The organism is Acidobacteriota bacterium (genome assembly GCA_016716715.1).
Lineage (GTDB): Bacteria > Acidobacteriota > Thermoanaerobaculia > UBA5066 > UBA5066 > Fen-183.
Window position 1 is genome coordinate 230,153 of record JADJVE010000002.1, and the last position, 56,929, is coordinate 287,081.

Below are 56,929 nucleotides of genomic sequence, written 5' to 3' on the forward strand. Positions count from 1 at the left end.
CCCGAGCCGGACGGGCCGACGAGCGCCGTCACCGTGCCGGGCGCGGCGTGGAACGAGATCCCGTGGAGGACCTCCTTGCCCTCGTCGTAGGCGAAGCGGACGTCCTCGAACACGAGATCGCCCGCGAGGGCCGTCAGCGAGATCGTCCGCTTCGGATCCGCGTCCTCGGGGCGCTCGGCGAGGATCTCGCGCGTCCGTTCGAGGCCCGCGAGGGCCTCGGTCAGCTGCGTGCCGATCGCGACGATCTGGAAGATCGGGGCCACGAGGAAGCCGAGGAAGACCGTGTACGTGAAGAACCCGCCGAGCGTGAGCGTTCCCGCGAGGATCTGCTTCGTGCCCACGAACATGACGACGGCGCCCACGATCCCGAGGAGGACGGTCGAGGAGAGGCTCATGACGCTCGTCGAGGTCAGCGTCTTCAGGACGTTGTCGAGGAGGCGCTGCACGCCGGCCGAGAACGTCTTCTCCTCGCGCTCCTCGGCGTGGTAGCCCTTCACGACGCGGACGCCGCCGAGAGACTCGGAGAGGCGCCCCGCGACCTCCGCGTGGAGCTTCGAGCGCTCGCGGAAGATGGGCCGGATCGTCGCGAACGCCTTGTTCAGGACGACGCCGAAGCCCACGAGGAACGCGAACGCCATCAGCGTCATCGTCGCGCTGATCTTGAAGAGGACGACGAGCGCGATCGCGGCCGTGAGGAGGCCGCCCGCGAACTCGACGAGGCCCGTCCCGATGAGATTCCGGACGCCCTCGACGTCGCTCATGATCCGCGAGACGAGCGCGCCGGTCTTGTTCGCGTCGAAGTACGCGACGGGCAGCCGCCCGACGTGCGCCTGGACCTTGCGGCGCAGCTCGGCGATGAGGCGCTGCGCGGCCTTGGACAGGAGCTGCGTGAGCGAGAACGACGTGACGCCCTGGATGAGCGTCGCCGCGACGACCGCGCCGAGGAGCGGCAGCAGCATCTCCGTATGGCGCTTGCCGATGACGTCGTCGATCAGGAACTTCGTGGACGCCGGCAGCACGAGCCCCGAGACGCGGTTGACCGCCATCAGGACCATCCCGAGCGCGAGGATTCCCTTCCGCGGCGCGACGAGCGCCTTGATGTCCGGGAGCAACGCCGCGAGCCGCTGCGACTTCGGCGCCTTCGGCCCCTCGCTGCGCAGCTTGCCTCCCGCCCGCTCGGGATTCGGGAGGCGGCCCATCGGGCTCTTTATCGCGGCCAAGGGGCCTCTTCTTCCGTGAACGCGATCCCGCGCGCCGCGAGGCCCGACACGAAAGCGTCCCAGAGCCTCGCGTCGCGGCCGAGATTCTCCGGCGGGTGCACGCCGGGCGTCCGGAACGCTCCACTCGCGAGGAGGTGCGCTCCGATGACGCAGGGATAGCCCGTCGTCCGCGCCATCGACGTCGCGCCCGTCTTTGGGTCGGTGCGGTCGAACAGGCCGTGGACGAGGCGGAAAGACGCGCCGCCGCGCGACCCGTGCGACTCGACCCGCAGCACCGTGAACTCCTCCTCGTCCGCTCCCCGCTTCCACTGCGGGAAGATGAGCGCCTCGGCGACGGCGCGCGGGGCGACCCGGACGCCTCCCGCCTCGACGGGCGTCTCGGAAAAGAAACCGGCCTCCCTCAGGAAGCGCGCCTTCTCGGCGTGGCCGGGCCAGCGCAGGGTCCGCTCGCAGAGGTTTCTGGCCTTGACGGTCGTCAGCACGGTGCGCAGGCCGTCGCTCAGGAAACCTTCGAGCGTCCCGACCCCCGGAACCTCGAACGGGGCGACGTCGGACAGTGCCGGCTTCGTGACCACGCGCCCGCCCTCGACGAGGCGCGCGGGCCTCGTGTACTCCTCGAGGACGTCCGTGGGCGAGAAGACCGCGCAGTACTCCCACGGGGGAACCCGCTTCGTCGGGATCCCGCCGACGGAGATGACGACGGAGTCGAGCGCGTCGAAGCGCGCCGCGGCGCGGCCGCAGGCGAGGTTCGAGAGGCCCGGCGACACGCCGCAGTCCACGATCGCGGCCGCACCCTTCGCCTTCGCGAGTGCGTCGAGCGCAAGTGGATCCTCCGGGGCGAACGAGATGTCCGAGACCGGCTTGCCGCACTCGAGGACGGTCTTCAGCATCGCGTGGCCGAGGAAGCCCGGCACCGCCCCGACGACGACGTCCGCGCCCGCGACCGCCTGCGCGAGAGCGGAAGCGCTGGAAAGATCCGCGCGCTTCGTCGCGAGGCGCGGGATTCCCGCGAGCGCCCCGAGCGCGGCCTCGCTGAAGTCGAGGGCGGTCACGTCGAACCCGTCCTCCGCGAGCGTCCGCGCCACGAAACCACCGACGAGCCCGGCTCCGAGAACGGCGACATTGGGCATGGCGTGCCTACTTTCTCCCCACGAGGAACATGCCGGCGACGATCAGGAGCGTGCCGAGCCAGCGGTTCGAGCCCACCGATTCGCCGAGCACGAGGGCTGACGCGGCGAGGAGGAACACGAAGTAGAGCGCCGAGATGACGGGCGCCGCGAAGCTGATCTCGAACCGCGACAAGGCCGTCAGCCAGACGAGGTTCGTCAGCGCGCCGAGCGCGTACCCCGCGAGGATTAGCGGGGTCGTGAAGATCCGGCGGATCAGGATCGTGAAGCCCTCGAGACTCACGCTGATGGGCCCGCCCTGCGTGACGCCCGCCTTGAGGAACAGCTGGTTCGCACAACTCATCGCCGCGACCGCCGCGAGGAGCAACAGGTGCGCGCCGTAGCGGGAAAAGACGTCGCCGTACCTCACCGTTCCCCTCCTCCGTCCGCCGAACGCGGCCGGGCGCCATCTTGCCATGCGCCCCTCGGCTTCATGGCGGGCCGGGCTTCGAGAGCAGGAGATTCATCCAGTTCTGCGTGCGCGCGCGGCACGTCTCGAGGATCTCGGCCGGCCGCAGCGCGCGGCGCGTCGATTCGGGCGCCTCGACGTCCTCGAATCGGAAGCCGAGGTCTTCGAGCGCCGCCAGCAGACGCCCTGCGTCAGCCTGCGCCCGCTCGAGAGCCTCCGGCCAGATCTCGAGGAACAGCGTGACGTTCGGAAGCCCGAGCAGGCGATGCGCCCCTGCCACGACGAGAGCCTCTGCTCCCTGCACGTCCACCTTCACGAGAATGCCCGCCCCGAAAGAGAGGGCCTCGTCGGCGAAGCGGTCGAGAAAGACGGCATCGACGTCCACCGAGCGGCCGGACGACGTGCGGACCGAGCCCGCCTCGAGGGAGTGTGCGCCGAAGTTCGCGTCGTCGAGGTGCAGACGCAGGACGCCCGCCCGGTCCGAGACGGCCGCGTTCACGAGCTGGACGTTCGCGAACCCGTTTTCAGCGACGTTTCGGGTCAGGAGCGCGAAATTGTGCGGCTCAGGCTCGAAGGCCCAGACGCGGCCGGAAGATCCGACGGCCCGCGCCGCGAGGAGCGTGTAGTAGCCGATGTTCGCCCCGACGTCGAAGACGCACATGCCTTCCCGCAGGTGCGCGAGGAAAGCGGTGGTCTCCGACGGTTCCCAGACGCCCTCCCCGAGTAGGTGGGTCGCGATGACGCGGTCGCGCGTATCCACCCACATCGGAAGGCCGTTCGCGAAGACGCGGCGCTCGCCACCCGGAAAGACGAGGCGGTGAACCCGCGCGTAGGCCTGACGGGCGCCGGGGACGCGCGCGATTCCCGCACGGTTGAGCACGGCCACCGCATGCGAAAACGCGCGCTGAAAACCCGTTTTCATCGTCATACGAGCTCCCCGTAGACGGCGTCGTGGGCTCGGACACAGGTCTCGAGCGTGAGCTGCCCGGCCCTTTGGTGACCCGCAGCGACGAGCCCGGCCGGGTCCCGGAGCACGTCCTCGATCCCGCTCGCGACGTCGGCGGCGGAGAGGGGGTCCACGTACCGCGCCGCCTCGCCGCAGACCTCCGGAAGCGAGGTCCCGCGCGAAACGACGACGGGACACCCGCAGGCCATCGCCTCGGCCGGCGGAAGCCCGAAGCCCTCCCAGAGGCTCGGGAAAACCAATGCGGACGCCGTCTGATAGAGGTTGACGAGCTCGGCATCACTCACGAGCCCTCTGCTGACGACGCCGTCCGGGAGCGCCCGGCCGGCGTGGCCGGCCCCCGTCAGCACGAGCGTGAGATCCGGCCGGCGGGTGCGCACGCGCGAAAAAGCCTCGAAGAGGCGCGCGTGATTCTTGTGCGGCCAGAAATTCGCCGGATAGAGGAGGAAGGGCTCCCGTGGCGCAGAGCCGGGGCGAAAGCGCTCGGGATCGACGCCGTGCGGGATGACGCGGATTTTCGCCGCGGGAACTCCGAGGTGGCGCACGAGCGAGTCGGCACTGAACGTACTCATCGTGACGACGATGCGCGCCGCGCTCGCCGTCCGCGCGTACATCCAGGTCCGGTAGACGCGCTCCGGCCGCGAGAAGAACTCCGGATGCACCTCGTGCTGGACGTCCGGAATACTCACGGCCGACGGGATTCCAGGGCTGAAGGGAATCATGCCCACGAGCGGGAAGTGAAGCGCGTCGACGCCGCCCGCCAGCATCTCGCGTACGACGGGGCGCGGCCGCGCGATCGCGCGCGCCATCGCGAGGGCCCGGCCCGGGAGTGTCCGGGCGCCGGGATACGCTTCGATCATGCGCGCGGGCAGTCCACCCCCCGCGTCCGGCGCGATGCCGGGAAGAAGAGCGACGTAGTCGCGCGAGCCCCAGCGCGCGAGGCCCCGGCAGAGGTCCCGGGCGTAGCGCTCCGATCCGGCGCCAGACGCGCCCGGGACGAGCGTGAGGAGGCTGAGTCCGATCACGCTGGCTGCCGGACGAACAGCTTGTCCGCCTCGAGCGGAAGGCCGTCCTCTTCGAGCTCGTTCAGCGTCGCCGCCTCGACGAAGCCGCGGGCGGTGAGGAGGGACCGGAGCGGCTCGTATGACCCCGCCGGACCGTAGCTCACCTCGAGAAGGAGCGCGGCGCAGCGCGGCCAGAGCGCGCCCATGCCCTCGAGCGCCTCGGCCTCGGCCCCCTGCAGGTCCAGCTTCACGAGGATCCGGTCGCCCGTTACGCCGATCCCGTCGAGGCGCACGGTCTCGACGTCCCACGACGGACGATCCGCGGCGGCCTCGAGCGCGACGCTGCACGACGTCGTCGCGTCGGTGGGCTGCGTCAGGCGGAGGCGGCCCGGCGTCTTCCAGAGCGCGGCCTCCACGACGCGGAATCCCTGCCGGCGCAGGATCGCGGCCGACGGCGGATGGGGCTCGACGCAGACCAGCGGAACGCCCGGGCACGAGGCGCGCGCCGCGAGCGCGAACTCCCCGACGGACGCGCCGCCGTCCACGATGGAGTCGAATCCGCCCGTCCGCAGAAGATGCCGGAGGCGCGCGTGCCGGAGGAGCACCTTTGACGCCCTCGCGAGGAGGCCGGCGAGCGGCCCGACGCGGAACACGGCTCCGATCCCGGCAAGTCCGAGCCGGTAGACCGCGAGCTGGCGTCGCGTGCGCGACCCGCCCTCGGGGGTGGACGGCGCCGTCACCCGGCGCCCCGGGCCAGGCCGCTCACGAGCCCGGCGAGGTCCGGAAGATGGCGGCGGTAGTCGGTTGCCTCGGCAGCCGCCTTCTCCTTCTCCATCGCCCCCGCGAGACCGGAGAAGAGCACGGTGCGCCCGGTTGCTCTTGCGTTCCAGAATTTCGACGGAAACACAGCCTCCGTGAGTTCCGGGTGGCCGGCGACGAGGTGGACCTCGGCGTCCCAGTAAGCGCGGACGAGGTCCGACGGCTTCTTCAGAGCCGGCCCCGCGCGGATCCAGTCGGGCAGCCGCGCCAACCCGGGGCCATCCCCCTGCACCGTGATCTCGAATCCCTCGCCGCGCAGCTTCTCGCACAACGCGAGAAAGCTCGGGAGATGGTGCCCCCACCCGAGGTTTCCGGAATAGAGCGCGGTGCGCGGGCGAAACGGCCGGGCCTCCCCGAGGTCCAGGGTCGGCCAGTTCCGGATGACCCGCGCATTCGCGCCATCGTAGCCGAGGTTCCCGGCGGCCTTGACGACGAGATCCCAGCGCGCGAGACGCTCCTTCCACGCCGCCGAGAAGCGCCGTCGAAGCGGAGGCGGGAAGTCGACGACGCCGCGGATCAGCTCGGGATAGAAATCCTGGAGCCAGTAGACGCCGCGCGCGCCCCTCGCGCGGATCTGGCGGATCAGCCCGATCGTCGTCGGCGGGGCGCTCGTGACGACGACGACGTCGCCAGGCGACACGGACCGCTCGATCTCCGCCGCGAAAGCGCTCCGGACCGATTCGTACTCGAGGGCCGTCGAAATCAGGCGTCCCCGCTTCCCTTCCCGGTGCGTCACGCGCTCGATGGCCGTCGCCGGGGCCGGCCGCTCTCCGGCGCGGTAGGTGCCCGTCCCGCCCACGAGCCGCACGCGGACGCCGGATTCCGCGATCGCGTCCGCGAGCTGTTCGGCGTAGATGCCGGTCGGGGCGTCGTCCGGCCACAGGTACTGCGACAGGACGTGGACGACTCCGGGCCGCGGCGCCGGAGGGGGCTCCGGCTTCATCTCCGGAAGTTGCGCAGCTTGATCTGCCATTCCTCGCGGCGGTGCCGGAGCCCGGACTCCAGCATCACGCCCGTGAGGAGCGAGAAGAGCGCGAGGTTCATGAGGGCCGCCGCGAGGATCGCGAGCGGAAAGCGCCCGACGAGGTGCGTCTGGAAGTACTCGCGCACGGGCAGAAAGCCCGCGGCGAGCCCCGCCGTGAAGAAGAGGGCGGACACCATCGCGAAGAACTCGAACGGGCGGTAGTCGCGGAACAGGACCAGGATGAGCCGCAGGATCCGGATCCCGTCGTGCACCGTCCGGAGCTTCGAGGAGGTTCCCTCGGCGCGCTCGCGGAACGGGACCGGCGCCTCCGCCACGCGGAAGCCCTTCTCGACCGCCTGGATCGTGAGCTCCGTCTCGAGCTCGAAGCCCCGGTGCAGGATCGGGACGTTCTTGTAGAAGCGCCGCGAGAAAAGCCTCAGGCCCGAGAAGAGGTCGCCGGGCGCATATCCGAAGACGAATCGCATCGCCCCGTGGAACAGGGCCGAGCCGCCCCGGTGGAAGCGGCGGAACACGGCGGCCTCACTCGCTGCGGCCGTCCGGAGGCCTGTCGCCATGTCCATCCCCTGCTCGCAGAGTGGAAAGAGGAGACGCGCGCCTTCGGCCGGGTAGCTGCCGTCGCCGTCGACCATCAGCACGAGGTCCTCGTCGAGGACGTCGAAGGCGCTCGCGACCGCCCGGGCCTTGCCGCGCCGCGTCTCCTCGAGGACCTCCGCCCCGGCTTCGCGCGCGACCCGCGCCGTGGCGTCCGTCGACCCGTTGTCGACGACGAGAATCCGGGCCTCCGGAAATGCACGCCGGTACTCGGACACGACGGACGCGATGCCCTTCTCCTCATTCAGGCAGGGAATGAGCACCGCGAGCGTGCGCGTCTCGGCCATGGAGTGCTTCCATTCTACGGCCTCGCCCTCGCGTTCAGTCGTAGATGCCGCCGAAGAGATCGCTCAGCGGGCCGGTCACCGGCAGGGGCCCCGGAAGCGTCGAGCCAGCCGGAAGCAGATAGCGCGGGCCGTCTGGAGACGCGCAGCCGATCTCGAAGCGCCCGACCGGGAGGAAGCCGTCCTGCGCCGCTTCCTTCCCGTTCGCCGTCCACGCGCCGCGATCGGGCGACCCGTCCGGCCGGAACAGGCGGTAGCGCCCCGGCCAGCGGTTCACGAACGTCACGGACCCGGCGCCCGGCAGGAACGCGCCCGTCAGCAGCAGGTCGGGGTGGACGCGGACGTACGAGGGGTCGAGGAGGCGCGGGAGGAATTCCCGGAGCGCGTGTATCCGGTAGTTCAGGATCCAGACCTTCGGATGCGACTCGAGAATGCGCTGGATCGAGCGGTCGTCCCCGCGAGCGAGCTCGGTCAAGACTCCCTCGAGAACGAGTGCCTCCCAGCTGACGGCCTCGGCCAGTCCGCGCGTCGGAATCATGCCGATCCCGTCGAAGTAACGGTCTTCCGGTGCGAGAAGGCGTTCCGCCTGGCCGACGACCTCGTTCTGCACCCAGTTGCCGTGGCCGAGGTACGCGAGGTTTCGAGGAAGCTGCCACATCAGGAGCGCGCAGACCCCGAGGCGAATCCACGCGCCGCGCCCGGGGAACCGCTCTTCGAGCCATGCGAGCGACTCCGGTGCAATCACCGCGAGAAAGGGCAGCGCCATGACGAAGACGTAGGGCCAGGGCTGGTCGTGACGGAACACGAGCAGCGCGACCGCAAACGCCGTCACGGCGGCGAGACGGACCCGCCACGCGGCCGAACGGAACCGCAGGAGAACGAGAACGAGGCCCGCCGCAGCGAGTGCGTAAGGCACCGGGTTCCTCGCGAGAGTCTGCGTGACGTACAGGCCGCGGATCCCCACGTAGTGGGGATTTGCGTTGAGCGGCGCGTACTTCAGCGGGCTCAGGAAGACCATCGAGAGGACGCGGAACGGGTTGCGAAGATCGAACCACGCGGCGTAGACGAGCAGCGCGGCCGCAGCGCCGCCGGCGTAGGCGCCGAGCCTCGCGATCTGGCGGCGGACCGGGAAGATCCCGACGCCCGACACCGCAAGGCCGAGGCCGATGGCCGCCAGAGGGTAGACGGCCTTCTGGGTGCAGAGAAACGCGCCGCCTGCGAGGACGCCTCCGAGGAACGCCGGCGCCAGTCCCGGCCCTCCCAGGACGACGAAGGCCGCGCCGGCCGCGAAGGCGACGGCGACGGTGTCGGACCGGATGCGGAAGGCGCGCTCCATGAAGTTCGTGAACGAGAACAGAACGGCGACCGAGAACCATGTCTGGAACCGATCCCGGCCGAGCCGCCGGGAGATCCCCCACGTGAACGCCGCGGCGAGAAAGGCGAGGACGACCCCCTCCATCCGGGCGACATGCAGCAGGTCGACCGCGTTCCGCGCGAGGCGGTGCGCGACGTCGAAAACGTAGATGGAGAGGACGGTCTTGATCGGATCGAAGCCGTCGTAGAACCCCAGCGGGATGTAGCGCGGAAACGACGCCTGGGAAAGCTCGTCCATGACGTAGCGCGCGTTCCACGCGAAGACGGGCAGCAAGACCGCGCGGAAGGCGAGCACCGCCGCGAGCGCCAGGAATGCGATACGCCGGATCCGCTCGGCGCGCGCGTCGCCCGGGGCGCCCGTCTCGAGGTCCCTCTCACTCACGGGCGCCCCTCCAGAAAGAGGCGGTAGGGGCCGGGTTGGCCGACGCCGCCGCCCGGGGATATGACCGCGCACGGCTTGAACGGCGCGGTGCGTAACTCGCGCCCCGCGGGTTCCGCGACGCCGACGTGCTCGAACCGGAACGCGTATCCGCCTTCGCCGAGCAGGACCCAGAACGGATACTCGAACGGGTCACGCCCCGCCTCATAACCGATCCGCCGGCAACCCGCATCCCGTATGGCCCGCACGATCTGCGAATAGGGCTCCAGGAGATCCGGGCGGTTCGCGAAATACGACGCCCGCCGGTCGACGGGCGTGGTCAGAAGCCGTGGCGAGACGGGCCTGATCGCGTTCAGGCATGCCGCGGCGACGGCCAGCGAGGCCATGACGAGCAGAAGGAGGCCGCGAACGGACCCGCGCAACTCAGCGAGCAGGCCGCCGAGCGGTATGCACGCGAGCATGAACACCGGCAAATCCAGCCGCGCGCCCCACGGCTGCCACTTGAAATAGGCCGACATCCCGAGGAAGGCGACTGCGGCCGAGGCCATCAGAACACTCGCGCGCCTTGCGACGACACGGCGCCGCCAGCCCAGCGATCCCTGCGGCTTTCGGACCGCCACCACGAGCGTGATCGGCAAGCCCACGAGGAAGAGCACGAGGTGCAGCGGGTTGCCCGTGCAGTCTTCGTGAAACGCAGAGGTGAAGCCCCGCGCCCGGAGCCCGCAATCGTTCGGGCGGAACGCGTCCTTCTTCCGGAGCGAGAACCGCGGGTCATCGACCGGGATCCCGAGCATTCCATGGCACGCCCCGAGGAATCCGAGCGCGCCTGCGTTGGCGGCGCTGAAGAAAGCGCCGGGCAGCGGCACCTGCACGTGCAGCGCCGCGTTCCGGATCGCGACCGAAGCAACGCCCGTTGGAGAGACCTGTTCGTTCGTGTGTCCCCTCGTCGGGCCGTAGGGCGAACCGAAGGTGGCGAGATTCCGCGCGACGAAGGGCAGTGACGGCAACCCAACGAGCACGGCCGACAGGACGAGCGTTCGGAGGGGGACGCGGCGGGACCAGAGGAGCGCGAAGAACAGGAGCGCCAGGGGCGCCGAGATGATCAGCGCCGTCGGCTTCGTGAACGCGGCGAGTCCCAGGGCGAGAGCCGTGTACGCCACGAGCGGCTCGACCTTCGGCTGACGGAGCGCGCAGGAGCCGAGGTAGACCGAAACCGCGAGCCACGCCGCCGTGCCGAGGTCGTTCTGAGTGCTCGACGCCTGGAGCACCGCCGCCGGAAGTGTCGCCGCCAGGACCGCCGCCGTCAGCCCGCTCCGGGGAAACGACATCTCCGCGGAGCCGTAGACGGCGAGGACGGCGAGCAGGAACGAAAGCCATTGGACGAGGTTGAACAGCGCGTCGCCACCGGTCAGAAGGCGGAGATGGAGGAGGAAATACTCCGAAAGCGGAGCGCCCTGCAGCTGCAGAAGAATCGACGTCGGATAGTGCGCGACCGACCCCTGCTGTGCCCAGTGCATCACGCGCGCGGCGTGATAGATCATCGAGTCGTAGTTGTTCGGCGGATAGACGACGGCGGCCGTCAGTGTGAGCAGGAACAGGCCCAGAAGAACCGGGAGAAGCAGGCCGGCGAGCCGATCGCGCGTGAACGCTCCCCGAAGACGGCGCGGCCCCGGCACGGCTTCGTCCGCGCCCGCGTGCGCGCCGCCTCCAAAGCGGTCGAGGAGGTAGAGAACGACGGCGGAAACCGTCCAGGCGCCGGCAAGCCATCCCGGCGAGAGGATCGAGAGGGCGCCGAGCCCCTCGGTCAGGATCACGGTGAGGGCGCCGAAGGAGACAGCCGCGAGGAAAAACGGAAGAAGCGGCCGACGCCCGAGGTGATGGCGGGCGACGAATCGGCGCGCCGAAACCGTGAGGAGAGCCGCGGAGAGCAAGGGCGGAAGCAGACCCAGAAAGCTCGGGTTCATGGAACGCATGCTTCCGTGTTTCGACTCGGTCAAGGATAGCAGAGCATTCCTCGACTAAGCTCGTGATCGCATGCACCCGGCGCCCGTTCGCACGACCCGCATCGCGATCGCCGCCGCCGTCCTCGTCGTCCTCCCGCTTCTTCTTCTGATTCTCCAGTTCGGCGCCGGACGCGACCAGGGCGTCTACCTCGTCGCCGCGCGGGCGATGGAATCCGGCGGTCTTCCCTATCGCGACGTCTGGGACATCAAGCCTCCGGGCATCTATTACCTTTATGGTCTCGCGCGCGCCGTCGGCGGCGCCGGCATGACGCCGGTCCGGGCCTTCGAGTGCGCCGCGCTCGCGTCGCAGATCGTGGCTTTCGCGCTCCTCACGCGAAGATTCACCGGGTCGATCCAGCCGGGTCTCTGGGGCGGAGCGCTCGCCGTGATCCTCCACGCGCAGCTCGAGTTCTGGCACACCGGCCAGCCCGAGAGCTTCGGCGGGCCTGTTCTCGCATGGGCGCTCGTTCTCGCGTCGACCTCCGGCCGCCGCCGCGGGGCGTGCCGGCTCGCGGCGGGAGCCCTGTTCGGCGCCGCGGGGCTCCTCAAGCCGCCTCTCGGAGGCGCGCTCGTGTCGACCGCCTTGATCCTGGCCTGGCGCGAGGCCCGGAGCGTGCCGCGGAGGCCCCTGCGCGCCGCCGCTTCGGTCGGCTCCACGCTTGCGCTGGGCGCGATCCTTCCCGTCGCCGCGACCCTCGCCTGGTTCGGGCTGCGCGGAGGGCTTCCGGACATGGCCGAGGTCTTTCGCGACTTCGTTCCCCGCTACACGGCTCTCGCCTTCCGCGCCGATCAGCTTCCGAGCCTGACGTTTCGCGCGTTCACAGAATGGCTGTTCAGGTTCTCGAGCGTGATCCCGGCCGGCATCGCTCTCCTGCTCTGGAGGCGCGAGCCGGACGAGGAGGGACGATGGGGGCTCGCCCTGATCGCGGGAGTCCTCGCGCCCCAGATTCTCGGGATCGCGCTGCAAGCGAAGTTCTTCGAGTACCACTACGGGGCGGCGCTGCCGTTCGGCGCGCTCCTCGCCGGTTGGGGCGCCGCGCGCGGGCTCGAGGTCTTCCGTGGACCCGTCTCCCGAGGGATCGGCGCCGGTCTTCTGATCCTGCTCATGCAGGCGCGGCCCGAGTCCCGGCCGCCGTTCCTCGACCACTGCGCCCGAAGGCTGCGTGCCGCGATCTCGGGATCAGAGCGCTTCGCGATCCTCGACGCGCTGCAATCCACCGGGGAGGTGGATGCCGCCGCGAACCGGGAAGCGGCGGCGTGGCTCCGGCGCGCGTCACCCCGCGACGCTCGCGTGTTCGTCTGGGGGTATGAGCCGGTGATCTACGAGGACTGCGGCCGCCTCCCCGCATCCCGGTACGTCTACAACGCCCCCCAACGCGCGCCCTGGTACGCGTCGATCGCGAAGCCCAGGCTTTTGTCCGATCTGGCCCTCCACCCGCCCGCCGCCATCGTCGTCGAACGCGGCGACGTCATTCCGCAGGTGACGGGGGACTCTCTGGACAGCGACCGCGCCCTGGAGAGCTTTGCCGGGCTCCGGACGCTCCTCGAGACCGGCTACGAGGAAGAGAAGGGAACGGCGCGATTCCGGTACTTTCGGAGGAGTGCCGCTCAAAAAGAATAGGCCCGGCGTTTCCGCCGGGCCCAAATGAGAGGTCAGAGGGGGGAGAGGATCAGTACATCCCGCCCATGCCGCCGCCGCCGCCCATGCCGCCGCCGGCCGGAGCCTTGTCCTTCTCCTTGATCTCGGAGACCATGGCTTCGGTCGTGAGCATGAGGCCGGCGATCGAGGCCGCGTTCTGCAGCGCCGACTTCGTGACCTTGGCCGGGTCGACGATGCCCGCCTTGAGCATGTCTTCCGTCTTCTCGGTCGCGGCGTTGAAGCCGATGAAGCCGCCCTTCTCCTTCAGCTCCTTCACGATCACCGAGCCCTCGAGCCCGGCGTTCGCGATGATCTGACGAGCGGGCTCCTCGAGCGCGCGCTTGACGATGTTGATGCCGATCTGGATGTCGCCGTGCTCCTTGAGCTTGTCGACTTCCGCGATCGCGCGGAGGAGCGCGACGCCGCCGCCCGGGACGATGCCGTCCTCGACGGCCGCCTTCGTCGCGTGCATGGCGTCCTCGACGCGGGCCTTCTTCTCCTTCATCTCGGTCTCGGTGGCCGCGCCGACCTTGATGATCGCGACGCCGCCGACGAGCTTGGCGAGCCGCTCCTGGAGCTTCTCGCGGTCGTAGTCCGAGGTGGTCTCCTCGATCTGCGCCCGGATCTGCTTCACGCGGCCCGTGATGGCCTCACGGCGCTTCTTGTCGCCGGTGTCGACCACGATCGTCGTGTTGTCCTTGTCGACCGTGACCTTCTTGGCGTCGCCGAGGTCTTCCCACTTGACGGACTCGAGCTTGATGCCGAGGTCCTCGGAGATCATCTTGCCGCCCGTGAGGATCGCGATGTCCTCGAGCATGGCCTTGCGGCGGTCGCCGAAGCCGGGCGCCTTGACGGCGGCGACGTGCAGCGTGCCGCGGAGCTTGTTCACGACGAGCGTCGCGAGCGCCTCGCCCTCGACCTCTTCCGCGATGATGAGGAAGGGACGGTTCTGCTTGGCGACCTGCTCGAGGATCGGGAGAAGGTCCTTCATCGACGAGATCTTCTTCTCGTAAATGAGGATCTTGGCGCCCTCGAGGACGCCCTCCATGCGCTCGGCATCCGTCACGAAGTACGGCGAGAGGTAGCCGCGGTCGAACTGCATGCCCTCGACGACCTCGAGGGTCGTCTCGAGGCCCTTGGCCTCCTCGACCGTGATGACGCCGTCCTTGCCGACCTTGTCCATCGCCTGCGCGATGATCCCGCCAATCTCCACGTCGCCGTTCGCCGAGATCGTGCCGACGTGGGCGATCTCCTTGGCGTCGACGGTCTTCTTCATCGCGTTGATCGAGTCGACCGCCTTCCGGACGGCCATGTCGATGCCGCGCTTGATCTCCATCGGGTTGCCGCCCGCGGTGACCATCTTGATGCCCTCGCGGTAGATCGCCTGCGCGAGCACCGTGGCCGTCGTCGTGCCGTCGCCGGCGATGTCGGAGGTCTTCGAGGCGACCTCGCGGACCATCTGGGCGCCCATGTTCTCGAGCGGGTTGTCGAGCTCGATTTCCTTGGCGACCGTGACGCCGTCCTTCGTGATCGTCGGGGAGCCGAACTTCTTGTCGATGACGACGTTCCGGCCCTTGGGCCCGAGCGTGACCTTGACCGCGTCGGCCAGCTTGTTGACGCCGCGGAGGATGTTCTGGCGGGCGTCTTCGCCGTAGGTGATGTTCTTGGCAGCCATGATGTGTGTGCTCCCTTACTTCGTCTCGACGATCGCGAGAACCTCGTCCTCACGGAGGATCAGGTACTCGGTCTCTTCGATCTTGATCTCGGTGCCGGCGTACTTGCCGATGAGGATGCGGTCGCCCTTCTTGACGTCGAGGGGAACCCGCTTGCCGTTGTCGTCGAACTTGCCTTCGCCGACGGCCTCGACCTTGGCTTCCATCGGCTTCTCTTTGGCCGTGTCGGGAATGATGATCCCGCCGCGAACCTGCTCCTTGGGCTCCACGCGCTTGACCAGAATCCGGTCGTACAGGGGACGGACCTTCATGAGTGACTCCTTTCCTTCGAAAGACGGTGAGGGGCGATGCCCTCGAATTGATTCGGTTGCCCGCGGGGGTCCTGTTAGCAGAACCTCGTCACGAGTGCTAAGGACGATATGCACGGACACAGGATCTGTCAAGGATCCTGTTAGATTCTTTGTAAACTATTGAATAGAAGATTCTTAGAAGGCATGTGGGTCGCGGGCCAACGCGAGTTCAGCTCTTCGAGAACTCCGCGAGAGTGGCCGCCAGAAACGCCTTCTGAGCATCCTCGAGCTCCGGGAAAACCGGCAGGGCGAGCGTTTCCTTCGCGGCCCGCTCGGACTCCGGGAAGTCGCCGGCCCTGTGTCCGAGGGGCGCGAAGCACTCCTGCAGATGGAGCGGGACCGGGTAGTAGATCGCGCAGCCGATCTTCTTTTCCTCGAGCAGCGCCTTGAGCGCGTCGCGGCGGCCGCCCCCGACGCGGACGACGAACTGGTTGTAGACGTGGTGCCGGCCCGCAGACTCGCGCGGGAACTTCAGGCCGCCCTTCTCGAACGGCAGGCCGCCGGCTTCGAGGGTGCGCCGCTCGATGTCCTTCGCGTTCGCCCGGCGTGCCTCGGCCCAGCCGTCGAGGTGCGGGAGCTTCACGTGGAGGACGGCCGCCTGGAGCGCGTCGAGGCGGAAGTTGCCGCCCACGAACTTGTGGTGATAGCGGCTCGTCTCGCCGTGCATGCGCATGGCCTTGAGTTTCGCGGCGAGCGCGTCGTCGTTCGTGGTCACCATCCCGCCGTCTCCGAAGCCGCCGAGGTTCTTGGACGGGAAGAACGAGAACGCGCAGGAATCGCCGAGCGCGCCGGCCTTGACGCCCCTGTACGCGGCGCCGAGGGACTGGCAGGCGTCCTCGAGGACGTGGATCCCCTTCTTCTTTGCGATCTCGCGGATCGGGTCCATGTCCGCGCACTGGCCGTAGAGGTGGACGGGTTGGATCGCCTTCGTCTTCGCCGTGAGCGCCCGCTCGAGCCTGGCCGGGTCGAGATTGAACGACTCCGGCTCGATGTCGACGAAGACGGGCCGCGCGCCGAGGCGCGCGACGGCGCCCGCCGAGGCGAAGAACGTGTAGGGCGAGGTCACGACGTCGTCGCCCGGGCCGATCCCGAGCGCCATCATCACGGCGAGCTGCGCGTCGGTGCCGGACGACATCCCGACGGCGTGTTTGGCGCCGACGTAGGCGGCGATGGCCTTCTCGAAGGCCTCGACGCGGGGGCCGAGGATGAAGTACTGGCTCTCGTAGACCTCCGCGGTCACGCGGAGCATCTCGTCTTTCACGGTGGCGTACTGCTTCTTGAGGTCGAGGAGGGGGACGGGGGTGGCGGGAGGAGCGCTGATCGTCGTCACGCGTCTACGCTACACCAGACGGGCTATACCAGCCCGCGGCTCACGAGCTCGGACTTGGCCCAGGCGTAGACGACCGGCGCGAGCACGACGCCGGGAATTCCGAACGCCGCCTCCATCACGAGGATCGCGAGCAGCGTCTCCCACGCGGACGCGCCGATACGCCCGCCGACGATCCTGGCGTTGAGGAGGTACTCGAGCTTGTGGACGACGACGAGGAACGTGAGCGAGCCGGCGGCGGCCCACGGCGACACCCCGAGCGCGACGAGGACGATCACCGTGTTCGAGATGAGGTTTCCCGCTACCGGGACGAGCCCGCACAGAAACGTAATGGCCACGAGCGTGCCCGCGAGCGGAAGCCGGACCCCGAAGAGCGGCAGGACCGCGAACACGAAGAGCGCCGTCAGCACCGTGTTCACGGCCGAGATTTCGATCTGGGCCTTCGCGACGGACCGGAAGCTCTCGCCGAACCGGCGCAGGCGCTCGGAGAGCGCGGCCGCGAGCCGGCCCGGGCTCTCCGACGGGGCGCGAAAGAAGACGAGAACGCCGACCACGGACCCGAGGAGCGCGTGGAGGAGGCCGCGCGCGCCCACGGTGCCCGCGTGGCGGAGCGCGCCCGCGTGCTCGCGCAGCCAGCCGGCAACCGCCTCGGTCGAGCCTCCGTGCGCCGGAAGCGGGAGCGACACTCCTGACGCCTCGAGCGTCTCCTTCAGGCTCGCGAGCGTCTCCCCCATCTTCTCGAGGACAGCCGGCAGGTCCCCCACCCGGCCGCGCACGAAGCCCCAGAGAAGGACGATCGCGAGCGTGACGAGGCCGGCGGCGACGAGGCCGAGGACGGCCGCGGCGAGCGCACGCGCGAGGCCGTGCGAGACCCGCCCGCCGCGGAGTCGCCGCGCCATCGACTGCAGGAGCGCCCAGGCGAGGAATCCCGCGAGGAGCGCCGGCACGAGGTGAAGGAGCAACGCCGCCAGCAGCGCGAGCGCCGCAAGGACGAACGAGGCCTTCTCGACAGGCGTGGCCGGGACGAGGGCGGGGGCGTCGGTCATGGCGCGCGATTATCCGCCGCCGCGGCGGCGACCTCCGCGAGCCGGTCGCACCGGGCGACCAACGCGTCGCGTTCGGCCCGGAGGCGCGCGATCGCGCCCGGCGCGAAGAGGAGAGCGACCAGCTCCCGTGCCTGCCTTTCGCGCAAGGAGGCGTACTCGAAGAAGAAGAGAGAAGAGATTCCTGCGAATGGAAGAAGGGCCAAGGCGAGGGCGGCCCAGGCCGCGCCGCCGAAGATCCAGGCGAGCGAAGCCCATCCGGCGAGCGCGAGGGGGAAGAGGACGACTCCCGCGATCAGCTTGTAGAGCGCGATCTGATCGCGCTCCTTCACGACCCCGGGCGCGCGCTTCGCGACGAATCCGCACAGGCGGTAAGGAACCCACCAGGCCATGACGCCGAGGACGGCGATGGGGAGACCGAGGACGATCACGGCGAGGGCCTTCAACGTGTGCCACAGGATCGTCCGCGCCGGAGCCGGGGAGTCGAGAGAAGAGAAAGACAACGAGAGCTTTCTTAGAAGGTGGTCGAGGGCACGCACTCTCCGCACGAGTGAAGTCACCTCGCCGGGATGCGTTTCTTCCAGCGAGCCGCGCGCCTCGAGAATCAGCTGCCGAATGCGCAGGGAGCGTTCGAGGTGCCCTACCCCCTCTTCACCTTCTAAGAAATCTTCGCTTATCCTCTCCCCGTAGAGCGCATCCACCGCCGCGGCGACCTCGTGGTCCCGCCAGTCGTCTGCATTGAGGGTGACGACCTCGAGCGCGGCGGCCATGGCCGCGGTCCAACCCTCGACGCCCGGATCGGCCGGCGGCGCCACCGGCGCGCCGAGCTTCACGAGAACGTCGGACCGGAAGATCTCCTTCTCCGAGAACCAGAGGCCCATCGGGACGACCACGGGGGATTTCTTTGAAAGTAGGAGGACGCGGGCGGCGCCGGTGCGCAGTTCGGAGAGTCGGGGGTCCGAGTGCGACCGGCCTTCGGGAAAGATCAGGACGGCGCCATCCCCATCCAGAATCGCAGCGAGCCTCTCGAACGCCGCCTCGTTCCTCTCTTCCCCCTTCAAGGAAATCCCCGGTTCCCCCTCCCCCTTTCTCACTACTGGCACGCAGCCGAGGAGGTCGAGGATCGAGCGGAGGACGGGGATCTTCCAGAGCGTCGACTTCGCGACGAAGACGACGGGCCGCGGCAGCGCGGCGAGGGCCACCATCGGATCGACGAGGCCGTTGGGGTGATTCGCGACGAAGAGAATCGGCCCGTCCGGCGGCGCGTGCGCAACGCCGGAGACCTCGATGCGCCGGTAGAAGAGGCGGACGAGAGCGCGGGCGAGAGCGAGGACGGCGGATCTCACGGCGCCTGCGTGTCGCGCGGGAACTTCACCTTCAGGAACGCCCCTATTGCGAGCGCGAGGACCGCGAAGAGAACGCCGACGCCAGCGCGGTAGCCGGCCGGGCTCCGGTCCGGGAACAGCGCGAGCGTCCCCGCCCACACGAACGGCCCGAGGACCGAGGCCGCCTCGCCCGCGAGCGTGAAGAAGCCGAAGAACTCCGTCATCCGCTCCTTCGGGACGAGCGCGATGAGGCCGAGGCGGCCCGTGACCTTGATGCCGCCGAGGCCGATGCCCGCGAGAACGCCGACGAGCGTGAAGGCCTTCGGATCCCGCACGAGGAGCGCGAGCGCGAAGACCAGGACCCAGTTGAAGAGCGCGACGAGCGTCGCCGTCCGGATCGTGACGCGCTGGCAGAGCCAGCCGTAGAGAAGGCCCCCGACGACGGCGACGGCCGTCGCGACGAGGAGCAGCACCTGCACCTGCCCGTCCGTGAGACCCACGGCGTACTTCGAGTACGTCGCCATCTGGATCTGAATCGTGTGGATGACGTCGATGTAGAGGAAGTTCGAGACGAGAAACCACAGCAGCGCGGGCGTCTGAGGCAGCGACCGGATCGTATGGAGAACATCCCGGACAGGGGACGAAGACGAAGAGAGAGATTCCTTTGAAGGTGAAGAGGGACCCGAAGCCCGCTCTGGGGCGCGCGCAGAGACTCCCGAGCCTTCCGCCTTCGGCAGGCGCGCGAAGAACAGCAGCGGGACGGCCGCGGCGAACCACAGCAGCGCCGTCGGTACGTAGGCGTTCCGCCGCACCCAGGCCTCATTCACACTCGAAGAAACAGGCGCGACCGAAATCGCGTCGCAGATCGCCCGGATCGCGTCGGGCATTTGCGTACGGATGCTTCCGGAAACAAAAGGCAGCACGAGGAACATCGCGAGAAGCGAGCCGATGTAGCCCGCCGCGACTCCGAAGCCCGACACGCGTCCCGCGTTCGAGGCGTCCGAAACGTCCGGGAGCATCGCGTTGTAGAAGACGTACGCGCACTGGAACGCGACGTTCGCGAGCGCGAAGAGGACGAGAACCTGCGCGACGGGCCCGGGCGCAGCGACGAGGGCCGTGAGCGCGACTCCGGCGAGGACGAACGGCACGAGGAAGCGGCGCTTGCCCTGGCGGTCCGCGAGGTGCCCGAGGAACGGAGCCGCGACCGCGACGACGGCCATCGAGAGCCCGAACGCGAGCGAAAACTTCTCGTTCCCGCGCGGGACGCGTCCCGCGACGTCGAGCGGCAGGTGGAGCGAGAGGAGGTTCATCGCGAACGCCGTCGCACCGAGCTCGTAGAGGCTCCAGGCGGTGACCGTCGAGCCGCGGGTCTTCACGTGATGCGGAATCGCGCCGGAGGCGGCCTCTTCGGGCGGAAGAGCAGAGCCCACGCGACGCCCGCGACGAAGCCGCCGACGTGCGCCCAGAACGCCACGCCTCCCGTTGCCGCTCCTCCGCGGCCCACCGACGCGAGCTGCGAGGAGCCCATCCAGAACTGCAGGAGGAACCAGCCGAGGAGATAGAGCCCCGCGGGGATCTCGACGAGCGGGAAGAGGATGAAGAGCGGGATCACCGTGACGACGCGCGCCCTCGGATAGAGCACGAAGTACGCGCCGAGGACGCCCGCGATCGCGCCGGACGCGCCGAGATTCGGGATCGTGGACGCGGGCGAGAGGAACGCCTGCAGGAGCGTCGCAATGACGCCGCACACGAGGTAGAAGAGCAGGAACCGCCCGTGCCCGAGAGCGTCCTCGACGTTGTCACCGAAAATCCAGAGGAACAGCATGTTTCCGGCGAGGTGCAGGAACCCGCCGTGGAGGAACATCGCCGTGAAGATCGTCACGACGGAAGCGCCGGTCGTCCAACCCGCGAACAGCTCGGGATGGAAGAACCTCGCCGGGACGAACGCGAAGGTGTTCACGAACGCATCGAGGCGGTCGCCCTGGAGGATCTCGAGGACGAAGGCCGCCACGTTCGCGACGAGGAGCAGGCGCGTCACGAACGGAACCGTCCGGGACGGGATCGTGTCGCGCAGGGGAATCAAGAGGCGCCCATCATACGGGCGCGGCGGACCCTACTTCCGCTTGCGGTTGAGGAGCTCCTTGAGGTCCTTGCCGGCGCGGAAACGGGCGACCTTGGCCGCGCCGATCCGGATCGCCGCCTTCGTCCGCGGGTTAACGCCCGTGCGGGCTTTGCGGTCGGCCACGTGAAAGACGCCGAGGCCCGGGAGCGCCACGCGCTCGCCCTTCTTGAGGATGCCCGTGATCGCGTTCACGACCGAGTCGAGAGCCGCCGCCGCGTCCTTGCGCGTCAGGCCGGTGTCGTTGGCGATGGCTTCCACGATGTCGGCTTTGCCCGCCATGGGGATCCTCCTGCGTTTCCGGAGACCGAAAATCGCGGGCAATCTAGGGCGCGGGGTTCCCCTTGTCAACGACGCAGGCGCGTCATGAGGATCGCGCTGAACCCGTCGACCGTCGCGCCGGGCAGAACGCGCACGAGGCCGGACGCATCCGTCCGTTCCGCAACGGGCTCCGAAACTCCAGACCCGGGCTTCGCCCGCGCAAAGCCCGGGCGCGCGGCGAGGGCCGCGTCCACGACGTGCTCGTTCTCCTCGGGCTCGAGCGAGCACGTCACGTAGAGGAGCGCGCCCCCCGGCGCGAGGAGCGCGAGGGCCGCGTCGAGCAGGCGGCGCTGGGTCGCGGCGAAGCCCGCGAGGTCCCCCGGGCCGAGGCGCAGCCGGATCTCCGGGTTCTTGCGCAGCGTCCCCGTGCCCGAGCACGGCGCGTCGAGAAGGACGGCGTCGAACCGCTCCCGCGGAAGCGGCGGCACGCCCGCATCCGCCCGCACGACGAGGACTTCGGCCCGGCGGCCCGCGGCCGCGAGGTTCGCGGCGAGCCGCGCGGCGCGCGAGGCCGTGCGCTCGAGGGCGACGACGCGCCGGGCTCGCCCCGAGGCGAGGAGCGCGCGCACCTTTCCGCCGGGCGCCGCCGTGAGGTCCACCGCGATTCGCGCCTCCGGGAGGAGAGCGGCGAGCGCCTGCGCCGCCACGTCGACGACGGCGAGCGCGCCCCCCGTGACGAGCGGGTGCGCCGCCGCGTTGCCCTCCGTCACCGTGAGCGCGAGGGGGGCCCACGGCGATCGCTCCGCCGTCACGCCGTCCGCGGCCAGCGCGGCGAGGATCTCGTCGACGGACCCCGAGCGCGGGTCGGCGAGCAGGTCGGTCGGCGTGTCGACGTCGTCCGCCTCCATCGCCGCGCGCGCGGCCGGCTCCCCGAACGCGGCCACCCATCGCCTCACGAGCCATTCCGGATGCGACGTCTCGAGCGCGAGGCGCGCGAGCGGATCGGCGCCGGCCGGAAGGCGCACCGCGCCGGGCCTCTTCTCGCGCTCTGCGACACGCCGGAGGACGGCGTTCACGAGCCCGGCCGCCTTCGGCGCGAAGACGCGGACCGCCGCCACCGTCTCCCCGACCGCCGCGTGCGCGGGCACGCGGTCCATGAGGAGCAGCTGCGCGACCCCGAGGCGCAGGCCCGCGAGGACCGGCGGGTCGAGCGAGGCGGCGGGCTGCTTGAGGTGCCGCTGGAGCACGTGGTCGAGGCGGATCGCGCCGCGCAGCGTTTTCTTGACGAGCGCGCGCAGGAAGTCGCGGTCCCGCGCGTCCAGTTCCCGGCCGCGGGCGTCGAGAAGCGGCGCGGCGTGCGCGCCCTTGTCGACGCGCAGGAGGATGCCGAGCGCGAGCTCGCGCGCGGAGCGCGGGGCCGTCATCCGCCCCAGATCTCGCCGGCCGTCACCCGCTCGCCGCGGACGAAGTCCGCCGCGGGCAGCGCCTTGCGGCCTTCCACCTGCAGCGTCGCGACCGCAACCGCGCCCTCGCCGCAGGCGACGACGACGCGGGCACCCGCCTCGAGCACCGTACCCGGAGAAGGTCTTTCTGCTCCCTCGCGCGCCCCCGGGCGGCCCACTTCGAGCGAGAGCCTCGCGAGCTTCACGCGCGTATTTCTTCGAGTGGTAAAGAGGCCGGGCCAGGGCGTGAACGCCCGGCTCTTCCGCACGAGCTCCGCTGCCGGCCGAGTCCAGTCCACACGCGCGTCTTCACGCGAGATCTTGGGGCAGTACGTCGCGACCGCGTCGTCCTGAGGAATGGCTGCTCTGCCCTCTTCACCTTCTAAGAAATACAACGTCTCGATGAGCGCATCGGCCCCAAGAAGCGCGAGCCGCGAACCCAGGGAAGCAGAATCTTCCTCATCTCCGATCTCCGTCTGACGCATCGTGTAGACGGGCCCGGTGTCCATGCCCGCCTCCATCCGCATGATGGAAACGCCCGTGATCGGGTCGCCCGCGAGGATCGACGCCTGCACCGGCGAGGCCCCCCGCCAGCGCGGGAGAAGGCTTCCGTGGACGTTCAGGCAGCCGAGCCGAGGCAGGTCGAGCACCCTTTGGGCGAGGATTCTTCCGTAGGCCGCCACGACGAACGCGTCGGCTCGCGCCTCGGCGAGGCGCGCGAACGCGGCGTCGTCCTTCAGCGTGGGAGGCTGGAAAACGAGCATTCCCAGCGACTTCGCGAGAGAAGCGACCGGCGGGTCGGTGATCTCCGCCTTCCTCCCGACGGGCTTCCCGGGCTGCGAGACGACGAGAGCGACGTCGTGCCCGGCGGCCCGGAGAGCCTCGAGCGTCGGGACCGCGAAAGACGGCGAACCGAAAAAAACAATGCGCACGCGCAGAGTGTATAGACACGAAACGCAGTTTTCCCTCTAGAATCCGGGCATTCCCTCGCGGGAACCAAGTTACGAGAAAGGACGGAATCAAATGGCTGGAATGACCAAGTCGCAGATCGCGGAGCACATGGCGGAGAAAACCGGGCTTACGAAGAAGAACGCGGCGCTCTTCCTCGAGGAGCTCGCGGGCCTCGCCTACAAGCAGGCGAAGAACACCTTCACGTTCCCCGGCGTCGGCAAGCTCGTGCTCGTGAACCGGAAGGCCCGCATGGGTCGCAACCCGGCGACGGGCGAGGCGATCAAGATCCCGGCCAAGCGCGTCGTGAAGTTCCGCGTCGCGAAGGCCGCCAAGGACGCGATCCTCGGAGCGAAGAAGTAAGAGACGGAGGAGTTTGGGGAACCCCCGCCTGGGGTTCCCCAGTTCCTGCTACGACCTCCGGTTGCGGTCGATCTCTTCGAAGTAGTCGGTCGGGACCAGGATCTCGCGGCTTCGGCTGCCCCCCGCCGGCGGACCCACGATCCCGTCGCGCTGCATCATGTCGATGAGCTTGCCCGCGCGGGAGAACCCGATCTCGAGCCGCCTCTGCAGGAACGAGATCGACGCCATGCGCTCGCGCACCACGAGCCGGGCCGCCTCGTCGTACATCGGATCGTTGTCGCCTTCGCTGCTGCGCGCGCCCGCGGCCGCCGCCTGCGCCTCGCGGTCGTCCGTCACGCTCGTGTCGTAGATCGGCTTGCCCTGCTTCTTCAGGAAGCGGCAGATCTCCTTCGTCTCGTCCCCGCCGATGAACCCGCCGTGCACGCGCTGCAGGTAGGACGTGCCCGACGCGAGGAACAGCATGTCGCCGGCACCGAGGAGGGCCTCGGCGCCCATCGAGTCCAGGATCGTCCGCGAGTCGATCTTCGTCCGCGTCGTGTAGGAGATGCGGCACGGGAGGTTCGCCTTGATCGTGCCCGTGATGACGTCCACCGACGGCCGCTGCGTCGCGAGGATGAGGTGCACGCCCACCGCACGCGCCTTCTGGGCGAGGCGGGCGACCGATTCCTCGATCTCGCGCGGCGCGGTCATCATGAGGTCCGCGAGCTCGTCGATCACGATCACGATGTACGGCATCGGCGAGATCACGCCCGACTCGTCGGCCTTCAGCTTCTCTCCGAGCTTCTCGCGCACTTCCGCCAGAGCCTTCGGGTCCCGGATCGCCGCGTTGTACTGCTCGATGTTCCTGACGCCGGGCCACTCGGAGAGCAGCTTGTAGCGGCCCTCCATCTCGTCCACGGCCCACTTCAGGGCGTTCGCGGCCTTCTTCGGATCCGTGATGACGGGAACGAGAAGGTGCGGAAGGTCCTCGTAGTCCTTCATGTCGTTCATCTTCGGGTCGACGAAGATGAACTTGACCTCGTCCGGGCGGGCCTTGAAGAGGATCGACGTGATCATGCCGCCCACGCCGACGCTCTTGCCCGCGCCCGTCTGGCCCGCGACGAGAAGGTGCGGCATCCGGGCCAGGTCCGCCACGACCGGCTCGCCCTGGACGTCGATCCCGAGGGCGATCGTGAGGAGCGACGGCGAACGGCGGAACTTCTCGCTCTCGACGACCTCGCGCAGCGCGATGACGTCGCGGTTGCGGTTCGGGACCTCGATCCCGATCGCCGCGCGTCCGGGCATGCGCTCGATCCGGACCTTTTCGGCCGCGAGGGCCAGCGCGAGGTCGTTCTCGAGCGAGGCGACCTGCGACACCTTGACGCCCGGCGAGGGCTTGAACTCGTACGTCGTGACGACGGGCCCCGGCGTGTAGGCGTCCACGACGCCCTCGACGCCGAACTCGAGGCACTTGGCCGCGATGAGCTCCATCGTCTGGCGGTACTCCTCGCGGTCGCGCTCTCGGTCGCGCTTCGGGGCCGCGCGCAGGAGCTTTTCGGGCGGGAACACCCAGCCGGTGGCGTCGCGCGACTTCGGGAACGGGAGAACGCGCTGCGGCACGTCCGGCTTCTTCGCCATCTGCGCGGGCCGCGCGACGGGCCGGGGCGCGGGCTCGTCGGGCGTCGCCTTGCGAATCGAGAATTTTCCGGCGCCCGCTTTCTCCTTCACGCGCAGCGTCGAAACGGACGGGATGTAGACGACCTCGGCCTCCGGCTCCGACGGACGCGCGGGGGGCTTCGCCGTTTCCTCTTTCGCCCTCTCGAGGTGCTTCTTGACGACCTCGCGGCGCTGCTGCTCGCGGCTGGCGAGCTCGCGGCGGCGCTGGCGCTCGAGGACGAAGCCGCGCCACCAGCCCGACGCGCGGACGGAGGCGCCGGAGACTCCCTCGCCGAGCGAGAGGGACGTCGCGAGGAGCAGGCCGATCAGGAACGCCGCGACGAGAAGAATGGCGGCGCCCGGCGGATTCAGCGCGGTGACGAGCGCCGAGCCGAGGAGGTCGCCCACGAAACCGCCCGCGTCGAGGCCGCCGCCGAACGCCTGAGGCTTGCCGAACGCGAGGTGCGCGAGCGGCGCTGCCGTCAGGACGACGATCGCGAGGCCGAGGCCCTTCGTGCCTGCGGCTTCGAGCGGCTTGCCGCGGAAGCGGGACCAGCCGAGCGCGAGGAGCGCGAGCGGCGCGACGAAGGCCGCGAGGCCGAAGAACTGGAGGCTGCCGTCCGCAAACGAAGCGCCGACGCGGCCCGCCCAGTTGCGGGGCCGGATGCCGGAGTCGTTGACGGCCGAGAAGAGCGACGGGTCGTTCGGGTGGTACGAGACGAGGGCCGCGACGAGGAGGAGGCCCGCGGCCGCGAGGAGGATGCCGAGGAACTCGTCGCGGCGGCGCGCGAGCGCGCTCGGCGGCTCAGCGGCGCGGGCGGCCATCAGCGGGTTCCCATCGCGAGCGCCACGACGCTCGCGGGCGGCGTCTCGAGCCGCGCGCCGAATGCAAGCAGCGCAAGACCGAGAACGGCGCAATAGACGGCGAACGGGGTCAAGCGCATCGAAATGACGACCTTCAGCAGGAATCCGACCGCGAAGTACCCGACCACCGCCGAGACGGCCATCCCGACGAGATAGGCCGGAAGCGAAGAGCCGTCGGAGAGCGGCCCCGTGTGATGACGCCAGGCGTGCAGGTTCTCGACGGCCGCGGCGGCGAGAATCGTCGGGATCGAAAGCAGGAACGAGAACTCGGCGGCCGCGCGCCGCGAGAGGCCCGCGAAGAGGCCGACGGAGATCGTGTTCCCCGAGCGGGAAAGCCCGTGGAAAATCGCCGAAAGGGCCTGGCAGGCGCCCACGGCGGACGCATCGCGCGGGCGAATTTCTTCGAGCGTGAGACCGCCCTCTCCGCGGCGACGGCCGACGCGCTGCGCCACCAGCAGCAGCACCGACGTCGCGCACAGGGCGGCCCCCATTCGACGGAATTCCGTCATCCCGGATACGGCGATGCTCTTGAGCGGCATCGCCACCGCGCCCGTGAGCGCGACGGCCAGGAGCAGGAGTCCCGCGAGCTTCCACGCGGCGCGGCGCGCGTCCGGGTCGGACGAAACCAGTCCGGCGAACGTCCGGACGAGTCTCTCGCGGAAGAAGACGACGACCGCTGCGAGCGTGCCGACGTGGAGCAGGACGTCGAAGAGGATGCCCGGCTGCGCGAAACCCGGCAGAAACCGCTGCGCGAGAGCGAGATGGGCGGTCGACGAGACCGGCAGGAACTCGGTCAGACCCTGGACGGCGCCCAGCAGCACCGCCTGGCCCACGGACACGGACATCGACGAATTTTAGCGCACCGGGACGCCCAGGGAGAGGGAAAGCCTCCGGAAAACGTCGAGACCGAGCGTTTCGGCGCGCGCCGTCGGGGGCAGCCCGGCCTCGGCCACGGCGCCCACGGCGCGCTCGCGTCCCCAGAGCGGCGTGAGCGCGTTCACGAGCGTCTTGCGGCGCGAGGTGAAGCCGGCCGAGGCGACCTTCAGCGTCGCGTCGATGCCCGCGCCGGGAAGGCGCGGGACCAGCTCGACGACGCTCGACAGGACCTTCGGCGGCGGCGAGAACTCGCCGCGGCCGACGTCGAAGAGCTTCCTCGCGGACGCGTGGGCGCCCACATCCAGCGTCAGGAACCCGTACGCGTCGCCCCCGGGAGGCGAGACGAGCCGGTCGGCGACTTCCCTCTGGATCATCACGACGAGGCGCGAGAAGAGGTCGGGCCGCCGCACGAACGCGCGGATCATCGGCGTCGCGCTCTCGTAGGGCAGGTTCCCGACGAGCGGCACCGGCGGCGCCGCGCCGATGCGTTCTAGGGCGGCGCCGACGTCCGCGTGCAGCGCGTCCTCCGTCTCGACGAAGAGCGTCCGCTCGGAGTGGTCCGCCGAGAGACGCGCGGCGAGCGGCGGGTCGATCTCGAAGGCGAGGACGCGCACGCCGCGGTCGAGGAGCGGCACCGTGAGCGCCCCGCGCCCCGGACCGATCTCGACGACGGTCTCCCCCTCTCCCGCGCCGAGGGCGTCGAGAATTTTCCGGACCGTTCCCGCGTTGACGAGGAAGTGCTGACCCCAGCGTGGGCGGGGGCGCGCCGCGCTTGACGCTCTCACGACGCTGACCCTACCATCGAATTCCCGTCCGGCCGCCCGGCCGGCGCCACGCCAGAAAGGAACACCAAAGCCATGTCCGGAAACGTCCAGGAGCTCACCGAAAGCTCGTTCGAAACGACCGTCCTCAAGAGCGCGAAGCCCGTCCTCGTGGATTTCTGGGCCGTCTGGTGCGGCCCCTGCCGCCAGGTCGCGCCCATCGTCGAGTCGCTCGCCACGAAATGGGGCGACAAGGTCACCGTGACGAAGCTGAACGTCGATGACGTTCCCTCGGTCGCCGAACGCTACGGGATCATGTCGATCCCGACCCTCATGCTCTTCAAGGGAGGCCAGATCGTCGAGCGCGTCGTCGGCGTGTCGCCGCAGGCCTCGCTCGAGAAGAAGTTCGAGCCGCACCTCAACTGATCGTCAACGCGGGGCCGGCGACGTCTCGTTCGGCCCCGGCATGATCTTCCGCGCGATCGGGCCCTCCGGCGCGTCCACGTAGAGGATCCTGAGGCGCGCGCCGCGATGGGGGCGGGCGGTGATGTCCGTCCCCGAGTCGATCCGGAACGCCCGGCCCGGCTGTCCCACCTCCGACAGCATGATGTAGGCGCCCGCCTCGTACCTCAGGCACGAGCCGGCCGCCTTGCGCAGCTCCGGCGCGGGGGTCGGGGTCGAGGTGGGGACGGCCGTAGGAGTCGGCGTGGGGGCCGGGGTCGGCGTCCCTTTTTTCTTTTTCTTCGTGGCCGCCGAGCCGGGGCCCGCGAGAACGGCCGCGATTGCTAGCGCCACGGCGACGGTGCGCAGAACCGGCGTTCTCCTCATTCTCCCGGAGGATAGCCCGGCATCCGCCTTGCTCACACCCGGGATCGGAGCTCCACGGTGCCGTTCCGGCGCCCGGCCTTAGGCTCGGGCCGGGGCCGGAAGGCGGAGCCAGAAGCCGACGAGAAGGGACACGCGACACGATGACGACGCCGAGCAACACCGCCACGCCGCCCCAGGCCGCCCCGGGCCTCGACCCGGCCGCGCTCACGGAGCGCATCCGCGAGAAGTCGCTCACCGTGGGCGCCCTCCTGACCGAGATCCGCAAGGTGATCGTCGGCCAGAGCGCCCTCGTCGAGCGTCTCGTCATCGGGCTCCTCGCCGACGGCCACCTCCTCCTCGAGGGCGTGCCCGGCCTCGCGAAGACGCTCGCCGTCAAGACGCTCGCGCGCGGACTCGACGCCTCCTTCTCGCGCGTCCAGTTCACGCCCGACCTGCTCCCGGCCGACCTCGTCGGCACGCTCGTCTTCAACCCGAAGACGCAGGAGTTCGTCGCGCGGCGCGGACCGATCTTCGCGAACGTGGTTCTCGCCGACGAGATCAACCGCGCGCCCGCGAAGGTCCAGTCGGCTCTTCTCGAAGCGATGCAGGAACGCCAGGTCACCGTGGGCGACACGACGACGCCCCTGCCCGACCCGTTCCTCGTCCTCGCGACGCAGAACCCGATCGAGCAGGAAGGCACCTATCCGCTGCCCGAGGCGCAGGTCGATCGGTTTCTCATGAAGCTGAAAGTCGGCTATCCGACGAAGGCCGAGGAGCGCCAGATCCTCGAGCGGATGGGAGAGACGACCGAGGCGGCCGCCTCGGCGTCCGTCCGCCCGATTCTCACGCCGGAGGCGATCCGCGAGCTGCGCGTTCTCGTGCGCGGCATCTACGCGGACGAGCGCATCAAGGGCTACCTCGTCGAGCTCGTCGCCGCGACGCGCGAGCCGAAGGCCTACGGCCTCCCCGATCTCGCGGACTTCATCTCGTACGGCGCGTCGCCGCGCGCGACGCTCGCGCTCCTCGGTGCGGCGCGCGGCCGGGCGTTCCTCGCCGGGCGCGGCTACGTCGTCCCCGAGGACGTCAAGGACGTCGCCCCCGACGTCCTGCGCCACCGCGTCCTCCTCTCGTACGAGGCCGAGGCCGAGAACGTGTCCAGCGACCAGGTCGTCAAGCGGATCCTCGAGCGCGTCGAAGTTCCCTGAGGCCGCCGACGCCGCATGCTTCCCCGCGAGATCGTCAAGAAGCTCCACCGCATCCGCATCCGCACGAACCGGCTGGTCGAGGCGGGCGTGGGCGGGGAGTACCACTCCGTGTTCCGCGGGCGCGGGATGGAGTTCTCCGAGGTGCGCGAGTACGTGCCCGGCGACGACGTCAGGACGATCGACTGGAACGTGACGGCGCGAACGGGCGTCCCGCACGTGAAGAAATTCGTCGAGGAGCGCGACCTCACGGTCCTCCTCCTCCTCGACCTCTCGGCCTCGCAGGGCTTCGGCTCGAAGTACCTCACGAAGCGCGAGCTCATGGCCGAGATCGCGGCCCTGCTCTCCTTCGCGGCCGTCAAGAACAACGACCGGGTCGGGGCGCTCCTCTTCACGGACCGCCTCGAGCGCTACCACCTGCCGCGCAAGGGCGTGGACCACGCGCTCGCGATCACGCGCGACGCGCTCTCGCTCGAGCCCGCCGGCACCGGCACCGACATCGCGCTCGCGCTCCGGAGCGCGGCCGGCCTCCTCAAGCAGCGCTCGGTCGTCTTCCTGCTCTCGGACTTCCTCGCGGCCGGCTACGAGAAGGCGATCAAGACGCTCAACAAGCGGCACGACGTCGTCGCGATCCCTGTCTCCGACCCGCGCGAGCGCGAGATCCCGGCCTCGGGGCTCGTGCGCCTGCGCGACGCCGAAACGGGCGAGACGCGCGTCTTCGACGCGTCCGACCCCGCGTTCCGCAAGGCGTGGAGCCTCCGCCCCGCCGAGCTGCCCGAGCCCGCGCCGATCTTCCGCGCCGCGGGCATCGACTCCATCCCGCTTCGCACGGACGCGTCGTACGAGCTTCCTCTCGTGCGCTTCTTCAAGGAGCGCGAGAAACGCAAGGCGGCGGGGCGATGAAGAAATTTCTTCTTGCTCCCGCGCTTGCCGTCCTGCTGCTCGGCGCTGCGAGCAGCCTTCTCGCACAGTCGCCGGTCGAATTTTCTTCGAAGGTGAATGGGGCGACCGCCGTCTCGATCGGCGAGCGCGTCGTCGTGACGTACTCGGCGAAGCTGCCCGCAGGCGCGACGCTCGCGCTCGACTCGCTCGTGACGCCCGCGCCGGAGGAAGGAGCAAGACCTCCCGGCGGCGCGGTGCTCGAGTTCGAGCCTCCCCCCGCACCCACGCTCACGAAGAGCAAGACCGGAGATTTCTTCGAATGGCGACAGGACGTGGCGCTGTTCCCCTTCATGGCGGGAACCGTGCAGGTGCCCGGGCCGCATTACTCATTCAAAGAATCTTCCTCCTCGTCTTCCGGTGCCGACGTGCGCCCGCCCGCCGTCGAGCTGACCGTGGCGTCACGTCTCCCGAAAGACAAGAAGCCCGAGGAGATCACTCCGAAGGCCGACAAGGGAATCCGCATCCCCGCGATCCCCGCAAAGGTCTGGGCCGCGCTCGGCGCCGTCGTCGCGCTCGTGGCCGGGCTCGCCTGGTGGTGGGTTCTGCGCCGCCGGCGCCAGGGTGACCTCGGCGAGCCCGCCGCGCCGCGCGTGCCGCCCGGCGAGGAACTGCGCCGCGAGCTCGACCGTCTCGCCCCCGCCGTCGACACGCTGGGCGGCGACGCGCGCGGCTTCTACTCGGAGCTCACGCACGCCGTGAAGCGCTACCTCGAGCGGACGACAGGCGATCCGGTCCTCGAGTGGACGACGTTCGAGACGATCCGCCGCTTCCGCGAGAAGGGCTTCGACCTGCCTGCCGACGTCGCGCTGCCCGACCTCCTCGCATCCGCCGACCGGGTCAAGTTCGGAAAGGGCGCCGCCACGCGAGACGACGCGCGCGAGGGGCTCGCCCGCGCCCGCCGCCTGCACGACCACGTCGAGGCGCGCGAGGCCGCGCGCCGGGCCGCCGAAGCCGCCGCCGCGAGCGCGAAGGCGAAGGCGTCGTGACGATTCCCGCCGCTCTGCGCGACTTCCTGGCGAGCCACGTGCCGCCGGGGCTCTCGTTCAAGGATCCGCTCTTCCTCCTCCTGCTCGTCCTCGTGCCGGTCGCGATCGCCCTCAAGATCCTGCGCGAGAAGCGCGGGGATGGCGCCCTCGTCGTCTCGACGCTCGCCCCCGTCGCGCGCGTCGTCCCGTCGTGGCGGGTCCGCCTGCGCCACGTGCCGTTCGCGCTCGCGCTCGTCGGCTACGCGGGGCTCGTCGTCTCCCTCGCCCGCCCGCGCCTCGGCCTCGAACGCACGGAGTCGTGGACCGAGGGCGTCGACATCTTCGTCGCGCTCGACGCTTCGGGCTCGATGGCCGCCGAGGACTTCAAGCCGAAAAACCGCTTCCACGTCGCGAAGGCCTGCACGCGCGCGTTCATCGAAGGCCGCCCGAACGACCGCGTCGGCCTTCTCGTCTTCGCCGGACGCTCGCGCACCGTGAGCCCGCTCACGACGGACCGCGTGATGGTCCTCGAGCGTCTCGCGGGCCTCAAGCTCGGCGACCAGGGCGACGGAACGGCGATCGGGCTCGCGCTCGGCAACGCGCTCGCGCGCCTCAAGCCCTCGAAGGCGAAGTCGCGCGTGATCGTCCTCGTGACGGACGGCGGCAACAACGCGGGAGAGATCGACCCGGACACCGCCGCGGGCGTCGCGAAAGCGCTCGGCGTGAGGGTCTACACCGTCGGCGTCGGAACGAACAACGGCCCGGTCGAGATCCCGATCCCGATGAAGGACCCCGAGACGGGCCGAACGGTGGAGCGCCGCATCCGCGCGAACGTGGACGTGGACGAGCCGCTGCTCCAGCGCATCGCGAAGGAGACGGGCGCCCGCTACTTCCGCGCGACCGACTCGCAGGGCCTCGCCGACACGTTCGCGACGATCGACAGGCTCGAGAAAACCGAGATCAAGACGACGCGCTACACGCGCTTTCGCGAGGTCTTCCGCGCGGTCGCGCGCCCCGCGGCCCTCTGCCTCGCGCTCTCGGCGCTCGGCGCGCTCCTTCTCTTCCCGGTGGCGCCCCGATGAACTCCCTTCGCGGCCTCCTCGCCGTCTTCGCGACGCCTTACGCGCTCCTCGCGGGCGCGGGCGCTGCGCTCGTCCTGGGCGTCCTCCTCTTCTGGGCCGCCCGCCGCCGCGCGGCGCGCGCGGCCGCCCTCGTCTCGCCCGAGCTGGCCGCCAAGGCCCGCCTCGCGCCGCCCCCGTCGACGCCCGCGCTCGCGGCCGTCCTCGCGGTCCTCGTCGCGATCTCGCTCGGCGCCGCGTTCGCGCGGCCGCACTGGGGCGACACCCAGGAGCGCGCCGAGCGGCGCGGCGCCGACGTCGTCCTCGTCCTCGACACGTCCGCCTCCATGCGCGCGGCGGACGTCTCGCCGTCGCGGTTCGCGCTCGCCCGCCAGGCCGCGCAGTCGCTCGTCGCGCGTCTCGGCAGCGACCGCGTCGCGCTCGTCTCGTGCGAGGGCGACGCTCAGGCGCTCGTGCCGCTCACGCTCGACGCGGCCGCCGTCGGACTCTTCCTGGACGCCATCGAGCCCGGCATGGGCGCCAAGCCCGGCACGTCGGTCGCGGCGGGCATCGCGGCGGCGGCCGAGCTGTTTCCTCCCGGCGTCGGCGGCGGCCGCCACCTCGTCTTCTTCTCCGACGGCGAGGACCTCGAGGGCGGAGTCGACGCCGCGATCGGCCGCGCGAAGGCGGAAGGGATCACGATCCACGCCGTCTTCGTCGGCGCCACGTCCGGGACGGGAGCGCCCGTGCCCGAGGTGGACGCCGCGGGCCGCACGAGCGGCTACAAGTCCGACGCCGGCGGCCAGCCCGTCCTCTCGAAGCCCGACCCGGAGCTCCTCCGCCGGCTCGCGGCCGGGACGGGCGGGTCGTATACCGCCGTCTCGTCGCTCCGGACCGACCTCGAGGGCGTGGCCCGCCAGATCGACCTCGGCGCGCGCCGGCCCATGTCCGAGGTCCTTCTCACGATGCGGGAGGAGCGCTTCCAGTTTCCGCTCGGCGTCGCGGTGGCGGCGCTCGGGCTCTTGCTGCTCGGAGTCGGAGCCGGAAAGAAGAGAAGATTTCTTAGAAAGGTAAGAGGGGCTGGGGCAGCGGCCACGGCGACCCTGCTCGTGATGGGGGCGGCGCTCCGTGCGGCCGCGCAATCTGCACCCGCCGTGCCCGTTTCCGCCGCGCCGCAACAGGCTGCTCCTTCTCCCTCTTCACCTTCTAAGAGCTCTTCGTCTTCCTCGGACCCTGCCGCTGCAACGTCGGGCTCCCCCGAGGAACCAGCCTCCCTCCCCCTTTCAAAGAAAATCTTCTCTTCTCCCCGCTCCTCCGCTCAGAAGGGGCAGAAAGCCCTCGACGAGAAGAAGACCGACGAGGCGCTGACGCACTTCCAGGAGGAGATCGCCCTCGACCCGAAGGACCCGACCGGCGCGTACAACCTCGGGACCGCGCAGTCGAAAGCAGGGCGGGTGCCCGAGGCGCTTGCGTCGCTCGAGAAGGCGCGAAAGGAAGGGCGCGGCGCGCTCGCGGCGGACGCCGCGTTCAACGAGGGTCAGGCGCTCTTCCGCGAGAAGCAGTACGAGAAGGCCGCCGCGGCCTTCCGGGACGCGCTCCGGCGCCGCCCGAGCGACGCGGACGCCGCGTGGAACTACGAGCTCTGCGTCCGCCGGGCCGAGGAGCAGAAGAAGCAGCAGGAGCAGCAGAAGAGGGACCAGCAGAAGAAGGACGACCAGAAGGACAAGAAGAGTTCGCAGGGCAAGGACGACAAGCAGAAGCAGGACCCGCAGGCGGGCGGCAAGGACGAGGAGAAGCGCCGCCAGGACCGGGACTTCGAGCAGAAGGCGAACATGTCGCGCGAGAAGGCCGAGCAGCTCCTGTCCGCCATCGAGCGCTCGGACCTCGAGGAGCAGAAAAAGAAGATCGCCGAGCAGCGCGGCCGGCGAAAGGTCGCGAGGGACTGGTGAGACGCGCCCTCGCCGCTGCGGCCGCCGTCTCCGCCGCGACGCTTTTCGCGTTCGGCGCGCCGGCGCGCCTCGACGCCGCCGACGACGTGGCCGTGCAGGTGAGCGTGGACAAGGCGCGGCCGTCCGCGGACGAGCTCGTGCACCTCACGTACACGTTCACGGGCGGCGGCCTCTCGGGCACGCTGCGTGTCCCCTCGCCGATCCCGCTCCGGAACCTGTCCGTCGCCGGCGGCCCGTCCCGCTCGGAGCAGGTCTCGTACGTGAACGGCGTTTTCAGCCGGACGCTCTCGATCACGTACGTGCTCCGGCCGCTGGGGCCCGGGCCCGCCGAGATCGGAGAGGCATCGTTCGGGTTCGGCGACAAGACCGTGAAGGCCGCGAGCTACCTCCTCGAGGTCGGAGCGGCGAGGCCCGCGGGCTCCTCGCAGCGCGCGCCGCAGCAGGAGCCCGAGCCGGAAGACCCGCTCTCCCAGTTCTTCCGCCGGCGCGATCCTGCGGGAAGCCCCCGCGCCGAACGCGGCGCCCGCCCGTTCGTCGAATTCCGCGTCACGCCGGACAAGACGACGGCCTACGTCGGCGAGGAGATCACGCTGACGTACGAGCTCCTCACGCAGGCCGACGTCCAGGGGCTCGAGTACATCGAGCCGCCCAAATTTCCGGGGCTCTGGGCCGAGGACCTCGAGAAGCCGGAGCGGCCGGAGGGCCGCCGCGACGTCGTCGACGGCCGCACCGTCATGCGTTTCACGCTCCTCAAGAAGGCCGTATCGGGACTGACGCCGGGCTCCGTGACGGTGCCGGAGGCCAAGATCCGCACGAGCGTCCGCGTCGGCCCCGACCCGTTCGGAGATCCGTTCGGGTTCTTCCCGAGGCCGCAGGTGCTGGACCTCGTCGCGAAGCCCGTCAGCCTGAAGATCCTCGCGGTCCCCGGCCGCCCCGACTTCAAGGGCCCGGTCGGCCGCTTCGAGCTGACGGCGAAGATCGACCGGACGCGCGTCGCAGCCGGCGACGCCGCCACGTTCAAGGTGCGGCTCTCCGGAACGGGAAACCTCCGCACGGCGTCCGAGGCGCCCCGTCTCGAGGTCGCGGGGGCGAAGGTCTACCCTCCGAGCACGAAGACGGACGCGTCGCACCTCGGGCGTACGCAGACCTCGACCGAATGGAGCTGGGTCCTCGTACCCACCGCGATGGGGAGCGTCACCATTCCGCCGGTCTCCGTCGACGTCTTCGATCCCGTCGAGAAGCGCGTCGTGGTCAAGACGACCCAGCCCGTCACGCTCGTCGTGGAAGGCGGGCCCGCGGGGGCGGAGACGTCCTCCGCCGCGGCGTCCACCGCGTCGGCGGAGACGACCCTCCCCGGCGCGCCGGCACCCCCCGTGCCCGCGCCGGCGCCCGAGCCGACGCCCGCGCGCGCGGCGGTGGACATGTCCCGCGGCACCGTCACCGTGCCCCTGTGGGCTCTCGCCGCGATCGCCGGGGCCTCTGTCGCGGCCGCCGGCGTGTTCGTCTTCGCGCACCGGCGGCGCCGGCGCGACGCCTTCCGGCAGGCGCTCGCCCCCGAGCCGGGCGAGACCAAGGAACGGGCCGCGGCCCGCGTGGACCGGGCGCTGCGCGAGGCGCTCGCGCGCCGCCACGGCATCTCCGAGACGCTCGGAGCCTCCGAGCTCCTCGCGGCATTGAAGGACCGGGGCCTCCCGGAGGCCCGCCTCGCCGACGTGAAGGCGCTCCTCGACGACGTGGACTTCCTCCGGTTCGCGCCGCAGCTCGGCGAGTACGACGCGCGAATCCGCGAGGTTCGCGAGCGCGCCGCGCGCGTCCTGCCGCTCGTCGCCTGAGCAGCCTGCGGCGGCACGGCGCCCGCTGGGCGTAAAATCACCGGAATCTTGAGCCGAAACGCGCGGGTCATCTCCCCGAAGCTGCTGACGCGCTACATGGAGCGGCACCGTCTCCTCGACGAGACGAGCGGGACGCCGCCCGAGCGGTTCCTCGTCACGCTCGTCAACCGGGCCATGGAGTTCGTGCCGTCCGAGACGTGTGCGCTCCTGCTGGACGACCCCGTCTCGAAGGAGGATGACCGCTCGCGCAACGAGCTCACGATCATCGTTCTCGCGGGAGAGGGGAAGGACGGCGTCGCGGGCCGGAAGGTGCGGCCGGTCGACGGAATCGCGGGCTTCGTGTACGCCCGCGGCGAGCGCACGTGCGTGAACGAGGTCGGGGGCGCGTACGCGTTTTCCCGCGAGACGGACGGACTCCTCTCACGGGACATCCTGAACGTCCTCGCCGTGCCCGTCGTGATCGAGAACCACGTCTGCGGCTCTCTCATCCTCCTGAACCGGCAGGGCGAGCCCGCGTTCACGCCGCGCGACGAGCGCCTCATGGAGCTCTTCGGCGACACGCTCTCGCTCGCGCTCCAGAACCTGCTCGACGAGCGCCGCGCGCGCGAGGTCGCGCGCCGCGACTCCCTCACGTCGCTCTACAACGACCGCTACTTCCACCGGAAGCTCCAGCGCGAGATCGACCGGCTCGCGGAAGCGAAGGAGGGCAACCTGGCCCTCCTCTTCCTCGACTGCGACCACCTCAAGCGGGTCAACGACCTGCACGGCCACCTCGCGGGCAGCCAGGTCCTGCGGGAGGTTTCGTTCATCCTGCAGAGGACGCTCGCGGACACGGTATCGCTCGCCTGCCGCTACGGCGGCGACGAGTTCACGGTCATCCTGCTCGAGGCGACGCGCCAGAAGGCGATGGAGATCGCCGAGTCGGTCCGCAAGGCGATCAACGACTGGGTCTTCCTTCCGATGTCGATCGGACCCGGCGAGCCCGCGCTGAACCTCAAGAACGTGATCTCGATGTCGATCGGCGTCGCGACGTGGCAGGAGAACGTGAACCCCGCGCTCTCCGCCCCCGAGCAGAAGAACGAGCTCCTGAAGCTCGCGGACGCGGCCCTCTACATGGCCAAGACCCGCGGCAAGAACTGCGTCGTCGGCGCGGGCGACAACGAGCCCGGCGAGGACTCGCTGGCCGTCATCCTCAAGACCTGATCTCAGGGCGATAACCCGAGCCCGGCCAACGGGTTAATGGGTCGCGCGACGGCGGGTTATCATGCCTTCATGGCTCCTCACGCCTCTCCTCGCCTGATCTCGAAACTCGACCCGAAGCAGGTTCTCGACTCCCTGTCGAGCCACATGCTCGTGGACGGGTACCACGTCGTCATGGACCTCAAGCGGTCGCACGGCAACTTCATGTACGACTCGCTCCACGACGTGGAGGTCCTGGACTTCTACTCGCACTTCGCGACGTGCCCGATCGGCTACGCGCACCCGAAGGTGATGGCTCCGGAGTTCCTGGAAGAGCTCGCATGGGCCGCCGTCACGAAGCCGGCGAACAGCGACATCTACACCGAGCACATGGCGCTCTTCGTGGAGACGTTCGCGCGCCTCTCGGTTCCGAAGACGCACGCGAAGCACATGTTCTTCGTCGAGGGCGGCGCCCTCGCCAACGAGAACGCGCTCAAGGCCTCCTTCGACTGGAAGGTGCGCCGGAACTTTCGAAAGGGCCACCGGCGCGAGGTGGGGGCGAAGGTCCTCCACTTCGAGCAGGCCTTCCACGGCCGCTCGGGCTACACGCTCTCCCTCACGAACACGTCCGACCCGCGGAAGACGATGTACTTCCCGAAGTTCGACTGGCCGCGCGTCGTGAACCCGAAGCTGACGTTCCCGCTCACGCCCGAATCGCTCGCCCAGACGGCCGCCGTCGAGGAGCTCGCGATCCGCCAGATCCACCAGGCTCTCGCGGAGAACCCGGACGACGTCGCGGCGCTCATCATGGAGCCGATCCAGGGCGAAGGCGGCGACAACCACTTCCGCCCGGAGTTCCTCAAGCGCCTCCGGACGATCTGCGACGAGAACGACATGCTGTTCATCCTCGACGAGGTGCAGACGGGCATGGGCCTCACGGGGTCCATGTGGGCCTTCCAGGGGCTCGGCGTCGAGCCGGACATGTTCACGTTCGGCAAGAAGACGCAGGTCTGCGGCTTCGCCTCGAACGACCGGATCATGGAAGAGCCCGAGAACGTCTTCAACGTCTCCTCGCGGATCAACTCGACGTGGGGCGGAAACCTCGTCGACATGGTGCGCTGCCGCAAGTTCCTCGAGATCATGGTCGAGGAGAACCTCGTCGAGAACGCGAAGACGACGGGCGAGTTCCTGCTCGGCAAGCTCGGCGAGCTCGCCGCCGAGTTCCCCGGGAAGATGACGAACATCCGCGGGCGCGGGCTCTTCATCGCGTTCGACCTGCCGGACGGCAAGACGCGCGGCGACGTCCTCGCGTGCTGGCTCAAGAAGCACAACGTCATGGCCCTCACCTCCGGCGACCGGGCGATCCGCCTGCGTCCGCCGCTCACGCTGACGAAGGACGAGGCGGCACTCGGCGTCCAGCGCCTGCGCGCGGCGCTGACCGAGATCGTCGGCTGAAAATCTCCCCTCTTCACCTTCTAAGAAATCTCTCTCTTCTCCTCGTCTTTTTCTTCCTCCTCGTCTTCGTCCCTCTTCCTCAAATAATTCTTCTCCGCTGGCGGGACCCGTCGACGACCGCTTTCATCCGCGCGCGCCAGGAGCGCCTGCGCGCGGCGGGCAAGAGCGACGCGATCGACCGGCGGCCCGTCCCGCTCTCGCAGGTCTCCCCCGCCCTCGTCGAGGCCGTCATCGCCTCCGAGGACGCGCGGTTCTGGGACCACCACGGGATCGACTGGAACGCCGTCGCGGAGGCACGGGAGTACAACCGCCGGCACGCGCAAGACCGGCGGCCGCGCGTGCACGGCGCCTCGACGATCACGCAGCAGCTCGCGAAGAACCTCTGGCTGTCGGGCCAGCGGACCTGGTGGCGCAAGGCCCGCGAAGCCTCGATCGCGCTCGCCCTCGACGCCTGCGTGCCGAAGAAACGGATCCTCGAGGTCTACCTGTCGGCCATCGAGTGGGGCGAGCGCACGTGGGGTTGCGAGGCGGCCGCGCGCGCCCTCTTTCACGTGCCCGCTTCGCGGCTGAACGCCGGGCAGGCCGCGGCCATGGCCGCCATGATTCCGTCCCCCGTCCGGCGTGGCGTCCATCCGCTAGAATCGCCCCAATGAACGCAAGACACGTCGTGGCGCTGCGCGGCGCCGCCGTCGCGCTCGGCGTGGCTCTCGCCCTCGGCTGCAAGGCGAAGCCCGCGGAGATCCGCGTCACCCCGGCGAAGCTCACCTTCTACGGGTCAGGCCGCACCCAGACGATCAAGTTCGAGGTCGTCGACAAGAAGGGCAGGCCCCTCCCCGGCGTTCCCGTGGCCTGGACGAGCGACAAGCCCAAGATCGCCAGCGTCGACGGGAACGGCCTCGTGCGCTCGCTCGCCCCTGGCCGCGCGACCCTGTCCGCGATGGCGCAGACCGCAACGGGCAGCGCCTCCGTGGAGGTCGTGGACGTCGCTTCGATGAGCGTGTCCCCGAGCCGCATGACGCTCGTCGGCCCGGCCGGCACGAAGATGGCGCTCGCGGTCGAGATCAAGGACGCCAAGGGGAACGCCGCGAACCTCAAGCCGAAATGGATGTCCGGCGACACGAAGGTCGCGACCGTCGACGCGAACGGAGTCGTGACGTCCGCCGGCGAGGGCCGGACGACGATCATCGCGAGCCTCGGGAACGACCAGAGCTCCGCGTCGGACGTCCGCGTGCTGCACCGTGAGATCGGGACGTTCGAGATCAGCCCCCTCACGCTGATCATCAAGATCGGCGAGACCCAGCACATCAACGCGACCGTCCGGGACGCGAGCGGGATGGCGATCGAGGACGCGGCTCTCGCGTGGACGAGCTCGGAGCCGAAGATCGCCTCCGTCTCGAACGGCGCGGTCATCGGGCTCGCGCGGGGCACCGCGGTCATCACCGTCGCGACGTCCTCCCGGACGCTGACGGCCACCGCCATCGTGAACTGAGGCCTCGCCTGAGAATCACGCACCTCGCCGCCGAGTGCGTCCCGTTCGCGAAGACCGGCGGGCTCGGCGACGTGGTGGGCGCCCTCCCGAAGGCTCTCGCGTCCGGCGGGAACGACGTCGACGTGTTTCTCCCGTTTCACCTCGAGGCGGCCGAGTGGTACCGCAAGCGGCGCACGTGGCCCGAGGAAGCGATGCCGTCCTTCGACGTCTCGATCCTCGGCCTGCCGTACCGCGTCGGCCTCCTGTGGGACCTCCTGCCCGGGACGACCGTGCCGATCTACTTCGTCGCGCACGACCCGCTCTTCCACCGCCGGCAGATCTACGCACCGAACGAGCGCGGGCAGGACGACGGTTTGTGGCGCTTCTCGCTCTTCGTCCGCGCGTCGATCGAGGCGCTGAAGCGGCTCGGACGCAAGCCCCGGATCCTGCACGTGCACGACTGGCACCCCGCACTCGGCGCGATGCTCGCGGCATGGAGCAACTGGCGGGACCGCTGGTTCGACGACGTGGCTTCCGTCCTCACGATCCACAACCTCGGTTACCAGGGCGTTTACGGACGCGGCGACTTCCCGGCGCTCGGCCTGCCGTCCGCCGCCTGGTCGGGCGGCGGCGTGGAGTTCGGCGGGAACGTCAACCTCCTGAAGGGCGCGATCGTCGCGGCCGACATGATCACGGCGGTCTCCCCGACGTACGCCGACGAGATCCGCACTCCCCAGGGCGGCTTCGGTCTCGACGCGATCCTCAGGGCGCGGGGCGAGCGCGTCGTCGGCATCCTGAACGGGATCGACCGCGGGATCTGGAACCCCGCGACGGACGGCGCTCTCGCGGCGCGCTACTCGCCCTACGATCTCTCCGGCAAGGCCTCCTGCCGCGCCGACCTCTGCCGCCTCGCGGGCTTCGACCCGTCCGATGCCGGGTTCCTGGTCGGCGCAATCGGCCGGCTCACGGACCAGAAGGGCTTCGACCTCCTCCTCGAATCGGCCCCCGAGCTCGTGCGGCGGGGCGTGAGGATCGTGATGCTCGGCTCGGGCGAGCCCGCCTACGAGGGCTCCATGCGGCTCCTCGAGGCGCGCCACCCCGGACACTTCAAGGCGTTCGTCGGGTACGACGAGGCTCTCTCCCACAAGATCGAGGCCGGCTCCGACGCGTTCGTGATGCCGTCGCGGTTCGAGCCGTGCGGCCTCTCCCAGATGTACTCGCTCGCGTACGGGACGCCGCCGATCGTACGGCGGACCGGCGGCCTCGCGGATTCCGTCGTCCCGTACGACGGCTTCAACCTCGACCGGGCGACGGGGTTCGCGTTCGACGCGCCCGCGCCGCACGCGCTCGCGGCCGAGATCCTCCACGCACAGCACGTCTTCTTCCAGCCCGACCGCTGGCGGCGGATCGTCGACAACGGGATGGCGCAGGACTTCTCGTGGGACCGCTCCGCGGAGCGCTACGAGGCGGTCTACCGCCGGGCGTGCGAGGTCCGCGGCCTGCCCTGGTAGGTCAGCGCGAGACGGCCGCGCGCGCGGCCGCGGCGAGCTCGTCGGCCTCGGGGCCGCCTTCCGTCCACGGGGCGCGCTTGCGGTACGGCGGCGAGGGATGCGGCGCCTGCTTTCGCGCGGCGAGGAGCGCGACGATGGGCGATTCCTCGGGCCCGTAGCTCGATCCGTTCTCGAGTCCCTGCTTCAGGAGGCCGTATTCCGAAACGGCCGCGAGGAGATCGGGATCGGCCTCGTCCGCGAGGCGCGTGAGGTTGCAGCGCACCGTCTTGCGCGATAGGTCGACGTCGAAGTACTTGAACGACGACGCGGGCGACGTGGCCGTGACTCGCCCGCCCGGCGAGGGGCTCGCGAAGCGCAGGGGGGGACGGCCTCCGAGGGCGATCTCGTGGAGCGACGCCTGCCCGCCCACCGCCTCGAGCGTCAGGACGAGATCGCTCGGGAGGAGTCCGCGCACGACCCACGCTGTGCGGCGGACGCCCTCGGCCTTCAATTCGGACTTCGCGACATCGCAGACGCGGTTGCCGCGGGCGTCGACGATGCGCTCGAGCGTCACCTTCGGCGGCTCCTGCGCCCGCGTTGCGGTGGGCGAGAGGAAGAGAAGAAAGAAGATCTTCTTAGAAAGGAAGAGGGAGTCGCCGGTCTTCATCGGATCGGGTTTTCCGGCACGATCGCGGGAAATGGCGGGAGGTCCAGCGGTAAGTGCGCGAGGCCGCGCCACGCCGCGAGGTCGCCCGAAGGCTCCGGGTCTTGAGTGAGGACGACGGTGCGCTGGGCGACCGGCGGGACGTCGTCCCGAAACGCGACGGTTACGGAGAAGATCGCGTTGCGCGCGTTCAGACCAAACGTGTCCTTCGGGAGAGACGGAGCGCCGTCTGGTGCAACCTTGAGCAGGTTCACGAGGTCGTGATGCTCGTTCGCGTCGAATGTCGCCGCCGTGATCTCTCTAAGGCTCGTCCGAACCGTGCGGCTAGAAAGATCCGTAAGGATGAAGTCGAGACTCCCGCCCGGCGCGCGCACCTTCTGGCGCGATCCCCCGCAGGGATCCTCCGCCGCCGCGTCCGAATCTTCGAAGCCGCCCGACGACCACATCTCGAACACCGCGTGGGCCGATGCGACCCGGTGAAAGGGCCTGTCCTCCTCCAGGTGATTCTCGTCCACGAATCCAAAGGCCGATTCCACGACATACCTCGCACCCCCCGGCATCGTCATGAGGAGGAGATTCCGGTACGGCCAGGCGTTACGCGCCTTTCCTGAGAACGCTTCGAAGCGGACCACCACCCAGCGCGCTCGGAAGAGGGGCGGAGAATCGGGCGCCGCCGCCTTCTCTCGCGCGACGAAGCTCGCGTCCCCCTGCAGGTACGCCTTGCCGCGGAAGGCGTCGAACCAGTCGGGCGACTGGGCCTCCGCGCGCATCGCGGCCGAGACGGTCCAGAACACGAGCAGGATCCCCCGCGCCTTCATAGATCCCTCTCTTCGACTCCCATCTCCTTCATCGCCGCGACGAGCGCCGCGTGGACGCCCGGCGAGCCCGCAAGGATGTTTCCGCGCGTCCGCCACGTGTCCCCGCCGTCGAAGTCCGACATGCGGCCGCCGGCCTCCGTCACGACGAGCGCGCCCGCCGCCGAATCCCACGGCGAGAGGCCGAACTCGAAGAAGCCGTCGAAGATGCCGGCCCCGACGTACGCGAGGTCGAGCGCCGCGCTCCCGGCGCGGCGCATGGAGCGCACCTTGAGGAACAGCTCGCGGAAGATCGAGAGGTAGCGATCGATCTTGTGCGCCTGCCGGAACGGGAAGCCCGTCGCGAGCGCCGCGCTGCGCAGGTCCGGCCGCGGCGGCACCCGCAGCCGGTGGCCGTTGCGGAACGCACCGGAGCCGAGCTCCGCCGTGAAGAGGTCGTCCTTGACGGGGTCCCAGACGACACCGGCCTCGATCTCGCCGAGGAGGCCGCCGCGCGTCCGCGCGATGGACACGGCCCAGTGCGGGAATCCCCGCACGAAGTTCGCGGTGCCGTCGAGGGGATCCACGATCCAGGACGGCGCGGTCTCGTCCACGCCCGAGAGGCCCGTCTCCTCCCCGAGGAAGCGGTCGGAGGGAAATGCGCCGAGTACGGCGCGCCGGATGACGGCCTCGCTCTCCTTGTCCGCGATCGACACCACGTCGTTCGCGGCCTTCTCTTCTACGGAGGCGGGGTCGAGCCGGCCGAAGTGCCCGACGAGCACCTCACCGGCCTCGCGGGCGGCCGCAATCGCGACGTCGAGGGAGCTCTTCATGCGGGGGGGCGGCGCACCTAGAATGATGTTCTCATGCTCGCCGCACTCCTCTTCGCCGCCGCCGCCTCGACCGTAACCGCGTCTCCCACGCCCGCTCCCGAGTCGCACTTCGCCTACGACCCTAAGGCTCCGCTCGACGCGGTGACGACGGGCGTCGAGACGCGCGGCGACGTCGTCATCCAGGACCTCACCTACGCGAGTCCGAAAGGCGGGCGCGTCCCGGCGTACCTCGTCGTGCCCGCGGGGAAGGGCCCTTTCGCCGCGGTTCTGTGGGGGCACTGGTACTGGGAGAACTCGCCGATGAAGAGCCGGAAGCAGTTCCTCGACGAGGCCGTCGTCCTCGCGCGCTCCGGCGTCGTCTCGCTCCTCACGGACGGGCCCGTCGCGCGGACTGGCTACGTCGCGGGCACGACCTTCTCCGAGAAGCGGTACGACGACCTCGTCCAGCAGGTCGTCGACATGCGCCGCGGGGCCGATCTCCTTCTCGCGCGCCCCGAGGTCGACGCGCGCCGGCTCGCGTACGTCGGCCACAGCTATAACGCGACGGTCGGTGCGATCCTCTCGGGCGTCGATCGGCGCTTCAAGGCATTCGTCCTCATGGCGGGCGCACTGTCGGACCAGGTCGACCTCCGGTCGCCCGAGTACCGGACGGCCCGCGAGAAGTCCGGGCCGATCCGCTTCGACGCGTTCATGGCGGACCACGCGTGGGCGGACCCCGGCCCGAACGTCGCGAAGGCCGCCCCGGCAAAGGTCTTTCTGCAGTACGCGACACAGGAGGACTTCCTGACGCCCGCGCGCGCGAAGGAGTACGCCGCGAACGTGAGCGAGCCGAAGGCGCTCAAGCTCTACGACGCGCCGCACGCGCTGAACGCCGAGGCGCGCCGCGACCGCCTCGCGTTCCTGTCGGAAGTTCTCGCCGTGAAGCCGCCCGATCCGGCGGCCGTCGCCGCCGTCCCCGACCTCGTTCAGCCCCCGCCGCCGCCGCGCTGACGGGCCGCGTCAGTGCCGCTTGACGATCGAGTCGAGGATCATCAGGAACGCGTTCTGCTGGTTCGGTTCGTGCTTGTTGATCACGGCGAGGCAGCAGCCGTCCGGGAAGAGCTGATGGAGCTCGTTCGCGTCGCGCGTCGAGAGGATGACCATGCGGCGCGGCGCGACGCCGCGCTCCTTCGCGAGCTCGAACATCTTCCGCCCGCCGAAGAGCGGCAGCTCGAGGTCGACCATGAGGAGTGAGACGTCCGGCCCGATGACCTCGAGCGCCTTGAGCGGGTCCTGGTACATCTCGACCGTAATCGCCGGGCCGTAGCGCGTGAGGAGGAGCGTGCGCCAGACCTCTGCGAAGAGCGCTTCGTGCTCGACGATGATGATCCGCTTGGGCTTGCCCACCGCGACCGGAATCTCCGAAGAGACCGGCTTGAGGTACGCCCCGGAGTCCTCGCGCGAGCTCATCGTGCCGGCCCGGAGCCGCGCGCGTAAACCTCGCGGCCGGCGACCCACGTCTTTTCGACGCGTCCCTTGAGCGTGCGCGCGATCCATGGCGAGTTCTTCGACCGGCTCTGGAAGCCGTCGGGCGTCACCGGCGTCGACTTCGTCGTCGAGAAGAGCACGACGTCGGCCGGGGCGCCCTCGGCGAGCGTCCCGTACGGGAGGGCGAAGGCCCGCGCCGGAGCTGTCGAGAGCACCTCGACGAGGCGCAGGAGCGTGATCGCGCGCGGCGCGAGGAGCCCGTCCACGAGCGCGGGCAGCGCCGTCTCGAGACCGGTCACGCCGAACGGGGCGTCGGCGAACTCGACGTTCTTCTCGTCCTCGTGGTGGGGCGCGTGGTCCGTCGCGACGCAGTCGATCGTCCCCTCGACGAGCGCGGCCACGAGGGCCGCCCGGTCGGCCTCGGAGCGCAGCGGCGGGTTCATCTTGAAGCGCGTGTCGTAGCCCGAGCGCGCGACGTCCTCGTCGGTGAGAAGAAGGTGGTGCGGCGTGACCTCGCACGTGACGGGAACGCCGAGCCTGCGGGCCGCGCGGATCGCCTCGAGGCTCTCGCGTGTCGAAACGTGCGCGATGTGAAGCCGGGCGCCCGTGAGCGCCGCGAGCTGGACGTCGCGAGCGACCATTGCGCTCTCGCCCACGTTGGGCCACCCCGCGAGGCCGAGGCGCGTCGAGGCCCAGCCCTCGTTCATGACGCCGGCGCCCACGATCGAGGGATCCTCCTCGTGGACGACGACCGGCAGAGAGAACATCGAGGCGTACTCGAGGGCGCGGCGCATGAGGTTGCCGTTCGCGATCGGCTTGCCGTCGTCGGAGATCGCGACGATTCCCTCCGCCTTCATCGAGCCGATCTCGGAGAGCTCGACGCCTTTGAGGCCCTTCGAGACGGCGCCGATCGGGAACACGCGGACGACGCCGGTCTCCCGGGCGCGCCGCACGATGAACGCGACGGTCGGCGCGTCGTCCGGGACGGGGTCCGTGTTCGCCATCGCGCACACGGTCGTGAATCCGCCCGCGGCCGCGGCGCGCGTGCCGCTCGCGATCGTCTCCTTGTATTCGAAGCCGGGCTCCCGGAGGTGCGTGTGCAGGTCCACGAACCCCGGGGCGACGACGAAGCCGGCGGCCTCGACGACCTCGGCGCCCTTGGCGGCGATCTTCTCGTCCACCTTCGCGATCACGCCGTCCTTCAGGAGGACGTCGAGCGTCTGGTCGAGGTTGCGCGAGGGGTCGACGACGCGCCCGCCCCGGAGAAGGACCGCTTCGCCGCTCATTCGTCGTCTCCGCTCGCGCCGATCAGGAGGTAGAGCACGGCCATACGCACGGCGACGCCGTTCTCGACCTGCTCGAGGATCACGGAGTCGGGGCCGTCCGCGACGGCCGAGTCGATCTCCACGCCGCGGTTCATGGGGCCGGGGTGCATCACGATGGCGTCCTTCTTCGCGAGCTTCCGGCGCTCCGGGGTCAGGCCGAACTGCTCGTAGTATTCGCGATCCGAGGGAAATCCGAGGCCGCCGCCGCGCTCCTTCTGGACGCGCAGGATCATCACCACGTCGGCCCCCTCGATCGCCTCCTCGATCCGGGTTGCGATCCGGGCGCCCGTCCGCTCGATCTCGGCCGGAAGCAGCGTGCGCGGCCCGCAGAGCGTCACGCCCGCGCCCATCTTCGTGAGGAGCGAGACGTTCGAGCGCGCGACGCGGCTGTTCGCGACGTCGCCGCAGATCGCCACGCGCAGGCCCGCGAGCGTGCCCTTCGCGCGGCGGATCGTGAAGGCGTCGAGAAGCGCCTGCGTGGGGTGCTCGTGCGTCCCGTCGCCGGCGTTCACGACGGCGCACGGGAGGTTCCGGGCGAGGAGGTGCGGCGCGCCGGAACGCGAGTGCCGGATCACGATCGCGTCGGGAGCCATCGCCATGAGGTTTCGTCCCGTATCGAGGAGCGTCTCGCCCTTGGCGACGGACGTCCCGACCGCCGAGAGCGCAATCGAGTCGGCCGAAAGGCGTCGCTCGGCGATCTCGAAGGAGAACCTCGTCCGGGTGGAGTTCTCGAAGAAGAGGTTCGCGACGAGCTTGCCGCGCAGCGTCGGGACCTTTTTGATCGCGCGCTGGTTGATCTCGCGCATGGATTCGGCGGTGTCGAGGACGAGGCGGATGTCGTCCTCGGTGATCCCGTCGATGTCGAGGAGGTCCTTCTTCGAAAGCGCGCGACGGGGTGTGGCGGGGACGGGGGAATCGGGACGCTTCGTCACGCCGCCCGGGCTCCTACTTCTTCCTCGGTCGCCGGCGGGCCGACGGAGTCTTCGCGGGCGCCGCTTTCGGGGAGGCTTTCGGCAGCGGCTTCGCGGCCTCGCGGTCGAGGAGCCACACGTCGTCCTCCCCGTCCGTCTCCCTGAACGTCACGGAGACGATCTCGGTCGCGGAGGTCGCGATCCGCTTGCCGACGTACTGGGCCTCGATCGGCAGCTCACGGCGGCCCCGGTCCATGAGGACCGCCAGGAGAATCTTGCGCGGGCGCCCGAAATCCAGGATCGCGTCCATGGCGGCCCGCACCGTCCGCCCGGTGAAGAGCACGTCGTCGCACAGGATCACGTTCCGCCCCTCGACCTTGAACGGGATCTCGGTCTTCTTGAGGACCGGCGAGGACGCGACGGTCGTCAGATCGTCGCGGTAGAGGGTGATGTCGAGCAGACCGACCGGGATCTTCACGCCCTCGGTGCGCTCGATCTCGGAGGCGAGGCGCTTCGCGAGCGGGACGCCGCGCGTCCGGATTCCGATGAGGACGAAGCCCTCGGTGCCCCCTTCGGCCTCGACGACCTCGTGCGACATGCGCGAAATCGCCCGCGCCATCCCGACGGCGTCGAGCAGGCGAACTTTGCGGTAGGTCCCCGCGGCCTCTCCCATGGGCGGGCGGACACTACCAACGCGTCCACTCCGCGTCAACGGCGCTCAGAACGGCCACGGTGCGGGCGGGAGCGCGAGTTCGCGCTCGCGGCGCGCCAGGAGACGCGGCTGCGGCGCGCCGGTCGCCACGATCGCCTCCTCGAGCGCACCACGGCGGCCGAAGTAGACGTCCGCGACGTACGCGCGCTGGAGAACGAGGGAGGGAGAAAGAGGCCAGAGACGAGGCGCCACCAGAGCCGCCACAGCCGCGATCGTCACGCCGGCACAAAACGCAGCGGCGCGTTTCCTCGAATGAAGGGAGAAGAGGGCCGCCGCAGCCGCGAGGACGAGGAGAAGGGGCGCAACGAACGCCACCCCGCGCACCGCCGGGACGAGGTGAAAGAGGTTCGGCACCCCGAGCCCCTTTCCATAGAAATCCCCTCCGAACGTTCCTCCCCAGGGGAGAGCGAAGCCTGGAGGGACGAACGGAAACGCCAGCGTCGTTCCGGCGCACGCGAGGACCGACGCGCCCGCGAGGCCCGCCTCCAGCGGGCCGCCCTCACGGAATGCGAGCGGGAAGACGAGAAACGGCAGCGCCGCGACGAGGTAGCGCGGCCCGACCGTGAAGCCGCCGTGCCAGTTCGGGTAGCCCGCGTAGAGAACGAGGAGCGAGAGCGGAACGAGGGCGAGCGCCAGACCGCCCTCCCGAGAGACGCGGCCGCGCGCGGCCGGGAACGCCCAGGGCCACAGAACGAGGAGCGGAACGAAGACGAGGAGCCCTTTCGACGGATCGAGGAGGAGCCGGAGGAGCACGGAGGGCGACGGCAGACCGATGCCGAACAGGCCCGAGGCGGCGAGACCCCGGAAAACCGTCGCGCGCTCGAAGCCGGACGAGAGCGCGAACGGACTGCCGAAGCACACCGCGTCGTAGGCGGCGAGGATCAGGGCCGGGGGCGCTCCACCGGCCGCAATCGCGAGGAGGCGCCTCGGCGACACCGCCGCTGCGCACAGGACGAGGACCGCCGCCGGGATCGCCGCCGGGTACTCCGAAAGAACGGCGAGGCCGAGGAGCGCGCCTCCCAGGACGTCGCGGCGCCCAGGCGAGCCGGAGCCCGTCACGAAGAAAGCCGCCCACGCCCCGAAGAGGCACGCCGCGACCAGCGCGTGGGAGAAGAAGAGCAGGCCGTACGCAAAGAGCGGCGTCGCGAAGACGAGGACCGCCGCGGCGAAGCGGGCCCGGGCCGGCGTCGCGCCGAGGCGCACGGCCGCACCCGCAAGAACCAGTGCGAGAAGGATCGCGGGCAGCGTGGCCGCCACGAGCCGCATGAGCGTCAGCGAGAGCCGCAGGGATCCCGCCGAAGGCGGGCCCGCGAACGGGCGTGCCGCGAGGTATCCCGGCAGCGCGACGAGCGCGGCACCGGGCGCCTTGTTCGAGTAGACGCGGCCGTCCTTCTCCGACACGTCCTCGAAAGCCGGGCCGAGGAGCGGGAGGACGCCGGAGACTTCGGGCGTCCGGTGCTCGACGAGAGAGGCCGCGAAGGCCCAGCGCGACATCTCGTTCGGCGACAGGAAGTGCGGGAAAACGGGAATGACGAGGACGGCGAGCAGGGCGTAGAGAAGAACGGGCGCGCTCGCTCGATTCCGCACGCGAAAGTGTACCCTCGGCGGCGCCGTGGACGTCGCCGAATTCGACTTCGAGCTCCCGCCCGAGGCCATCGCCCAGCGCCCTGCCCCACGCGGCACCGCTCGCCTCATGACGCTCGACCGGGCGTCGGGCGCGTTCGCCCACGGGTCGGTCGCGGATCTCCCGGGCCTGCTCGGCGCCGGCGACGTCCTCGTCCTCAACGACACGAAGGTCATCCCCGCGCGGATCTTTGGCACCGACGAGAAAGGGCGAAGGACGGAGTTCCTGCTCGTCCAGAGAGAAGATTCTTCGAGTGGTCCCGAGCTTTGGCGCTGTCTCGCGAAGCCGGGGAGGCGGGTGAAGGCCGGGAGGAAGTTTTCCTTCGAAGGTGATTGGACGGCGGAGCTGGAATCCCGGAGCGTCGAAGGCGGCCTTTACACGCTGCGGTTCACGAAGCACGGGAGCAAAGAAGATCTCCTTCTTTCCCTGCAGTCGATCGGCTCCGCTCCCCTGCCGCCGTACATCCACCGCCCGAACGGCGTCGCCGACGCGCAGGACCGTCTCGACTACCAGACCGTCTTCGCGCGCGAGCCCGGCGCGATCGCGGCGCCGACGGCGGGCCTGCATTTCACGGAGTCCATGCTCGCCGAGACCGCTGCGCGCGGCGTGACGATCGCCCGCGTGACGCTCCACGTCGGGCTCGGGACGTTCAAGCCCGTGAAGTCCGACCGCGTGGAGGATCACCGGATGGACTTCGAGCGGGCCTTCATTCCGGAGGACACCGCCGCCGCCGTGAACCGCGCGAAGGACGAGGGCCGGCGCGTCGTCGCGGTCGGCACGACGAGCGTCCGGACGCTCGAGGCCTCGGCCCGCCTCCACCGGGGGCGCGTCGCGCCCGGCGCGTTCGAGACGGACCTCTTCCTCGTGCCGGGCGCGGAGTTCCGCGTCGTCGACGCGCTCCTCACGAACTTCCACCTCCCACGCTCCACGCTCCTGATGCTCCTCTCCGCCTTCGCGGGGCGGGAGCGCGTGCTCGCCGCGTATCGGGAGGCGGTCCGGGCCGGCTACCGCTTCTTCAGCTACGGCGATGCTATGTTCGTCGCGTGACCGGATCGCAAAGCGGACCGCGCTCGCGCCTGGCGGTGCTGTCCCTCGGCGCGCTGGGCGTCGTGTACGGTGACATCGGCACGAGCCCGCTCTACGCGCTGCGTGAATCGCTGAGCCCCGCCGAGCACGGCCTCGCCTTGAACCCGGAGAACGTCCTCGGCGTCCTTTCGCTCATCGTCTGGTCGCTCGTCCTTCTCGTGGCGGTCAAGTACGTCGTAATCGTTCTCAGGGCCGACAACGAAGGAGAGGGCGGCATCCTCGCCCTCATGACGCTCGTCAGCCGCTGTCTCCAGAAGGACGATCCGCGCCGGCGCGTGGTCATCGTGCTCGGCCTCTTCGGCGCGGCCCTTCTGTACGGCGACGGTCTCATCACGCCGGCCATCTCGGTCCTCTCGGCCGCCGAGGGCCTGAAGGCGCGCAGCCCGGCGCTCGCTCCCCTCGTCGTGCCGTTCGCCGTCGCCGTCCTCGTCGTCCTTTTCTCGGTCCAGAGGAAGGGAACGGGCCGGATCGGGACGTTCTTCGGCCCCGTCATGCTCGTGTGGTTCGGGACGCTCGCGGTCCTCGGCGTGCGCGAGATCCTGCGGGCGCCCGGCGTCCTGCTCGCCGTCGACCCCTCGCACGCGGTTCGTTTCTTCGCGCACAACGGGATGAAGGGGTTCCTCGTCCTCGGATCGGTCGTCCTCGTCGTGACGGGCGGCGAAGCCGTCTACGCCGACATGGGGCATTTCGGTGCGCGGCCGATCCGCATCGCATGGTTCACGCTCGTTCTGCCCGCGCTTCTCCTCAACTACTTCGGCCAGGGCGCGCTCCTCCTGCGCGAGCCGGCCGCCCTCGAGAACCCGCTCTTCGCGATGGTTCCGCCGTGGGCGATTCTCCCGATGGTCGCGCTCGCGACGGCCGCGACGACAATCGCGTCCCAGGCGCTCATCTCCGGCGTCTTCTCTCTCACGCACCAGGCCGTCCAGCTCCGCTTCCTCCCCCGCCTGCAGGTTCTCCACACGTCGGCGACCGAACGCGGGCAGATCTACCTCCCCGCGATGAATTCGGCGCTGCTCGTGGGCTGCGTCTTCTTCGTCGTCTCCTTCGGCTCGTCGAGCCGGCTCGCGGGCGCTTACGGCGTGGCCGTCACCGCCACCATGCTGCTCACGACGCTCCTCTTCACCGTGCTTCTCGCGGCGGGCTGGCACGTGGCGCGCTGGAAGGTCGTCCTCTTCGCCGCCGTCTTCCTCGCGGCGGAAGGGGCGTTCTTCGGCGCGAACCTCGCGAAGCTGTGGCACGGAGGCTGGATCCCGCTTCTTCTCGGCGCGGGGATCTACGCGCTCATGGCGACGTGGAAACAGGGCCAGCGCGTCCTCGTCGAGGCGCTGCGCAGGACGTCCTCGGCGTTCGCGAGGCCCGTGGAGGAGCACATCCTGGACGTCCGGCGCAACAAGCCGCCGCGCCTCGGCCACCCCGCGGTTTACATGGAGCGATTCCACGACCTCGTGCCGCCGGCTCTGTACCTGAACTGGCAGCACAACCGCGCACTGCACGATCCGGTCATCCTTCTCACGGTCGAGACCGCCGACGTCCCGCGCGTCCCACCGTCGGAACGACGGCATGTCACGGATCTCGGCGAGGGCTTCTTCCGGGTCGTGCTGAGGTGGGGCTTCATGGAGGACCCCGACGTGCCCGAAGGCCTGAAAGGGCTCGTCCTCGCCGGAAGGCCTCTCGACCCGGACACGATCAGCTACGTACTCGGGAAGGACTCGATCATCTCGACGGAGCGCGAGAGCGGGATGGCGCGCTGGCGCGAGCGCCTCTTCTCGTGGATGCGCCGCAACGAGGCCCGCGCGGCCGCGTTCTACCGGATCCCGCCCGCGCGGGCGATCGAGTTCGGGATCCAGGTCGAGATCTGAGGCCGCCTGCGGATCGGCTAGTCTCCCGCCGATGAGTCGCGCCTTCTCCCGCCGCCGCTTCCTCGCCTCCGGCTCCGCGTTCGCGGCTGCGCCCCTCCTCCCGGCCTTCGCGGACGGCCCGGCGCCGGCGCCTGCGGGTGCGGCCGCTCCGCCGCTCCCGCCCGAGTTTCCCCGCGAGACGTACCGCGAAAGGCAGGAGCGCGCGCTCGCCGCCGCGAAGTCCGCCGGCCTCGATGCGCTCGTCGCCGTGCCGTCGACGAGCATGGCCTGGCTCTGCGGCACCGATCCCGGGCGCAGCGAGCGGCTCATGGCGCTCGTCCTCCGCCCGAAGGTCCCGTCCGCGTTCGTGACCCCGTTCTTCGAGGACGAGCGCGTCCGCCGCGATGCGGTCGTCGACCGGACGGCCGTCTGGCAGGAGCACGAAGACCCGATCAAGCTGCTCGCGACGCTCCTGTCCGGCGCGAGGCGCATCGGCGTCGAGGGGACGACCGACTTCCACACGGCCTCGCGGCTGCGCGACGCGACGGGCGCGCGCCTCGTGGACGCTGCGGGGCTCTTCGACGGCCTGCGCGCCGTCAAGTCCGATGCCGAGACGGCGATCCTGAAGGACGCCGCCTCGCGCATGGTCGCCGCGATTGCGGCCACGCACGCGCGGCTCGCGGCGGGCATGACGGAGCGCGGGGTCGGCGAGATCCTGTCCGGCGAGCTGCGCCGCCTCGGCGTGCGGGGCGGTGCGCTCGTACAGTTCGGCGCATCCGCCGCGCTGCCCCACGGCGGACCCGGCGACGCGCGCCTCGCAAAGGGCGACGTCGTCCTGATCGACGGCGGCTGCCGCGTCCGCGGGTACACCTCCGACATCACGCGGACTGTCGCCTTCGGCTCCGCGTCGGACGAGGTGCGGAAGGTCTACGCGGCGGTCGACGCCGCCCAGCGCGCGGCGTTCGCCGCGTTCCGCGCGGGGGCAATCCCCGAAGACGTCGACCGCTCGGCCCGCAAGGTGATCGAGGACGCCGGCTACGGCGCGTTTTTCACGCATCGTCTCGGGCACGGCCTCGGGATGGACGGCCACGAGGCCCCGTATCTGGTGCAGGGCAACCGCGCTCCGCTCGTCGCGGGCAACGTCTGCACGCTCGAGCCCGGCGTCTACCTGCCCGGGAAGCTCGGCGTGAGGATCGAGGACGACGTCCTCGCGACGGCGGACGGGTGCCAGACGCTGTCCGTCCGGCCGCCCGAGCTCGTCGTCCTGCCCGCCTGACCGTCCTCACGGGGGATGCGCGGGCCCGGGCGGGGCCCTAGATTCGGGGCGAGGGAGGTCCGCCATGATTTCCCACCTTCCCGCCGCCGGACTCGCCGACCGCCAGGGCCATTTCCGGGAAGTCCGCCGCCTCTCGGAGCTCGAGACGCCCCGCCCTGCCGTGGCGGAGGGGCCGTGGATCGCGCTCTCGAGGGAGCTGGGCTCCGGGGGCGGCGACCTCGCCCGGCTCCTCGGCGAGGCGCTCGGCTGGCGCGTCTACGACCGCGAGATCCTCTCGGCCGTCGCCGAGGAGATGCACAACGACGCATTCGCCCTCGAGCGGTTCGACGAGAAGGGCGTCCGCGCGGTGGGCGAATACATCGTTCCGTTCATCCTGCAAGACGATCCAGGCCAGGCGTCCGTCCTCGTCGGGCTGCGGCACGTGATCCAGAGGATCGGCCGCGAAGGCAAGGCGGTCGTCGTCGGCCGTGGCGCAAACTTCGTCCTCAATCCGGCTGGCGGCCTGAGGGTCCGCGCCGTCGGCACGCCTGCCGAGCGCGCCGAAGCCCTCGCTCGGACGCAAGGCATCGCCGTATCCGAGGCACGCCGGCGCGTCGCGGAAAGCGACGCCGCGCAGCGCACGTTCGTGCGGCAGGCATTCCAGCGCGAGATCGAAGACCCCGCGGGTTACGACCTCGTCCTCAGCCCGCTGGCTCTCGGCCTGCCCGCGGCGGCGGCGGCCATCCTCGCGGCGGCCCGGACCAAGCTCGGGCTCTGAGGAAATCGGGGGGAACCGCGGCCGGTTCCCCCCGTTTCGTCGTCAGTACGCGAGCAGGTAGCGGTCCACTTCCCAGCCGTGGACCTGGGCGATGTACTGCTGCCACTCCGAGCGCTTGGCCTCGACGAACTTCTCGTAGATGTGCTCGCCGAGCGCGTTCTTGAGCAGGTCGTCCTTCTCGAGGCAGTCGAGCGCCTCGGCGAGGCTGCCCGGAAGGACGTCGATCTTGAGGCGCTTCTTCTCGCGCGCCGACATCTCGAAGATGTTCTGGTTCACGGGCTCGCCCGCCTCCAGCTTGTTCTTGACGCCGTCGAGGCCGGCCGCGAGCATGACCGTGAAGGCGAGGTACGGGTTGCACGCCGGGTCCGGCATGCGGACCTCGCAGCGCGTTCCCATCCCGCGCCGGGCGGGGATGCGGACCATCGGCGAGCGGTTGCGTTCGGACCAGGCCACGTTGACGGGAGCCTCGTAGCCGGGCACGAGGCGCTTGTAGGAGTTCACGAGCGGGTTCGTGATCGCGGCGATGGCGCGCGCGTGCTTGAGGATGCCGCCGATGTAGTTCATGGCGAGGCCGGAGAGCTGGTACTTCGCCTTCGGGTCGAAGAACGCGTTCTTCATGGACGCGCCCGAGCCCGTGATGAGCGACTGGTGGACGTGCATGCCCGACCCGTTGACGCCGAAGATCGGCTTCGGCATGAACGTCGCGTGGAGGCCGTGGTCGAGCGCCACCTTCTTCACGATGAGCTTGAACGTCGCCACCTGGTCGGCCGTCGTGACGGCGTCGCCGTACTTGAAGTCGATCTCGTGCTGGCCGGGGGCGACCTCGTGGTGCGCCGCCTCGACCTCGAATCCCATCGCCTCGAGCGCGACGACGATGTCGCGCCGTGCCTCCTCGCCGCGATCCACGGGCGTCAGGTCGAAGTAGCCGCCCTGGTCGTGCGTGTCGACGACGGGGTCGCCGTTCGCGTCGCGCGTGAACAGGAAGAACTCGGCCTCGGGGCCGGTCATGAGCGTGTAGCCCATGGCCTTGGCCTTCTCGACCTGGCGCTTGAGCGTCTGGCGCGGGCAGCCCGCGAACGCCTTGCCGTCGGGCGTGATGACGTCGCAGACGAGGCGCGCGACCTTCCCGTTCGGGTGCGACCACGGGAAGATGCGGAACGTGTCGAGGTCGGGCACGAGGCCCATGTCCGACTCCTCGATCCGCGTGAAGCCCTCGATCGAGGACCCGTCGAACTGGATCTCGCCCTCGAGGGCCTTCTCGAACTGCGAGCGCGGCACCTCGACGTTCTTGATGATTCCGAGGATGTCCGTGAACTGCAGACGCAGGAAACGGACGCCTTCCTTGTCGCAGATCTTCAGGATTTCGGCTGCCTTCAGTGCCATGTGGTTCCCCCTGTTTTCGTCTGATTTCGGCTCACGCCGCGCGGAGAATCCGTTCAATGCGCCAGAAAGTCAACCCAAAACGGGCACT

General features: G+C 70.0%; 53 protein-coding genes (1 of these 53 only partly in view). 19 read left to right on the forward strand and 34 right to left on the reverse strand.

From position 1 onward, the window contains the following. The 10 genes in view from IPL89_03560 to IPL89_03605 are tightly spaced (at most 34 nt apart) and all read right to left on the reverse strand, a layout consistent with a single transcriptional unit that may run on beyond the window. Positions 1–1,199 carry the 5' portion of an ABC transporter ATP-binding protein gene (locus tag IPL89_03560; protein MBK9062259.1) on the reverse strand. The gene continues 727 nt to the left of window position 1, outside the view, so the window shows 1,199 of its 1,926 coding nt (coding positions 1–1,199); its start codon is at positions 1,197–1,199; the stop codon falls past the left edge of the window. 8 nt (positions 1,200–1,207) lie between these two features. Continuing rightward, positions 1,208–2,350, reverse strand: coding sequence for a saccharopine dehydrogenase NADP-binding domain-containing protein (locus tag IPL89_03565; protein MBK9062260.1), 1,143 nt, complete (start codon positions 2,348–2,350; stop codon positions 1,208–1,210). Positions 2,351–2,357: 7 nt separating this feature from the next. Next, the gene (locus IPL89_03570) at positions 2,358–2,804 is read right to left on the reverse strand and encodes a hypothetical protein (GenBank protein ID MBK9062261.1); all 447 of its coding nucleotides are present in this window, start codon (positions 2,802–2,804) and stop codon (positions 2,358–2,360) included. Between the two features lie 13 nt (positions 2,805–2,817). Further along, a complete protein-coding gene (locus tag IPL89_03575; GenBank protein MBK9062262.1) occupies positions 2,818–3,723 on the reverse strand; it encodes an FkbM family methyltransferase in 906 nt (301 codons plus the stop codon). Then, positions 3,720–4,784: a glycosyltransferase family 4 protein gene (locus tag IPL89_03580; GenBank protein MBK9062263.1), complete on the reverse strand. Its 1,065-nt coding sequence runs from the start codon at positions 4,782–4,784 to the stop codon at positions 3,720–3,722. The genes IPL89_03575 and IPL89_03580 overlap by 4 nt, the downstream gene beginning before the upstream one ends. Continuing rightward, positions 4,781–5,503, reverse strand: a complete 723-nt coding sequence (locus IPL89_03585; protein ID MBK9062264.1) for an FkbM family methyltransferase — start codon at positions 5,501–5,503, stop codon at positions 4,781–4,783. Before IPL89_03585 ends, IPL89_03580 begins: the two co-directional genes overlap by 4 nt. Then, the gene (locus IPL89_03590) at positions 5,500–6,525 is read right to left on the reverse strand and encodes a hypothetical protein (GenBank protein MBK9062265.1); all 1,026 of its coding nucleotides are present in this window, start codon (positions 6,523–6,525) and stop codon (positions 5,500–5,502) included. Before IPL89_03590 ends, IPL89_03585 begins: the two co-directional genes overlap by 4 nt. After that, entirely contained in the window at positions 6,522–7,445 is a 924-nt protein-coding gene (locus IPL89_03595; GenBank protein ID MBK9062266.1) for a glycosyltransferase, read from the reverse strand. Before IPL89_03595 ends, IPL89_03590 begins: the two co-directional genes overlap by 4 nt. 34 nt (positions 7,446–7,479) lie before the next feature. Then, positions 7,480–9,198 (reverse strand): hypothetical protein, encoded by a 1,719-nt coding sequence (locus tag IPL89_03600; protein MBK9062267.1) that lies wholly within the window; start codon positions 9,196–9,198, stop codon positions 7,480–7,482. Next, positions 9,195–11,159 carry a glycosyltransferase family 39 protein gene (locus IPL89_03605; protein MBK9062268.1) on the reverse strand — a complete coding sequence of 655 codons (1,965 nt, stop codon included), beginning with the start codon at positions 11,157–11,159 and terminating at the stop codon, positions 9,195–9,197. Before IPL89_03605 ends, IPL89_03600 begins: the two co-directional genes overlap by 4 nt. Positions 11,160–11,229: 70 nt before the next feature. Here IPL89_03605 and IPL89_03610 point away from each other — a divergent pair, with 70 nt between their 5' ends. Continuing rightward, positions 11,230–12,819, forward strand: coding sequence for a glycosyltransferase family 39 protein (locus tag IPL89_03610; protein MBK9062269.1), 1,590 nt, complete (start codon positions 11,230–11,232; stop codon positions 12,817–12,819). A gap of 49 nt (positions 12,820–12,868) precedes the next feature. On the opposite strand, the gene groL is transcribed toward IPL89_03610, so the two are convergent. The 10 genes from groL to IPL89_03660 form a co-directional block, all read right to left on the reverse strand. Further along, positions 12,869–14,512 carry a chaperonin GroEL gene (gene groL, locus IPL89_03615; GenBank protein ID MBK9062270.1) on the reverse strand — a complete coding sequence of 548 codons (1,644 nt, stop codon included), beginning with the start codon at positions 14,510–14,512 and terminating at the stop codon, positions 12,869–12,871. Between the two features lie 15 nt (positions 14,513–14,527). Continuing rightward, positions 14,528–14,821 carry a co-chaperone GroES gene (locus IPL89_03620; GenBank protein ID MBK9062271.1) on the reverse strand — a complete coding sequence of 98 codons (294 nt, stop codon included), beginning with the start codon at positions 14,819–14,821 and terminating at the stop codon, positions 14,528–14,530. 208 nt (positions 14,822–15,029) lie between these two features. Continuing rightward, positions 15,030–16,109: a DegT/DnrJ/EryC1/StrS family aminotransferase gene (locus IPL89_03625; GenBank protein ID MBK9062272.1), complete on the reverse strand. Its 1,080-nt coding sequence runs from the start codon at positions 16,107–16,109 to the stop codon at positions 15,030–15,032. 104 nt (positions 16,110–16,213) lie between these two features. Continuing rightward, positions 16,214–17,233, reverse strand: a complete 1,020-nt coding sequence (locus IPL89_03630) for an AI-2E family transporter (GenBank protein ID MBK9062273.1) — start codon at positions 17,231–17,233, stop codon at positions 16,214–16,216. Beyond that, positions 17,230–18,576: a 1-acyl-sn-glycerol-3-phosphate acyltransferase gene (locus IPL89_03635; protein ID MBK9062274.1), complete on the reverse strand. Its 1,347-nt coding sequence runs from the start codon at positions 18,574–18,576 to the stop codon at positions 17,230–17,232. The genes IPL89_03630 and IPL89_03635 overlap by 4 nt, the downstream gene beginning before the upstream one ends. Then, a complete protein-coding gene (locus IPL89_03640; GenBank protein ID MBK9062275.1) occupies positions 18,573–19,931 on the reverse strand; it encodes an MFS transporter in 1,359 nt (452 codons plus the stop codon). The genes IPL89_03635 and IPL89_03640 overlap by 4 nt, the downstream gene beginning before the upstream one ends. Then, positions 19,928–20,638 (reverse strand): rhomboid family intramembrane serine protease, encoded by a 711-nt coding sequence (locus IPL89_03645; protein ID MBK9062276.1) that lies wholly within the window; start codon positions 20,636–20,638, stop codon positions 19,928–19,930. The genes IPL89_03640 and IPL89_03645 overlap by 4 nt, the downstream gene beginning before the upstream one ends. Before the next feature lie 30 nt (positions 20,639–20,668). Beyond that, complete coding sequence (locus tag IPL89_03650) at positions 20,669–20,956, reverse strand: HU family DNA-binding protein (GenBank protein ID MBK9062277.1); 288 nt, start codon at positions 20,954–20,956, stop codon at positions 20,669–20,671. 65 nt (positions 20,957–21,021) lie between these two features. Further along, positions 21,022–22,359 carry an rRNA cytosine-C5-methyltransferase gene (locus tag IPL89_03655; protein MBK9062278.1) on the reverse strand — a complete coding sequence of 446 codons (1,338 nt, stop codon included), beginning with the start codon at positions 22,357–22,359 and terminating at the stop codon, positions 21,022–21,024. Then, positions 22,356–23,309, reverse strand: a complete 954-nt coding sequence (locus IPL89_03660; GenBank protein ID MBK9062279.1) for a methionyl-tRNA formyltransferase — start codon at positions 23,307–23,309, stop codon at positions 22,356–22,358. Before IPL89_03660 ends, IPL89_03655 begins: the two co-directional genes overlap by 4 nt. Positions 23,310–23,400: 91 nt before the next feature. On the opposite strand from IPL89_03660, the gene IPL89_03665 reads away from it, so the two are divergent. After that, a complete protein-coding gene (locus IPL89_03665) occupies positions 23,401–23,688 on the forward strand; it encodes an HU family DNA-binding protein (GenBank protein ID MBK9062280.1) in 288 nt (95 codons plus the stop codon). 48 nt (positions 23,689–23,736) lie between these two features. Here IPL89_03665 and IPL89_03670 read toward each other — a convergent pair whose 3' ends face one another. From IPL89_03670 to rsmA, 3 genes are read right to left on the reverse strand one after another with little or no spacing between them, the layout of a single operon-like run. Beyond that, entirely contained in the window at positions 23,737–26,148 is a 2,412-nt protein-coding gene (locus IPL89_03670) for a DNA translocase FtsK 4TM domain-containing protein (protein MBK9062281.1), read from the reverse strand. Next, positions 26,148–27,032, reverse strand: coding sequence for an undecaprenyl-diphosphate phosphatase (locus IPL89_03675; GenBank protein MBK9062282.1), 885 nt, complete (start codon positions 27,030–27,032; stop codon positions 26,148–26,150). Before IPL89_03675 ends, IPL89_03670 begins: the two co-directional genes overlap by 1 nt. A gap of 9 nt (positions 27,033–27,041) precedes the next feature. After that, positions 27,042–27,848, reverse strand: coding sequence for a ribosomal RNA small subunit methyltransferase A (gene rsmA / locus IPL89_03680; protein MBK9062283.1), 807 nt, complete (start codon positions 27,846–27,848; stop codon positions 27,042–27,044). A gap of 72 nt (positions 27,849–27,920) precedes the next feature. On the opposite strand from rsmA, the gene trxA reads away from it, so the two are divergent. Continuing rightward, positions 27,921–28,250, forward strand: a complete 330-nt coding sequence (trxA, locus tag IPL89_03685; GenBank protein ID MBK9062284.1) for a thioredoxin — start codon at positions 27,921–27,923, stop codon at positions 28,248–28,250. A 3-nt stretch (positions 28,251–28,253) separates the two neighbouring features. Here trxA and IPL89_03690 read toward each other — a convergent pair whose 3' ends face one another. Beyond that, positions 28,254–28,652, reverse strand: coding sequence for a hypothetical protein (locus IPL89_03690; GenBank protein MBK9062285.1), 399 nt, complete (start codon positions 28,650–28,652; stop codon positions 28,254–28,256). 140 nt (positions 28,653–28,792) lie between these two features. On the opposite strand from IPL89_03690, the gene IPL89_03695 reads away from it, so the two are divergent. The 8 genes from IPL89_03695 to IPL89_03730 all read left to right on the forward strand — a co-directional run bounded on the left by IPL89_03695 (position 28,793) and on the right by IPL89_03730 (position 39,213). Continuing rightward, on the forward strand, positions 28,793–29,836 hold the full coding sequence (locus IPL89_03695) for a MoxR family ATPase (protein ID MBK9062286.1): 1,044 nt from the start codon (positions 28,793–28,795) through the stop codon (positions 29,834–29,836). Positions 29,837–29,851: 15 nt separating this feature from the next. Beyond that, positions 29,852–30,736 carry a DUF58 domain-containing protein gene (locus IPL89_03700; protein MBK9062287.1) on the forward strand — a complete coding sequence of 295 codons (885 nt, stop codon included), beginning with the start codon at positions 29,852–29,854 and terminating at the stop codon, positions 30,734–30,736. Then, positions 30,733–31,761, forward strand: coding sequence for a hypothetical protein (locus IPL89_03705; protein ID MBK9062288.1), 1,029 nt, complete (start codon positions 30,733–30,735; stop codon positions 31,759–31,761). The genes IPL89_03700 and IPL89_03705 overlap by 4 nt, the downstream gene beginning before the upstream one ends. Then, positions 31,758–32,822 carry a VWA domain-containing protein gene (locus tag IPL89_03710; protein MBK9062289.1) on the forward strand — a complete coding sequence of 355 codons (1,065 nt, stop codon included), beginning with the start codon at positions 31,758–31,760 and terminating at the stop codon, positions 32,820–32,822. The genes IPL89_03705 and IPL89_03710 overlap by 4 nt, the downstream gene beginning before the upstream one ends. Next, positions 32,819–34,747, forward strand: a complete 1,929-nt coding sequence (locus IPL89_03715; GenBank protein ID MBK9062290.1) for a VWA domain-containing protein — start codon at positions 32,819–32,821, stop codon at positions 34,745–34,747. The genes IPL89_03710 and IPL89_03715 overlap by 4 nt, the downstream gene beginning before the upstream one ends. Beyond that, positions 34,744–36,579, forward strand: coding sequence for a BatD family protein (locus tag IPL89_03720; protein ID MBK9062291.1), 1,836 nt, complete (start codon positions 34,744–34,746; stop codon positions 36,577–36,579). The genes IPL89_03715 and IPL89_03720 overlap by 4 nt, the downstream gene beginning before the upstream one ends. A 48-nt stretch (positions 36,580–36,627) precedes the next feature. Then, a complete protein-coding gene (locus tag IPL89_03725) occupies positions 36,628–37,782 on the forward strand; it encodes a sensor domain-containing diguanylate cyclase (GenBank protein MBK9062292.1) in 1,155 nt (384 codons plus the stop codon). A 69-nt stretch (positions 37,783–37,851) separates the two neighbouring features. Beyond that, positions 37,852–39,213, forward strand: a complete 1,362-nt coding sequence (locus IPL89_03730) for an L-lysine 6-transaminase (GenBank protein ID MBK9062293.1) — start codon at positions 37,852–37,854, stop codon at positions 39,211–39,213. A 20-nt stretch (positions 39,214–39,233) separates the two neighbouring features. Here the strand turns inward: IPL89_03730 and IPL89_03735 are convergent, their stop codons facing one another. Further along, the gene (locus tag IPL89_03735) at positions 39,234–39,557 is read right to left on the reverse strand and encodes a hypothetical protein (protein MBK9062294.1); all 324 of its coding nucleotides are present in this window, start codon (positions 39,555–39,557) and stop codon (positions 39,234–39,236) included. Here IPL89_03735 and IPL89_03740 point away from each other — a divergent pair. The 3 genes from IPL89_03740 to IPL89_03750 all read left to right on the forward strand — a co-directional run bounded on the left by IPL89_03740 (position 39,552) and on the right by IPL89_03750 (position 42,192). After that, a complete protein-coding gene (locus IPL89_03740; GenBank protein MBK9062295.1) occupies positions 39,552–39,866 on the forward strand; it encodes a transglycosylase domain-containing protein in 315 nt (104 codons plus the stop codon). The genes IPL89_03735 and IPL89_03740 overlap by 6 nt on opposite strands. Next, the gene (locus IPL89_03745) at positions 39,863–40,702 is read left to right on the forward strand and encodes an Ig-like domain-containing protein (protein ID MBK9062296.1); all 840 of its coding nucleotides are present in this window, start codon (positions 39,863–39,865) and stop codon (positions 40,700–40,702) included. Before IPL89_03740 ends, IPL89_03745 begins: the two co-directional genes overlap by 4 nt. A gap of 71 nt (positions 40,703–40,773) precedes the next feature. Then, positions 40,774–42,192 carry a glycogen synthase gene (locus IPL89_03750; GenBank protein MBK9062297.1) on the forward strand — a complete coding sequence of 473 codons (1,419 nt, stop codon included), beginning with the start codon at positions 40,774–40,776 and terminating at the stop codon, positions 42,190–42,192. A gap of 1 nt (position 42,193) precedes the next feature. Here the strand turns inward: IPL89_03750 and IPL89_03755 are convergent, their stop codons facing one another. The 3 genes from IPL89_03755 to IPL89_03765 are packed head-to-tail and all read right to left on the reverse strand — an operon-like array spanning position 42,194 to position 44,462. Further along, on the reverse strand, positions 42,194–42,838 hold the full coding sequence (locus IPL89_03755; protein MBK9062298.1) for a hypothetical protein: 645 nt from the start codon (positions 42,836–42,838) through the stop codon (positions 42,194–42,196). Then, positions 42,835–43,653, reverse strand: a complete 819-nt coding sequence (locus IPL89_03760; GenBank protein ID MBK9062299.1) for a hypothetical protein — start codon at positions 43,651–43,653, stop codon at positions 42,835–42,837. The genes IPL89_03755 and IPL89_03760 overlap by 4 nt, the downstream gene beginning before the upstream one ends. Then, positions 43,650–44,462: an inositol monophosphatase gene (locus IPL89_03765; protein ID MBK9062300.1), complete on the reverse strand. Its 813-nt coding sequence runs from the start codon at positions 44,460–44,462 to the stop codon at positions 43,650–43,652. Before IPL89_03765 ends, IPL89_03760 begins: the two co-directional genes overlap by 4 nt. Before the next feature lie 33 nt (positions 44,463–44,495). Here IPL89_03765 and IPL89_03770 point away from each other — a divergent pair, with 33 nt between their 5' ends. Beyond that, positions 44,496–45,452, forward strand: coding sequence for a hypothetical protein (locus IPL89_03770; protein MBK9062301.1), 957 nt, complete (start codon positions 44,496–44,498; stop codon positions 45,450–45,452). 9 nt (positions 45,453–45,461) lie between these two features. Here IPL89_03770 and IPL89_03775 read toward each other — a convergent pair whose 3' ends face one another. The 5 genes from IPL89_03775 to IPL89_03795 are packed head-to-tail and all read right to left on the reverse strand — an operon-like array spanning position 45,462 to position 50,464. After that, a complete protein-coding gene (locus IPL89_03775; GenBank protein ID MBK9062302.1) occupies positions 45,462–45,911 on the reverse strand; it encodes a histidine kinase in 450 nt (149 codons plus the stop codon). Then, positions 45,908–47,215: a dihydroorotase gene (locus IPL89_03780; protein MBK9062303.1), complete on the reverse strand. Its 1,308-nt coding sequence runs from the start codon at positions 47,213–47,215 to the stop codon at positions 45,908–45,910. The genes IPL89_03775 and IPL89_03780 overlap by 4 nt, the downstream gene beginning before the upstream one ends. After that, positions 47,212–48,186, reverse strand: coding sequence for an aspartate carbamoyltransferase catalytic subunit (locus IPL89_03785; protein MBK9062304.1), 975 nt, complete (start codon positions 48,184–48,186; stop codon positions 47,212–47,214). The genes IPL89_03780 and IPL89_03785 overlap by 4 nt, the downstream gene beginning before the upstream one ends. Positions 48,187–48,199: 13 nt before the next feature. Then, the gene (gene pyrR / locus IPL89_03790) at positions 48,200–48,838 is read right to left on the reverse strand and encodes a bifunctional pyr operon transcriptional regulator/uracil phosphoribosyltransferase PyrR (GenBank protein MBK9062305.1); all 639 of its coding nucleotides are present in this window, start codon (positions 48,836–48,838) and stop codon (positions 48,200–48,202) included. 45 nt (positions 48,839–48,883) lie between these two features. After that, positions 48,884–50,464 carry a hypothetical protein gene (locus tag IPL89_03795; GenBank protein ID MBK9062306.1) on the reverse strand — a complete coding sequence of 527 codons (1,581 nt, stop codon included), beginning with the start codon at positions 50,462–50,464 and terminating at the stop codon, positions 48,884–48,886. Between the two features lie 25 nt (positions 50,465–50,489). Between IPL89_03795 and queA the strand changes: the two genes are divergently transcribed. The 4 genes from queA (at position 50,490) to IPL89_03815 (ending at position 55,458) form a co-directional block, all read left to right on the forward strand. Next, positions 50,490–51,548, forward strand: a complete 1,059-nt coding sequence (queA, locus tag IPL89_03800; protein ID MBK9062307.1) for a tRNA preQ1(34) S-adenosylmethionine ribosyltransferase-isomerase QueA — start codon at positions 50,490–50,492, stop codon at positions 51,546–51,548. A gap of 35 nt (positions 51,549–51,583) precedes the next feature. Next, positions 51,584–53,446, forward strand: a complete 1,863-nt coding sequence (locus tag IPL89_03805; protein MBK9062308.1) for a KUP/HAK/KT family potassium transporter — start codon at positions 51,584–51,586, stop codon at positions 53,444–53,446. 31 nt (positions 53,447–53,477) lie between these two features. Then, entirely contained in the window at positions 53,478–54,701 is a 1,224-nt protein-coding gene (locus IPL89_03810; protein ID MBK9062309.1) for an aminopeptidase P family protein, read from the forward strand. 64 nt (positions 54,702–54,765) lie between these two features. Further along, complete coding sequence (locus IPL89_03815; protein ID MBK9062310.1) at positions 54,766–55,458, forward strand: cytidylate kinase-like family protein; 693 nt, start codon at positions 54,766–54,768, stop codon at positions 55,456–55,458. A 42-nt stretch (positions 55,459–55,500) separates the two neighbouring features. Here the strand turns inward: IPL89_03815 and glnA are convergent, their stop codons facing one another. Next, a complete protein-coding gene (gene glnA / locus IPL89_03820) occupies positions 55,501–56,841 on the reverse strand; it encodes a type I glutamate--ammonia ligase (GenBank protein MBK9062311.1) in 1,341 nt (446 codons plus the stop codon). Between the last annotated feature and the right edge of the window lie 88 nt (positions 56,842–56,929).

Bases quoted from the DNA above. Each gene is read 5' to 3' on its own strand.
- IPL89_03565 (MBK9062260.1), bottom strand. From the start codon at position 2,350: ATGCCCAATGTCGCCGTTCTCGGAGCCGGGCTCGTCGGTGGTTTCGTG.
- IPL89_03570 (MBK9062261.1), bottom strand. From the start codon at position 2,804: ATGGCAAGATGGCGCCCGGCCGCGTTCGGCGGACGGAGGAGGGGAACG.
- IPL89_03575 (MBK9062262.1), bottom strand. From the start codon at position 3,723: ATGACGATGAAAACGGGTTTTCAGCGCGCGTTTTCGCATGCGGTGGCC.
- IPL89_03590 (MBK9062265.1), bottom strand. From the start codon at position 6,525: ATGAAGCCGGAGCCCCCTCCGGCGCCGCGGCCCGGAGTCGTCCACGTC.
- IPL89_03595 (MBK9062266.1), bottom strand. From the start codon at position 7,445: ATGGCCGAGACGCGCACGCTCGCGGTGCTCATTCCCTGCCTGAATGAG.
- IPL89_03605 (MBK9062268.1), bottom strand. From the start codon at position 11,159: ATGAACCCGAGCTTTCTGGGTCTGCTTCCGCCCTTGCTCTCCGCGGCT.
- IPL89_03610 (MBK9062269.1), top strand. From the start codon at position 11,230: ATGCACCCGGCGCCCGTTCGCACGACCCGCATCGCGATCGCCGCCGCC.
- groL (MBK9062270.1), bottom strand. From the start codon at position 14,512: ATGGCTGCCAAGAACATCACCTACGGCGAAGACGCCCGCCAGAACATC.
- IPL89_03620 (MBK9062271.1), bottom strand. From the start codon at position 14,821: ATGAAGGTCCGTCCCCTGTACGACCGGATTCTGGTCAAGCGCGTGGAG.
- IPL89_03625 (MBK9062272.1), bottom strand. From the start codon at position 16,109: ATGCTCCGCGTGACCGCGGAGGTCTACGAGAGCCAGTACTTCATCCTC.
- IPL89_03630 (MBK9062273.1), bottom strand. From the start codon at position 17,233: ATGACCGACGCCCCCGCCCTCGTCCCGGCCACGCCTGTCGAGAAGGCC.
- IPL89_03650 (MBK9062277.1), bottom strand. From the start codon at position 20,956: ATGGCGGGCAAAGCCGACATCGTGGAAGCCATCGCCAACGACACCGGC.
- IPL89_03655 (MBK9062278.1), bottom strand. From the start codon at position 22,359: ATGACGGCCCCGCGCTCCGCGCGCGAGCTCGCGCTCGGCATCCTCCTG.
- IPL89_03665 (MBK9062280.1), top strand. From the start codon at position 23,401: ATGGCTGGAATGACCAAGTCGCAGATCGCGGAGCACATGGCGGAGAAA.
- IPL89_03670 (MBK9062281.1), bottom strand. From the start codon at position 26,148: ATGGCCGCCCGCGCCGCTGAGCCGCCGAGCGCGCTCGCGCGCCGCCGC.
- IPL89_03675 (MBK9062282.1), bottom strand. From the start codon at position 27,032: ATGTCCGTGTCCGTGGGCCAGGCGGTGCTGCTGGGCGCCGTCCAGGGT.
- trxA (MBK9062284.1), top strand. From the start codon at position 27,921: ATGTCCGGAAACGTCCAGGAGCTCACCGAAAGCTCGTTCGAAACGACC.
- IPL89_03690 (MBK9062285.1), bottom strand. From the start codon at position 28,652: ATGAGGAGAACGCCGGTTCTGCGCACCGTCGCCGTGGCGCTAGCAATC.
- IPL89_03695 (MBK9062286.1), top strand. From the start codon at position 28,793: ATGACGACGCCGAGCAACACCGCCACGCCGCCCCAGGCCGCCCCGGGC.
- IPL89_03700 (MBK9062287.1), top strand. From the start codon at position 29,852: ATGCTTCCCCGCGAGATCGTCAAGAAGCTCCACCGCATCCGCATCCGC.
- IPL89_03705 (MBK9062288.1), top strand. From the start codon at position 30,733: ATGAAGAAATTTCTTCTTGCTCCCGCGCTTGCCGTCCTGCTGCTCGGC.
- IPL89_03715 (MBK9062290.1), top strand. From the start codon at position 32,819: ATGAACTCCCTTCGCGGCCTCCTCGCCGTCTTCGCGACGCCTTACGCG.
- IPL89_03730 (MBK9062293.1), top strand. From the start codon at position 37,852: ATGGCTCCTCACGCCTCTCCTCGCCTGATCTCGAAACTCGACCCGAAG.
- IPL89_03745 (MBK9062296.1), top strand. From the start codon at position 39,863: ATGAACGCAAGACACGTCGTGGCGCTGCGCGGCGCCGCCGTCGCGCTC.
- IPL89_03755 (MBK9062298.1), bottom strand. From the start codon at position 42,838: ATGAAGACCGGCGACTCCCTCTTCCTTTCTAAGAAGATCTTCTTTCTT.
- IPL89_03760 (MBK9062299.1), bottom strand. From the start codon at position 43,653: ATGAAGGCGCGGGGGATCCTGCTCGTGTTCTGGACCGTCTCGGCCGCG.
- IPL89_03765 (MBK9062300.1), bottom strand. From the start codon at position 44,462: ATGAAGAGCTCCCTCGACGTCGCGATTGCGGCCGCCCGCGAGGCCGGT.
- IPL89_03770 (MBK9062301.1), top strand. From the start codon at position 44,496: ATGCTCGCCGCACTCCTCTTCGCCGCCGCCGCCTCGACCGTAACCGCG.
- IPL89_03775 (MBK9062302.1), bottom strand. From the start codon at position 45,911: ATGAGCTCGCGCGAGGACTCCGGGGCGTACCTCAAGCCGGTCTCTTCG.
- IPL89_03780 (MBK9062303.1), bottom strand. From the start codon at position 47,215: ATGAGCGGCGAAGCGGTCCTTCTCCGGGGCGGGCGCGTCGTCGACCCC.
- pyrR (MBK9062305.1), bottom strand. From the start codon at position 48,838: ATGGGAGAGGCCGCGGGGACCTACCGCAAAGTTCGCCTGCTCGACGCC.
- IPL89_03810 (MBK9062309.1), top strand. From the start codon at position 53,478: ATGAGTCGCGCCTTCTCCCGCCGCCGCTTCCTCGCCTCCGGCTCCGCG.
- IPL89_03815 (MBK9062310.1), top strand. From the start codon at position 54,766: ATGATTTCCCACCTTCCCGCCGCCGGACTCGCCGACCGCCAGGGCCAT.
- glnA (MBK9062311.1), bottom strand. From the start codon at position 56,841: ATGGCACTGAAGGCAGCCGAAATCCTGAAGATCTGCGACAAGGAAGGC.